Genomic DNA, 56,434 nt, shown 5'->3' with positions numbered 1-56,434 from the left:
CGACGACGTCAGCGAGCGAGGACACGGCGCGTCCGCCCTTGCCGTGGTGCTCGTCGAACCTCTCCAGGACGCGGTCACGCCGGTGGGCACGGCACGCCTCGAGCGCCTCCTCGACCTGCTGCTGGAACGCGTCCTCCTTCGCGCCGGGGTTCCGGCTGCCGCCGGGGACCACGACCGTGAGGGCACGCGCCCGCTGTCCGAGCGCGGACTCGATGAGGCTCACGGCCCGCTTGTCGCCTGAGATCACGATCGCCTCGGGCGCGTCACGGGTGACGAGCCCGTCGAGCGCTGCGGCGACCTCCTCGGCGTTGCGCTCCCACGAGTCGGTCGCGCGGTTCTCGATCCTGCCCTCGGACGTGCCGCCGGCGCGGACGTTCTCGATCTCGTCGTGGCTGCCCTCGACGGTCGCGTGCCAGGCGACGTCAGCGGCCCCCCAGCCCTCTCGCACGATGTCGGCACCGCTGCGGTCGACGAGCACGACGACGTGGTCGACGTTCTCGTCGCCGTACAAGGAGGCGAGCAGGAGCTCGGGAACCGGTCCGCGGACGGCGGTCGAGGTGACGGGTGCGACCCGGACGAGACGGTCGACGAGGATACCCTCGTCGTCGGTGGCGACGATGACGCGGCCACGGGCTCCGAGTCGGCGCACAGGGCGTCCGAGCGCCTCGTCAAGCTCCGTGAGGAGCGACATAGGCGTGCCTGCCTCCTGGAGCGACCGGTGCAGGGAGCGCCATCGCTCCTCCACCTCCCGGTCTGCTCGGCCACCCTCGCGCGTCACGTCGATCGACACGGTGGTGAACGGAGCCTTGCGGCCCAGCAGCGGACGGATCCAGTCAAGCTTCATCGCGACCCTCGTTTCGCCGTGGCCGGCCCGGGGTGGCCGGCCGTTCCTCTACTCTCCGCCGGAACGACGACGCCCGCCATCGCTCAGCGAGCGGTGGCGGGCGGGGTGCGGGCTCTAGGAGTAGATGTCGAGGATCGGCGCCTCGCCGTCGCCCTGCTCGGCGATGAGCTGGTGCCGGCGCTTGACCTCGGTGACGACGAAGGTGCGGAAGCGTTCCGCGAACACGGGGTCGAGCCCGGCGCTCGCAGCGATCTGCGCGAGGCGCTCGATCTGCTGCGTCTCGCGGCCGAGGTCTTCCGGGGGCAAGCCGCCCTGCGCCTTGAGCTCTCCGACGCGCTGGGTGCACTTGAAACGCTCTGCGAGCAGGTACATCAACGCGCCGTCGATGTTGTCGATCGAGTGGCGCAGACGGACGATCTCGTCGGGAAGCTCGGGGGCGGGCTCCCCCATCAGGCGCTCTTCTCGCGGTGGAGGTCGTCGGGGCGCATGACGAACTGCGGTTCTCCCTCACCGAGCACGACGTCACGGTCGACGATGACGCGGTCGATGTCCTCGCGGCTGGGGATGTCGAACATGATCGGCTGGAGGGTCTCCTCCAGGATCGCTCGCAGGCCGCGGGCACCGGTCTTGCGCTCGAGCGCCTTGGCCGCGATCGTCACGAGCGCTTCCTCGGTCAGCTCGAGCTCGACCCCGTCGATCTCGAACATGCGGCGGTACTGCTTGACGAGCGCGTTGCGCGGCTGGGTCAGGATGCTGACGAGGGCGTCCTCGTCGAGCTTCGACACGGACGTGACGACCGGCAGACGGCCGATGAACTCGGGGATCAGACCGAACTTCACGAGGTCCTCGGGACGGACCTCTCCGAAGAGGTCGCCTTCCTCGTCGGAGTCCATGGGCGCACCGAAGCCGACGCCGCGCTTGCGCACGCGCTGCGCGATGATCTCCTCGAGGCCCGCGAACGCACCCGCGACGATGAACAGGACGTTCGACGTGTCGATCTGGATGAACTCCTGGTGCGGGTGCTTGCGGCCACCCTGCGGCGGGACGGAGGCGACCGTCCCCTCGATGATCTTTAGCAGCGCCTGCTGCACGCCCTCGCCAGACACGTCACGCGTGATCGACGGGTTCTCCGACTTGCGGGCGATCTTGTCGACCTCGTCGATGTAGATGATGCCCGTCTCTGCCTTCTTGACGTCGAAGTCAGCGGCCTGGATGAGTTTGAGGAGGATGTTCTCGACGTCCTCGCCGACGTAGCCGGCCTCGGTGAGCGCCGTCGCGTCGGCGATCGCGAACGGGACGTTGAGCATCTTCGCGAGCGTCTGCGCGAGGTACGTCTTGCCCGTACCGGTGGGACCGATGAGCAGGATGTTCGACTTGGCGATCTCGACCTGGTCGTCGTCGTCGGCCGTCGGCTTGCCGCTCAGACCCGCCTGGATGCGCTTGTAGTGGTTGTAGACGGCGACGGCGAGGGCACGCTTCGCGGCGTCCTGACCGACGATGTACTGGCTGAGGAAGTCGAAGATCGTGCGAGGCTTCGGCAGCTCGGCGAGGCCCGTCTCGACGGACTCGGTGAGCTCCTCCTCGATGATCTCGTTGCACAGCTCGATGCACTCGTCGCAGATGTAGACGCCCGGTCCGGCGATGAGCTTCTTGACCTGCTTCTGCGACTTCCCGCAGAAGGAGCACTTGAGCAGGTCGGCGCCGTCTCCGATGCGTGCCAAAGCCTTGCCCCTTTCAGCGCCGTCTCTCCGAGCGAGTGACGGCTGTCGAGTCCATTGCACACCACCGGAGCGCCGATGTCAGTTCCGACGCTCCGGCGGGTGGGTTCAGGCCTTCGGCAGGATCTTCGCCTTCCGGCTCTCCATGACCTGGTCGACGATCCCGTAGTCGGCGGCCTGCTGTGCCGAGAGGATCTTGTCGCGCTCGATGTCCTGACGCACCTGCTCGACCGGGTTGCCGGTGTGCAGAGCGAGCGTGTCCTCGAGCCACTCGCGCATGCGGATGAGCTCGTTGGCGTGGATCTCGATGTCGGACGCCTGCGCGTAGCCGCCGCCCTCCATTGCAGGCTGGTGGATCAGCACGCGCGCGTTCGGCAGGGCGAGACGCTTGCCCGGCTGGCCGGCGGCGAGCAGCACGGCCGCAGCGGAAGCCGCCTGGCCGAGGCAGACGGTCTGCACCTGCGACTTGATGTACTGCATCGTGTCGTAGATCGCCGTCATCGCGGTGAACGAGCCACCGGGCGAGTTGATGTACATGTTGATGTCACGGTCCGGGTCCTGGCTCTCGAGGACGAGGAGCTGGGCCATGACGTCGTCGGCGGACGCGTCGTCGACCTGGACGCCGAGGAAGATGATGCGGTCCTCGAACAGTTTCGCGTACGGGTCCTGACGCTTGAAGCCGTAGGGGGTGCGCTCCTCGAAGCTGGGGAGCACGTACCGGTTGGACGGGCCCGCGGGGGCCATGCCTCCGGCGAGCGCGGCACCGTAGGGGCCGGCCAGCCGCTGGGCGGTGGAGATGTACTGGGACTCGATGCTCACTGGTTTCTCCTGGAAGCTCGGTGACCTGGGGGTGGGAGGCGGACGCGTCAGGCGTTCGCCGTGCCGCCGCCGCCAGGGACGGAACCGGCGTGGGTGACGACGTGGTCGATGAAGCCGTACTCGAGGGCCTCGGTCGCGGTGAACCAGCGGTCGCGGTCGGAGTCCTGGTTGATCTGCTCGACGGTCTTGCCGGTCTGCTCGGCGATGAGCTCGGCGAGCACCCGCTTCATGTGGAGGATCAGCTCGGCGTTGATGCGGACGTCGGTCGCGGTGCCGCCGATGCCGCCCGAGGGCTGGTGCATCATGACGCGGGCGTGCGGCGTCGCGAAGCGCTTGCCCTTGGCGCCCGAGGAGAGCAGGAACTGCCCCATCGAGGCGGCCATGCCCATCGCGACGGTCGCGACGTCGGGCTGGATGAACTGCATCGTGTCGTAGATCGCCATGCCTGCCGTGATCGAGCCACCGGGCGAGTTGATGTACAGGAAGATGTCCTTCTCAGGGTCCTCCGCGGCCAGGAGCATCATCTGCGCGCAGATCGCGTTGGCGTTCTCGTCGCGCACCTCCGAGCCGAGCCAGATGATGCGCTCCTTGAGGAGCCTGTTGTAGATGGAGTCGTTCAGGCCTAGGCCTGCCACGTCACCGCGGGCTGCCACCGGCATCTGCTCGTTCACGCTCATCTCCCTATGTATGGGTTTCACCTTCGTCGACCCTAACGCGGGACCCCTGCGGTCTCTGCCCGCTGCAGGCCCCTTTTCGCTTTGGGCGCACATGCTCTGCAGCACCGGGCCGGGCACCGCGAAGGCCGCGCCCGTCGGGGCGCGGCCTTCGCGGTGTTCGTGCTGGTGCGGGGAAGCTCAGGCCTCCTCGGACTCCTCGGCAGCGGCCTCGGCGGCCTCCTCGACGGCCGACACCGCGGCGTCGTCCTCGTCCGAGCCGATGAACTCGGACAGGTCGACGACGTTGCCCGACGCGTCCTTGACCTCGATCTGGCGCAGCGCGACGGCGAGGGCCTTCGAACGGGCGACCTCTCCGACGATCTGCGGGATCTGGCCGGAGCCGTCGATCTGCTTGATGAACTCGTTCGGGTCCATGCCGTACTGGCGCGCGGCACCGAGCAGGTACTCAAGGAGCTCGCCCTGTGCGACCTTGACGTCGAGGCTCTCGGCGAGGGTGTCGAGCAGGATCTGGTTCGTGATGGCGGTCGTGGCCTCCGTGGTGACCTCGGCGCGGTGCTCGTCGTCCTCCAGACGACCCTCACCCTCGAGGTGACGGTGGACCTCGGCCTCGACGACGCCGGACGGGACCGGGATCTCGATGGCGCCCTTGAGCGCCTCGAGGAGCGCGTCGCGCGCCTGGACCGCCTGGTTGGACGTCTTCATGGACGCGACCTGCTTGCGCAGGTCCTCGTCAAGCTCGGCCATCGTGTCGAACTCGGACGCCAGCTGGGCGAACTCGTCGTCAGCCTCAGGCAGCTCGCGGGTCTTGACCGAGGTGGCCGTGACCGAGATGGTCGCGTCCTTGCCCTCGTGCTCGCCGCCGGCGAGGGGCGAGGTGAAGGTCGTGGACTCGCCGGCCGAGAGGCCGATCAGCGCCTCGTCGAGACCGTCGAGCATCGTGCCCGAGCCGATCTGGTAGGACGTTCCGGAGATCGAGTCGATCTCCTCGTCCTCGATCTTCGCGGTCATGTCGATGACGACGAAGTCGCCGTCCTGGGCCGGGCGGTCGACGCCGACGAGCGAGCCGAAGCGCTCACGCAGGGCGTCACGACGCTCGGCGACGTCCTCGTCGGAGACCTCGACGTCGTCGACCGTGATGTTCAGGGTCGACAGCTCGGGGAGGTCGAGCGTCGGGCGGACCTCGACCTCGGCCGTGAAGTGCAGCTCACCCTCGGTCTCGGAGGGGTCCGGAACCTTGGTGACCTCGACGGTCGGCTGCGCGAGCGGGCGGAGCTCGTGCTCACGGACCGCGTCGGAGTAGAAGCCCGGCAGGCCCTCGTTGATGGCGTGCTCGAGGACCGCGCCACGACCGAAACGCTGGTCGATGATGCGTGCGGGGACCTTGCCCTTACGGAAGCCGGGGACGGTCACGTCCTTGGCGATGTGCTCGTAGGCGTGGTCGATGCTCGGCTTGAGCTCGTCGTACGCCACCTCCACGGTCAGCTTGACCTTGGTGGGCTCCAGGTTCTCGACGGCGCTCTTCACTTGCTGATCTCCAGATGATCGGGGGCCGACCGGGCAGACGCACCGGCGCGCGGGTAACCCGTCGATCCTACGCCATCGCTGGGCTTGCGGGTACGCGAGCCGGACCCGGTGACGTGCGACCGTCAGAAGGTGGCGACGCTGCGCCCGTCCCGGCGACGTCGTGCACGCGCAGCCCCGAGGGCGACGGCTGCAGCCGCCCAGACGGCGCCCGTCACGAGCGCTGCGACGAGGTAGCCGGACGCGGGCTGCGCCGCGCCCGCAGAATGTGCCGCGCCCGCGGAATGTGCCGCGCCCGCAGAACGCGCCGCCTCGGTCACCCATCCGGTCGGCAGGGCCGCCGCCAACCAGAACGCTGGAGCCGGCAGGCTCGTGATCGCCGCGGCGGCGCCCGACAGCACGGGCAGACCGAGCTCGGTCAGGTTCACGAGGAGCAACGAGTCACGCATCGTCGCGCTGACGACGCCGACGAACAGACCGAGCCCGACGCCGCTGAGCGACGCCACGAGCAGGCACGCCACCGCGAGGCCGACCCCTCCGTCGTCGGGCAGGTCGACGGCGTGGAAGGCCGCGAGCGCGAGGATGCTCGAGACGCCGGAGCAGAACCCGAGCGCGAGGACCACGGCGTTGCGCCCGATCGAGACGAGCGACGCCGCCCGACGGTCCGCGAGCGCCCACTGCTCGGTCGTGCCCTCGAAGCGGTCGAACGAGAGGAGCGTCGCGCAGGAGACCGCTGCCGCGACGCCAGCGGCGACGCACGCGGCCGCGAGAGCGTCGCCGAAGGTCGCGTCGCCAAGGTCGCCACGGCTCGCGATCGCGAGGTAGAAGAGCGCGGTGAATCCCGGGACGAGGACGAGCCTCACGACGACGAGGGTCGGACTGCCGAGCTCGGGCAGCGTCCGCCAGGCGATCAGAGCGCCGGCCTGGACATTCGCGACGAGGTCTCGCATCACGCCACCCCGCTCGTGCCGCGCACGGCGGTGCGCGCTTGCGCTCGCGCGAGGAGCCGGACGCCGACGACGAGCCACCCGACGCTCAGGACGAGCGACGCGAGCGCCCAGGTGAGCGCGTCCGTCGGCGTCGCCGCCCGCTCCGCACGCACCGCGCTCGTCAGCGGGTGCAGCAACGCGAGGATCTCCACGGGACGCGGCATGGCCTGCGCAGGGATCACGACGCCGACCAGCAGCCACACCGGGACGAGCAGGAGCGGCTCGAACGCCGTCGCTCGGCGGGTCGCGACGAAGGCCGCAGCGAGCACGTGGGCTGACGCGACGCACGCCACGAGCCCCACCGTGACGCCGAGCGCCTGCTGTGACCCGACGACGGGCGCGCTCCCTGACGCGACCTGGAGCGCGACCGCGACAGGCAGGCCGACGAGGCCGAGCGCGGCGGCGGCCGTGAAGATCGCGCCGAGGACGACGCCGGGACGGCGCGAGGATGCGAGCAGGAGCTCGAACGTCCCGAGGTAGCGCTGATAGCCGAGCATGCCTGTCGCCGTCGTCGTGGTCGCCCAGATTCCGGCGACGAGGCCGTCGAACCACAGGTCACGCGAGTCCGCGCCCGCGGTGAGGCGCAGCAGCATGAACGCGGCGGGTGCCGCGAGCGCGGTCTGCAGGAAGAACGAGGTCCGGGCGAGCTGCTTCACCTGGAACAGCGCGAGAGCGGGCAGAGCCAGGAGGTCGCGGGACGCCGTCATGCGGCGACCGGCTCGAGCAGCGCCAGGTACACCTCTTCGAGGGTCGCCGGTCGCTCGGCCGGCCCGGCCAGCGTGCCCAGCCCCGCGGCCGCACGGACGAGGGCCACGGTCCCGGGCGTCCCCGAGAGGAGCGCGTCGACCGTCGTGATGCCGTTGCGCTCGCTCGTCACGACGGCGCGGACGCCGGGGATGCTCTCGAGCGCCCCTGTCGGCGGTGCGCTGTCGGCAGGCACCTGCCAGCTGACGACGGACGTGACGCCTGCCGACCGCGCGATCTCGGGCACTCCCCCGTGCGCGACCATGCGCCCGTGGTCGATGACGGCCACGCGGTCCGCGAGCTGTTCGGCCTCACGCATGTCATGGGTCGTCAGGAGGATTGCGGCGCCGTCGTCCACGAGACCGCGGACGAGCGACCGCAGGTCACGCGCCGTCTGCGGGTCGAGGCCGGTCGACGGCTCGTCGAGCAGGAGGAGCTGCGGCGACGACGTGAGCGCACGAGCGATGTGCAGCCGCTGTCGCATCCCGCGGGAGAGAGCCTCGACCGGGTCCGACGCCCGGTCCGCGAGGCCCACCTGCTCGAGGACGATCTCTGTGCGCCTGCGGGCCTCCCGGGAGGTCAGTCCTTGCAGCACGCCGAAGAACCGCACGTTCTCCCGGGCGGAGGCCCTCATGTAGAAGCCCCGGTCACCGCCGAGGACGAGCCCGAGGCCGCGCCGGGCCCCACGAGGGTCCCGCACGGCGTCGACGCCCGCGATCGTCACTCGACCCGACGTGGGGCGCAGGAGGGTGGACGCCATCCGCACGGTCGTCGTCTTGCCGGCGCCGTTCGGACCGAGCAGGCAGAGGATCTCGCCAGGATCGACGTGCAGGGAGAGGTGTGCGACGGCCGTGCGCTCGCCGCCAGCGGTCTCGAAGCTGCGCGAGACGTCGTCCATCTCGAGTGCCACCACGGAGTCCCCCTGTCTTGCTGAGCACGAGACTGTTCGCCCCCACCGGGCCGCACAACGGAGCGATCGTGGCGAGAGGCGTCAGCGATGCTCCGCACCCTAGACAACCGCACGACGACGCGACATCAATTTTCACGGGAGCCACGGGCCGCCGAGCACGGTGCCACCCCGCTCACGGCCTGCTAGAGCGCACCTCCCGCGAGCGCGACACCGCCCTCGCCCACCCCGCCAGGCCCCCTGAGACCCCCGGGAACGACAGAACCTCCCGCCCGAAGCCCCTCAGGGGCCTCACGCGGGAGGTTCTGTCACAAGACTCGCTGAGTTCTGTCAGGAACTCATGGTCGGGGTGACAGGATTCGAACCTGCGACCTTCCGGTCCCAAACCGGACGCGCTACCAACCTGCGCCACACCCCGAGAGCCCCGTCAGACGGGGTGCTCCCGGTCGAGTGTAGGGCCTCTCCCGGCGCATCGCGGGGGCGGCCCAGAAGCGAGCGGCAGGGGCCGAGGCGCCGTGGGATCTTTGCTAAGGTATCCGGGCTGGCGCTCGTTGTGGGCGCTGCACGCGGATGTAGCTCAATGGTAGAGCCTCAGTCTTCCAAACTGATTACGCGGGTTCGATTCCCGTCATCCGCTCCATCGCAGGCACGAGCGCCGCTCACTGGTTGACACGGCGTTGCCTCAGCCCCCTCACCACGGCTAACGTTCCCCACGTGCGCGCTGTTCGGCGCGCCGGACACAGCAGGCAGGCCCACCGCGGCGCTGCCCTCGGGACCTGGGAGGCTCATCGTGCACACGTGCGCTGCCGCTCCCGTCCTGTGCTGCCAGCCGTGTTGCTGCGCAGCCCCCTGTCGCTGTCTGTAGAGCGCTGGCCCCACCTCGGCCTCGCGCACCGCGGGTCGTCCTGCGGTCCGCTCACCGCACCCAGCGCTCTCCCGTGGCCCAGGCCATCTCTGGCGAACCGTCGCCGCACCCAGAAGCACCCTCACCTCCCTGCCGCACCGTCGGCCCCTCCCCCGCACCGCGGGACTACCTGAAGAGGAAGTCATGGCACGCATCTACGAGAACGTCTCGGACCTCGTCGGCAACACCCCCCTCGTCAAGCTCAACCGCATCGCCGAGGGCGTCGAGGCGACGGTCGTCGCGAAGCTCGAGTTCTACAACCCGGCGAACTCGGTCAAGGACCGCATCGGCGTCGCGATCATCGACGCGGCGGAGAAGTCCGGCGAGCTCAAGCCGGGCGGCACGATCGTCGAGGCGACGTCGGGCAACACGGGCATCGCTCTGGCGATGGTCGGTGCGGCGCGCGGCTACGACGTCGTGCTGACGATGCCCGAGACCATGTCGAAGGAGCGCCGCGCACTCCTGCGCGCGTACGGCGCCGAGCTCATCCTCACGCCCGGCTCCGAGGGCATGAAGGGCGCCGTCAACAAGGCCAACGAGATCGCTGCGGAGCGTCCGGGCGCCGTCCTCGCCCGCCAGTTCGCCAACGCGGCGAACCCGGACGTCCACCGCCGCACGACCGCCGAGGAGATCTGGGCCGACACTGACGGTCAGATCGACATCCTCGTCGCCGGGATCGGCACGGGCGGCACCATCACCGGTGTGGGCCAGGTGCTCAAGGAGCGCAAGCCTGACGTCAAGATCGTCGCGGTCGAGCCGGCCGAGTCGCCGATCCTCAACGGCGGCCAGCCCGGCCCGCACAAGATCCAGGGCCTCGGCGCGAACTTCGTCCCCGAGATCCTCGACACGACCGTCTACGACGAGGTGTTCGACGTCGACGCCGAGACGGCCGTCGCGGTGGCACGCCGCGCGGCGAAGGAAGACGGGCTGCTCGTGGGCATCTCCTCGGGTGCCGCGATCCACGCCGCCCTCGAGATCGGCAAGCGTCCCGAGAACAAGGGCAAGCTGATCGTCGTCGTGGTCCCGTCCTTCGGCGAGCGCTACCTGTCGACGATCCTCTACGCGGACCTGCTCGACTGACACCCCGCGCTGGTGGCCGCCCGCTCCGGCGGGCGGCCACCAGCGTTCGCCCCAGCACTCTCCGCCGCCCACCGAGGAGCACCATGACCGCCTGGCAGCGCGCCCGCCAGATCCTTCGCGAGGACCTCGAGGCCGCGATCTCGCGGGACCCGGCCGCGCGCACCCGCATCGAGGTCGCCCTCGCCTACCCGGGCCTGCACGCGCTGTGGGCACACCGGTTGACCCACCGCATGTGGCGCGTGCCGGTGCTGCGCCTGCCCGCGCGCCTAATCTCCCAGGCGACGCGTGCGGCGACGGGCGTCGAGATCCACCCGGGCGCGACGATCGGTCGGCGCCTGTTCATCGATCACGGCATGGGCGTCGTGATCGGGCAGACGGCGGTCGTGGGCGACGACGTCGTGCTGTTCCACTCCGTGACGCTCGGGGGTCGTTCGATGACGCACGGCAAGCGCCACCCCACGGTCGGTGATCGTGTCGTGGTCGGCGCGGGCGCGAAGATCCTCGGGCCGGTGTGGATCGGTGACGACGCGCAGATCGGTGCGAACGCGGTCGTCGTCAAGGACGTCCCGGCCGGTGCTGTCGCGGTCGGTGTCCCCGCGAAGGTGCGGCAGACGACGGCGGTCGAGCGTGAGGAGCGTGCCGTCACGCCTCTCGAGGACCCGGCACTGATCGAGTACATGATCTGAGACGCGTCCCACAACAACCCTGCTTGTTCTAGTTGCCTTAGAACAAGTAGGGTTGTCGCATGATCTTCCGGATCGACCCGAGCGCTCCCGAGCCGCTCTTCGCCCAGATCGCGACCCAGGTGCGCCTCGCGGTCGCAGCAGGCGAGCTCGCGCCCGGAGAGCGGCTCCCCGCCGCACGCGCCCTGGCCGAGTCGCTCGACCTCAACGTCCACACCGTCCTGCGCGCCTACCAGGAGCTGCGCGACGAAGGGGTGGTCGACCTGCGCCGCGGTCGCGGAGCGGTGATCGCCGACGCCCCCGCACCCGACCTGACCGCACTACGTCAGGCGATCGCCGTCGTCGTGCAACGCAGCCGCGAGGCTGGCGTCACGGCCGAGACCACCACCGCCCTGCTCAAGGAGGCCCTGCGATGACGACCGCACGCACCACCCAGGCGAAGGCAGCCGTCCCCCACCGCGGCCGCAACGCGCTGCTCACCCTCGCCGTGCCGCTCGCGCTCCAGACCGTCACCACGGTGGTCGTGCTCTCGTGGCGCGACGACCTCCCCGAGCAGGTCGCCACCCACTGGGGCACCGACGGACCCGACGGCTTCTCCTCGGTCGTCGGCTCCGTCGTCACGCTCGGCGGCACCCTCGTCGCCCTCGCGCTGACGTTCTGGGCGATCGGCCACTTCTGGGGCCAGGCGTCCTCGACCCGGCGCCTCGCCGCAGGCGTCTCCGTCGGCACGGCCGTGTTCCTCGGTGGGATCCAGCTCCTCACTCTCGCCGAGCAGCGCGGACTCGAGGACGCCGCACAGGCCGGTGACGTCGGGTTCGCCCTCGGCGTCTCCTTGATCGCGGCCATCGCGATCGGTGCGCTCGTCGCCTGGCTCCTCGTACCCGGCGACGTCGTGCAGGCTGCGACCGCACCCGTCCCCGCGACCGCGCCACGCCTCCCTCTTCCCGAGGGTGAGCGCGCGGTGTGGATCCGGCAGGTGACCGGCCGCTCAGGGGCATGGATCATGGTCGTCACGACCGTCCTGACCGGAACCATGGCCGTCCTCACCGCACAGTGGTGGATGCTGACGATCCCCGCCGCCCTGGCTGCGCTCGGCGCGACGATGCTCGTCTGGACCGTCCGGGTCGACGCGCGAGGGCTCGACGTGCGCTCCGCCGTCGGCTGGCCACGCATCCACGTCCCCGCGACGAGCGTCGAGGGCGCCGACGCCCGCCAGGTGCACCCGCTCCCCGAGTTCGGCGGGTGGGGCTGGCGCACCGGCGTCGGCGGCACGATCGGCATCGTCATGCGCAAGGGCGAGGGCATCGAGGTCGTCCACTCCGGCGGCAAGCGCCTCGTGGTCACCGTGGACGACGCCGAGACTGCGGCCGCGCTGCTCAACACGATGGCGGACCGCGCACGCTGACCCGGCAGGGGCCCTGCGGCACGCGGGCCCCCTCGGTCACGCGACCTCTGGCGCACAGGATCTCTGGCGCACGGCGCAGGTATCTGAGACTCTGGGTATCGCTCAGCGCCGGACGACGACGACCGGCCGCGACCACGAGGAGCCCGCATGCGCTTCGGACTGCACACCGGCTACTGGTCCGCCGGCCCCCCGCCCGGCGTCGCCGAGGCCGTCCGGATGGCCGACACGCTCGGCCTCGACTCTGTGTGGACGGCCGAGGCGTACGGCTCCGACGCGTTCACCCCGCTCGCCTGGTGGGGCGCCGCGACGTCCCGCGTCCGGCTCGGCACCGCCGTCGCCCAGATGTACGCCCGCACCCCCACCGCGACCGCGATGGCTGCGCTCACGCTCGACCACCTCTCTGGCGGGCGCGCCGTCCTCGGGCTCGGAGCGTCCGGACCGCAGGTCGTCGAGGGCTGGTACGGCCAACCGTTCCGCCGCCCGCTCGCACGGACCCGCGAGTTCGTCGACATCGTGCGCCAGGTGATCGCCCGCGAGCGCGTCCAGTACGACGGCCAGTTCTTCCAGCTCCCCCTCCCCGCGCCCGGTCCCGACGCGGGCCCTGACGCGCCGACCGGGCTTGGCCGTGCGCTGCACTCGACCGTGCGCCCCCTGCGACCCGCGATCCCGATCCACCTGGCCGCTGAAGGGCCCAAGAACGTCGCCCTCGCCGGCGAGATCGCCGACGGCTGGCTCCCCCTGTTCTACGCGCCCCGGCTCGACGCCGAGCTCCGCGGCCCCCTCGAGGAAGGCCTCGACCGGCGATCCGAGGCGCGTTCGCCGCGCGAGACCTTCGAGGTGTGCGCGACCGTCCCGATCGTCGTCCGTGACGACATCGAGGACGCCGCAGACCAGGTCCGCCCGTTCCTCGCGCTGTACATCGGCGGGATGGGCGCCAAGGGCGCCAACTTCCACCTCGAAGCCGTCGCACGCCTCGGCTACCGCGAGGTGTGCGACGACGTCCAGCGGCTCTACCTCGGCGGGATGCGCGCGGAGGCTGCCGCCGCCATCCCCCTCGAGCTCGTGCGCGACGTCGCGCTCGTCGGCACGCTCCCGCAGGTCGCGGCGGGCATGGCCGCCTGGGAGTCGACGGCCGTCACCACGATGCTGTTCCAGGCAGACGAGCAGACCCTGCGCGCCCTCGCGTCGGCGCCGGGCCTGCTCGGCTGAGCGTCGCCGCGCCGACGCCAACCCGGACCTTGTCCACGGCCGATACGCTCGGCGCATGACCGATCAGACGTGTTCCGTCCCGTCGTCCGTCCTCACCGCCGCCGGCCTCGTCGGCGGATACGCCGTCGCCCGGGCGACCGGCGTCCGCGCTCTCGGAGGTGTCGCCCTCGCCGCGGCGGGCATCGCCGCGGGCCGCACGTGGGCGCGCGCTGGGATCCCGCAGACCGCGGTCCTCGGCGTCACGTACGTCGCCGCGTTCGGGCTCTCCCACCCGCTCGCGAAGAAAATCGGAGCGTGGCCGTCGGTCCTCACCGTCGCCGCTGTCGCAGGCGCCGCGTCGTACGTCCTCGCGGACCGCGCCGTGCCTCGGACCTGAGCGCCAGACACCTCCGCCGCGTCCTCACCCGCTGTTCCTCGTCATGTTCACGACCTGGTGCCGATAGGGATGGAGATCACGAGAGCACCGAGATCTCTCTCACCGAACGAGGAGCACCATGGAACCGTCGCCCGCCAAGCAGCGAGCCTCCCTTCTGTCCGGCCGGCCTCTGGGCGTCAAGATCGGCGCCGCCATCGCGGTCATGGCGCTTGCCGCGATCGTCACCGGGCTCCTCGCCGTGTTCCAGATCAACAAGGTCGCCTCCGGCCAGCAGTACATGTACACGCACAACGTGCAGCCGATGGTGACCCTCAACGACATCCAGCGGTCGTTCCAAGGTGACCGCGCCCGGGTCGTCCAGTACGGGATCGCGGACACGGCGACGCGTGCCGAGCTGCGCACCGAGCTCGTGGAACGCCGGGCCGAGGTCGAGGCCCTGATCGAGCAGTACCGCCCCTTCACCATCAACGCCGCGGCATTCGACTCGTTCGCGACCGGGCTCGCCGCGTTCTACGACGAAGCTGACGGAACGCTGTTCGGCTACGCCGACTCCGGACAGGCGGACCTCTTCGCCAAGCACTTCCAAGACACCATGCGGCCGATGCTGACGGCGTTCGTCGAGCCGTTCAACGAAGAGACCGCCGCTCAGGAGACCGAGGCAGCTGCTCGGGCCGCTGAGGGAAGGTCCAACGCCAGGATCGCGGTCATCGAGGTGGTCGTGGCGCTCGCCGTCGGGCTCCTCGCATCGGGTGCGCTCGGCCTCGTCGTCACGAAGGAGATCCTGCGGAACGTGCGTCGCGTCGGCGCGTCCGCCGAACGTCTCGCGTCAGGTGACTTGACGACCGCCACAGGTGTCAGCTCCCAGGACGAGATCGGTCAGATGGCCGCACAGATCGACATCGCGCTCGCCAACCTGCGGGAGCTCGTCGAGTCCGTGTCCGGCTCGTCCCAGGCCGTCGCAGCCGCGTCGGAGGAGCTCTCCGCCTCCGCGCTCCAGATCACCTCGACGTCTGAGGAGACCGCAGCCCAGTCGACGGTCGCAGCGACGGCGGCCGACGAGGTATCCCGCAACGTCCTGACCGTCTCGAGCGGCGCCGAGCAGATGGGCGCTGCGATCAACGAGATCTCGCAGTCCGCCAACGACGCGGCCGGCGTCGCGGCCCGCGGCGTCCACAAGGCCGCCGAGACGACGCAACGCGTCGAGCGCCTCGGAGAGTCGAGCCTGGAGATCGGCGCGGTCGTCAAGGTGATCACCGCGATCGCCGAGCAGACGAACCTGCTCGCCCTCAACGCGACGATCGAAGCAGCCCGTGCTGGTGAGGCGGGCAAGGGTTTCGCCGTCGTCGCTTCCGAGGTCAAGGAGCTCGCCCAGGAGACCGCGCGTGCGACCGAGGACATCGCGCGCAAGGTCGAGGCGATCCAGACCGACACGACCGGCGCCGTCGGGGCGATCGCAGAGATCAGTGAGATCATCGGCTCGATCAACGAGTACCAGCTCTCGATCGCGTCCGCCGTGGAGGAGCAGTCCGCGACGACCGCAGAGATCTCCCGGTCGGTCTCCGACGCCGCGATGGGGACGAGCGAGATCGCGAGCAACGTCAGCGCTGTCGCCGGTGCTGCCTCGATGACGACCCAGACGATCACGCAGACGCAGGCCGCCATCTCGGAGCTCGCCCAGATGGCTGCGGACCTGCGCTCTCAGGTGGGCCGCTTCACCGTCTGAGCCTGCCGACGCCGTCGGGCGCCCCGGTCTGATGGCCGGGGCGCCCGACTGTGCTGGGTGCCGCGCCACGGTGCCCGGACCGGCGGTTGTCATCGTCCCGGTCGTTGAACCGCCCCGAGCTGTTCGGGGCCGTCACCGTGGTGCCCTCGGTCGCGGGCTGGTCCGGGCCAACGGACCCGGGCAACCTCACGCCGATGCGTCGTCGTCCCCCGTGCGACACAGACGGGAGACCGACGCGTGCGGGCTGTCGAGGCGTCGGGTGTTCCCGGCGCTCAGTCGAGCGGTGCGCTGCATCGCTGCGCGCTCCTGCTTCCTGCCCTGCTGACTCCCACAACAGCGGGCGTCCCGGAAATGTTCCCGTGCCGGGTGGCCGGGCGTCACGCCATTTTCTGCAGGCGGGCTGCCGAGAGCCGGACGCGTCCGTCGTCGGTCATGGGGCAGGCCTCTGCGCGGAGCACGTCGAGCGCCTCGAGACGCTTGTGCACGGGCGGGTCACCGGCCGCGTTGACGACCCGCCACCACGGCACAGCAGCTCCGGCGACGCGCAGCGCCGCACCGACCTGACGTGGGCCGCCGCGCTCGAGCCGCGCACCCACCACCTCGGCGATGTCCCCGTACGTCATCACCCGTCCCGGCGGGATCTGGTCGACGACGTCCAGCACCGCCTCCACGTACTCGTCGTCCACCCGCGCCACGCTAGCGTGCTCCGCCGACACGGGAAATGCCCTGGTCGCGGCGCGCCGACCGCTGCGAGAGTGGAGGCATGACGTTCCCCACCGGCTACCGCACGCGTCCGCTGCGCCCCGAGGACCAGCGCGAGATCCTCGCGCTCGACTCGTGGGGCTTCCCGACCGGGACCGACCTCGACACGCTCGTCGAGATCGGCCTCACCCTGCACTGGGACCGCTTCGTCGGCGTCGTGACCGACGCCGAGGACCCGGACGCCGTGCCGATCGACGGTGCGCGCCCCGTCCGGTCGGAGCTCGTCGCGATGCACGGCTCACGCCCGTTCGCGCAGTTCCCCGTGCCTGGTGCGGAGATCCCGGTCGGCGGCCTCACGTGGGTCGTCGTCCATCCGCAGCACCGCCGCCGCGGCATCCTGCGCGCCATGATCGACCACCACTTCGCTGCGTGCCGCGAGCGTGGCGAGGCCGTGTCCGCGCTGTTCGCGGCCGAGGCGACGATCTACGGACGCTTCGGCTACGGCCTCGCGGCGAACGACCTGCGCGTGACCGTGCCGCGCGGCGCGGCCCTGCGTCCTGCGCTCACGGCCGACGACGCGGCGTCGGGCACCGTCCGGATCGAGGAGCTGTCGGTCGAGCGTCACGGCGCGCTGATCGACACGATCGCGACCGAGGCGAGCCGCCGACCGCTCGGTACCGACGCACCGCACGATGCGCTGCTCAACCGCCCGGGCTCGGTCCGGTACGACTCGCTGACGGCGCGCCGTCGGCTCGCCGACCCGCCGGCGTTTCGCGAGGGCAAGGAGTCGCAGCGGATCGTCATCGTCGAGCGCGACGGCGAGCCGCGCGCCTACGCGATCCTGCGCCGCGAGTCGCGCTGGGAGGTCCCGGGCCCGCGCGGCGTCGTCCACGTCTCCGAGGCCGTCGTGACGGACCCTGCCGCGGCGCGCACGTTGTGGGCGACGCTCCTCGACCTCGACCTCATGGCGGAGACCCAGGCGTCGATGCTCCCCGAGGACGACGCGCTGCTCGAGCTGCTCGCCGACCCCCGGTCGGCGCAGGCGCGACGGGCGGACAACCTGTGGGTGCGCGTCGTCGACCCCGCAGCGGCCCTCGCGCAGCGGCGCTACGCCGCAGCGGTCGACCTCGTCCTGCACGTGCAGGACCAGGTTCTGCCCGAGAACACGGGGGCGTACCGCGTCACCGCGCAGCCGTTCGAGCCCGCCACCGCCGTGCGCACGGATGCGTCTCCGGACCTCTCGCTCGACGTGCGCGCACTCGGCTCGGCGTACCTCGGCGGCATGACGCTCGCGCAGCTCGCGCTCGGCGGTCACGTCGTCGAGCACACGACAGGTGCGCTCGCGACGGCGTCGGCGGCGTTCGCGTGGCCCGTCGCGCCGGTCTGCTCCTGGGTCTTCTAGTCCCGGCTCACGACTGACAGGTCGGGCACCAGAAGAGGTTGCGGCCCGCGGCGTCCCGCACCTGGACGGGGGTTCCGCACACCCGGCACGCGAGCCCGTCGCGGTGGTAGACGTAGAACGACTCGTCGCGGCTGACGACGTTCGGGTCGCCGTCCGTGTTCTGGCGGACGCGTCGCGCGTCCATGTGCCCGAGCTCGTGGCCGCGGCCCCGGTGCTCGGGGCGGGTCGTGACGATGCGTCCGGTGCGCACGCCGTCGCGCATGAGACCGACGAGGTCGTCCCACAGGGCGCGCAGCGTCTCCGTGGGGACGGCGGTGCCGGGCAGCGACGGGTCGAGGCCCGCGCGGAAGAGCGCCTCGGCGCGGTAGATGTTGCCGACGCCTGCGATGAAGTCCTGGTTCATGAGCTGCAGGCCGATGGCGGTACGCGAGCGGTGGGCGCGGTCGACGAAGCGCTGCGGGTCGGCGTCGTCGCGGATCGGGTCGGGGCCGAGCCTCGTGACGACCGCGAGGCGCTCGGCGTCGGTGACGACCTCGCACGCGGTCGGGCCGGTGAGGTCGGCGACGGCGTGCTCGCCGAGGATCCGCACGCGCACCTGGCCCCGCGGCGCCGCGGGCACGAACGGGCCGTCGACGTCGTCCGGCGCGACGTCGTCGTGCGCGTCCGGCAGCGACGTCTCGGTCTCGCCGACGCGCCTGCGCGGCGCGCCGATCGCGTGCACGACGGCGACCGAGCCGTCGCCCGCGAACGTCCAGGAGCCGTACAGGCCGAGGTGGACGCGCAGCCAGTCCGACTCGGCCTCCGCGACGCGCTCCCCCGGGCCCACACCGCGCGGCGCGAAGCCGAGGAACATCTGCTTGCCGAAGGCCTGCGCGTGCACGAGCACGCGCCCGTCGAGGCGCGCCGCACCTGCTGCGAAGCGGCCCTGCGGGCTCGTCACCGCGACAGGTGCACCACCGAAGAGGTCGTCGAACGTGCGCGCCAACCGGTGGACCGTGTGCCCCTCAGGCACGCGGCACCACCCCGGTGAGGTGCGGCACGATCAGCGCGCGGCCTCGTACGCCGCGAGCTGGTCGATACGACGCTGGTGACGCTCGTCGCCGCTGAACGGCTCGGTGAGGAACGCGTCGACGAACGTCGTCGCCTCCTCGAGCGAGTGCCGACGCTCACCGATCGCGATGACGTTCGCGTCATTGTGCTGGCGGCCCAGCTTCGCCGTCTCGACGCTCCAGGCGAGCGCGGCGCGGACGCCAGGCACCTTGTTCGCGGCGATCTGCTCGCCGTTCCCCGAGCCGCCGATGACGATGCCGAGCGAACCCGGCTCAGCCACGACGGCCTCAGCAGCCGAGAAGCAGAAGGCCGGGTAGTCGTCCTGGGCGTCGTACTCGAACGCGCCGTGGTCCACGACGTCGTGGCCCGTGGCACCGAGGTGCTCGATCAGGTGAGTCTTGAGAGCGAATCCGGCATGGTCAGAAGCGATGTGAACGCGCATGCGCCCATTGTGCCGCACGGCGGTACGAGCCCCTAGGACCGGCTGACACTCTCGGCACGCCGGATGTCGGTCACCACACCTAGGGTGGGCGCATGACGATCGACGACAACGCCACGCTGCGCTCCGGCATCGACCTCGACGCGCTCGACGCGGCCACCCGCCCGCAGGACGACCTCTACCGCCACGTCAACGGCCGCTGGATCGACTCGCACGAGATCCCGGCGGACCGCGCGCGCGACGGCGCGTTCCGCGCGCTGCACGACCGTGCCGAGGAGCACGTCCGCGACATCATCGTCGAGGCTGGCGAGGGTGCCGCGGCAGGCACCGACGACGCCGCGGACCCGCAGGCGCTCGCCCGCACCCAGGTCGGGGCGATGTTCGCCAGCTTCATGGACACCGACCGCATCGCTGAGCTCGGCACCACGCCGCTCGAAGAGGACCTCGCACCGGTCCGCGACGCCGCAGACCGCGAGGCGCTGACGCGCGTCCTGGGGTCGCTGCAGCGCACGGGCGCCGCCTCGGGGCTCGCGTTCTGGGTCGACAACGACGCGCACGACCCGGAGACGTACGTCGTCTACCTCATGCAGTCCGGGCTCGGCCTGCCGGACGAGTCGTACTACCGCGAGGAGCAGTACGCCGACGTGCGCACCGCGTACGCGGCGCACGTCGGGCGCATGCTCCACCTCGGCGGCGTCGTCCCCGAGGGTGACGCGCAGGCTGCGGGCGAGCATGTCCTCGCGCACGAGACCCTGCTCGCAGCCGAGCACTGGGACGTCGTCCGCGACCGCGAGGCCGAGGCGACGTACAACCCCATGACTCTCGCCGACCTCGCGCAGCAGGCCTCGGGCTTCGACTGGGACGCATGGGTCGAGGCGCTCGGCGCCTCCCCCGAGACGTTCGCGCGCGTCGTCGTCCGTGAGCCCTCCTTTGCCGTCGCGTTCGCCCGGCTGTGGGCCGAGGCGGACCTCGAGGACTGGCGCCTCTGGCTCGCCTATCACGCGATCTCCGCCCGCGCGCCGTACCTCACCGACGAGCTGGTCGAGGCGAACTTCGACTTCTACGGGCGCACTCTCACCGGTGCGCAGGAGCTGCGCGAGCGCTGGCGTCGCGGCGTCTCGGTCGTCGAGGGCGCGCTCGGCGAGGCCGTCGGCCGCGTCTACGTCGAGCGGCACTTCCCGCCGACGCACAAGGCCCACATGGAGCGGCTCGTCGCGAACCTCATCGAGGCGTACCGGCAGTCCATCACCGAGCTCGACTGGATGGGCGAGGAGACCAAGGTCAAGGCGCTCGCCAAGCTCGACACGTTCAACCCGAAGATCGGCTACCCGACGAAGTGGCGGGACTACTCCGCGCTCGTCGTCGACCCCGCCGACCTCGTCGGCAACGTCCGTCGGTCGAACGCGTTCGACCTCGACCACGAGCTGGACAAGATCGGCAAGCCGATCGACCGCGACGAGTGGTTCATGACCCCGCAGACCGTCAACGCGTACTACAACCCCGGCATGAACGAGATCGTCTTCCCCGCCGCGATCCTCCAGCCCCCGTTCTTCGACCCGGAGGCCGACGACGCCGTCAACTACGGCGGCATCGGCGGGGTCATCGGCCACGAGATCGGCCACGGCTTCGACGACCAGGGCTCGAAGTACGACGGCGCCGGGCGCCTCGAGGACTGGTGGACCGAGCAGGACCGCACCGAGTTCGAGGCACGCACCAAGGCGCTCATCGCCCAGTACGACGCGTTCGTCCCCGCGCAGCTCGCCGGCACCGATCACCACGTCAACGGCGCGCTGACGATCGGCGAGAACATCGGTGACCTCGGTGGGCTGTCGATCGCGTTCAAGGCGTACCGGATCGCCCTCGGCGGCGATCTCGCGTCCGCGCCCGTGATCGACGGCCTGACCGGTGCTCAGCGCGTGCTGCTCGGCTGGGCGCAGGTGTGGCAGACGAAGGCGCGCGACGAGGAGGCGATCCGCCTGCTCGCGATCGACCCGCACTCCCCCGCCGAGTTCCGCTGCAACGGCATCGTCAGCAACGTCGACGAGTTCTACGAGGCGTTCGACGTCGCGCAGGGCGACGCCCTGTACCTCGCCCCCGAGGAGCGCGTGCGCATCTGGTGACCCCAAGCACGACGACGGCCCCGGAACCTGCCGCTCAGGTCCGGGGCCGTCGTCGTGCTCTCAGCGGATCTCGCCGCCGGCGCGGGCGAGCGTGAACCCGCGACCCGTCGTGTCGTCCGTGCACGTCACGCCAGCCTCCTCGCTCATGCACGTGTAGCCGAACTCGCGCACGACCTCCCCGTAGTCGAGCACGTCGACCGACTTCTTGGCCTTCGCGGGCTTCTCGTCCTTCGACACGCACGGCACCTCAGGCACGCCATCCGGCGTGACGACGTACACGTGCCCGACGCTGCCGTCGCAGCCCTCGACCGGGGCCGGGTCGTTCGCAAGGCTCGCGATCCCGCACCGGGCACCCGTCTCGTCGACCGTGCACGTGATGTTCCCGCTCGGCGACGCGAACGTCCGTGCCGTGCCCGTCCGCTCGACGGGCGCTGGGGCGTCCTGGCCCGCAGCCGATGGCGTCGCGCTCGACGTCGCGGTGCTCGTCGCCGTCGGCGTCGACGGGGAGCCCGGCCCACGGAACGTCACGAACGCGACGATGACGACCGCCAGCACGAGGATCACGTCCACGAGGATGAACGCGATCATCCCGTTGCTCAACCGCGGACGGGGGGACGGTCCTGCACTCATCGACATCGCTCCTGGCACCGGGCTCGCGATCAGGGGTCTGCGGGCGCGCCGACGGGCCCGGCCCCCACCCGACGCACGTCCCAGGGTAGGCGCACAGGCCCGCCGGCGCAGGAGGAGTCAGTCGAAGACCGGGCCCTGCGTGCGGGTGCGCTTGAGCTCGTAGAACCCGTCGAACTCGGAGACCAGGACGACGCCGTCCCACAACCGGCCCGCTGCCTCGCCCTTCGGGGCAGGCGTGATGACCGGGCCGAAGAAGGCGGTGCCGTTGAACGCGACGACCGGCGTGCCGACGTCCTCCCCGACCTTTGCGATCCCCTCGGCGTGCGAGGCGCGCAGCTGCTCGTCGTAGCGATCCGTGTCGTACACGTCGATGAGCGACGCGGGCAGCCCGACCTCCGCGAGCGCCTCGACCACGACCTCGCGCCGGTCCGTGCGGCCCTGCGGGTGGAACCGGGTGCCGATCGCGTCGTAGAGCGGCTTGATGACCTGCTCACCGTGCTCCACGCTCGCTGCCACGACGACGCGCACGGGTCCCCAGCAGTCGTCGAGCATCGCGCGGTAGTCGTCGGGGAGGTCGCGACCCTCGTTGAGGACCGACAGGCTCATGACGTGCCAGCGGACCTCGATGTCGCGGACCTTCTCGACCTCGGTGATCCAGCGCGACGTCATCCACGCCCAGGGGCAGGCGGGGTCGAACCAGAAGTCGGCGACGTCCTTCTGCCCGTTCGCGGCAGCGGTCGTGGTCGTGGCGGTCTCGGTCATGGTGCTCCTCGTGTCGTCTGCGTCGCGGGTGCTGTCTCACCGGGCCGAACGTGCCGTCCCGCGCCCATATTCCACGAGAGCTCCGAGGGACGCGCGTGGGATGATCGAGAACGTCACGTCCACCTTCGCGTGGCGACCCACCTCCGCGAGCAGAGGCGCCGTGCGCCCGCTCGCGACGAACCGAGGAGCAGCAGTGCCCGGAGAGAACCTCACCCGCGCCGAGGCCGCCGAACGCGCCAGCATCGTCGCGACCCAGTCCTACGAGATCGACCTGGACCTCACGACCGGGCCCACGACCTTCGCCTCCACGACCGTCGTCCGCTTCACCGCGACGCAGGGCGCGAGCACGTTCATCGACCTCGTCGCACCGACCGTCCGTGAGGCCACGCTCAACGGGCGCTCGCTCGACCCGGCCGCAGTGTTCGCCGACTCGCGCATCACCCTCACCGACCTCGCCGAGCAGAACGAGCTGCGCGTCGTCGCCGACTGCGCCTACACGAACACGGGCGAGGGCCTGCACCGCTTCGTCGACCCGGTCGACGGCGAGGTGTACGTCTACACGCAGTTCGAGGTGCCGGACTCTCGCCGTGTGTTCACGGTGTTCGAGCAGCCTGACCTCAAGGCGACGTTCCAGTTCACGGTGACCGCGCCGAACGGCTGGCAGGTCGTGTCGAACGAGCCGACGCCCGAGCCGTCCGTCGACGGCGACAAGGCGACGTACGTGTTCGCGCCGACGCCGCGCATCTCCTCCTACATCACCGCTCTCGTCGCCGGCCCGTACTGGGTCGCCCGGAGCGAGCTAACGAGCTCCGACGGGCGTACGATCCCGCTCGGCGTCTTCTGCCGCGCGTCGCTCGCGGAGCACATGGACGCGGACTACGTCTTCGACAAGACCCGCCAGGGCTTCGAGTTCTTCGAGAAGCACTTCGACTTCCCGTACCCGTTCACGAAGTACGACCAGCTCTTCGTGCCGGAGTACAACATGGGTGCGATGGAGAACGCGGGCTGCGTGACGTTCACCGAGTCGTACGTGTTCCGTTCCAAGGTGACCGACGCCGTCAAGGAGCGTCGCGTCGTGACGATCCTCCACGAGCTCGCGCACATGTGGTTCGGCGACCTCGTGACGATGCGCTGGTGGAACGACCTGTGGCTCAACGAGTCGTTCGCGGAGTGGGCGTCGACGCTCGCGACCGCGGAGGCGACCGAGTGGACCGACGCGTGGACGACGTTCGGCTCGATGGAGAAGGCCTGGGCCTACCGCCAGGACCAGCTGCCGTCGACGCACCCGATCGTCGCGACGATCAACGACCTCGACGACGTGCAGGTCAACTTCGACGGCATCACGTACGCCAAGGGCGGCTCGGTGCTCAAGCAGCTCGTCGCGTGGGTGGGCCTCGAGTCGTTCATGAAGGGCGTCGCCGCGTACTTCCGCAAGCACCAGTTCGGCAACACGGAGCTGAGCGACCTCCTCACCGAGCTCGAGGCTGCGTCCGGCCGCGACCTGGGCGAGTGGAGCCGCCTGTGGCTCGAGACGGCTGGCGTCAACACGCTTCGGCCCGAGATCACGGCCGCAGCTGACGGCACGATCGAGTCGTTCGCGATCCTGCAGAGCGCCGCCGCGTCGCACCCGACGCTGCGCCCGCACCGCCTCGCGGTCGGCTTCTACACGCTCACCGACGACGGCCTGAGCCGCACGCACCGTGTCGAGCTCGACGTCGCGGGCGAGCGCACCGACGTGCCCGAGCTCGTGGGTCTCGCCCGCCCGGACCTCGTCCTCCTCAACGACGACGACCTCGCGTACGCGAAGATCCGGCTCGACGAGGTCTCGCGCGCCACCGCCGTCGAGCACCTTGCGGAGATCACGGACCCGCTGGCGCGTGCGCTCGTGTGGGGCTCCTTCTGGGACGCGACGCGCGACGGCGAGGTGCCTGCGAGCGAGTTCGTGCGGCTCGTCGTCAACAACATCCCGTCGGAGACGGGCTCGACAACGTTGCGCACGACTCTCGGCCAGGTCGTCCTCGCGGCACGCAGCTACGTCGCGCCCGCGCGCCGCACGCAGACGCTCGAGGCGGTCGCTGACGCCCTGTGGGCGTTCGCGCAGAGCGCGGACCCGGCGTCCGACGCGCAGTTCCAGTTCGTGAAGTTCTTCGCGCAGGTCGCCTCGACGCCGAGCCAGCTCGATGCGATCGACGCGCTCCTGACGGGCGACGTCGAGCTCGAGGGCCTCACGGTCGACACGGACCTGCGCTGGGAGCTGCTGTTCGCGCTCGTCGCGGGTGGTCGTGCCGGCACGGCCGAGATCGACGCGGCGCTCGCCGCGGACGCGACGGCGTCGGGCGAGCAGCAGGCCGCCCACGCGCGTGCGGCGATCCCCACGCTCGAGGCGAAGCAGGCGGCGTGGTCGAGCGTCGTCGACGAGGAGGGCAAGCCGAACGCGATCATCCGTGCGACGGCCGCCGGCTTCGTCACTGCGCACGACCCGCAGCTCCTTGCGCCGTTCGTGGAGACGTACTTCGCGTCCCTGTTCCCGATCTGGGACTCGCGGTCGTACCACATCGCCGAGGAGCTCATCGAGGGGCTCTTCCCGGCAGTCCTCGCCGACGAGCACCTGCGATCGGCAGCGAAGGCGTGGCTCGACGCGCACGCGGAGGGTGCGGAGCGTGTGGCGCCGCCCGCGCTGCGTCGCCTCGCGGTCGAGGGTCTCGCCGACGTCGAGCGGGCCCTGGCCGCGCAGGCGGTCGACGCCCAGGCCTGACCGGACCGGCGGTCGTTTGACCGCCACCCGCCCCACGGACATCCCGGTCGCACACCTCGCGTGTGTGACCGGGCTGTCCGCGTCTCAGGCGGGCCCACGCCCCGCACCGCCGCGACGACGACGGCCCGCCACCCACGTGGGGTGACGGGCCGTCGTACGGCAAGGGCTGGTGTCAGGCGTTCTTCATGACCGCCGCGAGCGAGCGCAGGCGCGGGTTCTCGAACAGCTCGTCGAGCAGGACGGTCTGCCCGGTCGAGTCTCCGAGCGGCACCTTCCAGTTCGGGTACTCGAGGTCGGTGCCCGGCTGGTTCTGCGCCCGGCGCTCCCCGACAGCGTCTGCGATCGAGACGCCGAGGAGGACCGACGGCGTGAGCTTGATGAGGCGGTGCAACGCCTCGACGAGCTCCCGCTCCGACGGGTCGTCGCCGATCAGGCCGCGGCTCGCGAGGAGCCGGACCATGTCCTCCCGCTCAGCACGGGCCTCGTTGCGGACGACCTGGACGGGCGCCTGCAGCAGGCCGAGGCTCTCGCGCAGCTCGACGTGCTCCCCGGCGAGGTATCCCGCGGTCGGGGGCAGGTCGTGGGTCGTGACAGACGTGAGCGACATGCGTCGGTAGCTCTCGGGCGCGAGCGCGTTGCCGTCGTACCCCTTCTCGAACCACAGGATCGACGTGCCGAGGATCCCGCGGTCGGCGAGGTAGTCACGGACCCAGCCCTCGAACGTGCCGAGGTCCTCGCCGATGACGACCGCGCCAGCACGCTGCGCCTCGAGAGCGAGGATGCCGATGATCGCGTCGTGGTCGTAGCGGACGTAGGCCCCGTCCTTCGGGCTCGAGCCTGACGGGATCCACCAGAGGCGGAACAGTCCGATGACATGGTCGATGCGGATCGCTCCCGCGTGCCGCAGGACCGTCCGCAGCATGTCGCGCAGCGGGCGGTAGCCCACCCGACCGAGCTCCTTCGGGTGCCACGGCGGCTGGGACCAGTCCTGGCCCTGCTGGTTGTACATGTCCGGAGGAGCGCCCACGGACGCACCGGTCGCGAGCACGTGGCGCATCGTCCATGCGTCGGCTCCCGCCGGGTGCACGCCGACCGCGAGGTCGTGCATGATCCCGAGCGACATGCCGCCCTCGAGGGCTGCGGCCTGCGCCGCAGCGAGCTGCTCGTCGGCGACCCACTGGAGCCAGGAGAAGAACTCGATGCGGTCGCCGAGGCGCTCGCGCAGAGCGGTCACGGCGGGGCCGGTGATGTCGAGGAGCTCGTCGGGCCACACCTCCTCGGGGTGGATCTCCTTGATGGCCGACCACAGCGCGAAGTCCTCGAGGCCCTTGCCCTCGGCGGACTTGAAGCTCTCGTACCTCGCCTGGCGGTAGGCGGAGCGCGGGGCGGCGAAGATGACCTCGAGCGCGGACTTCTTCGTGGTCCACACGAGGTCGCGGTCGATCGGGTCCGTGGCGCGGTTGAGCGCGTGCGCCTCCTCGGCGGCCCACTCGACGAGCGAACGGTCGGCTGCGGTGAGGTAGCCGGCCTCCTCGATGTTCTCGGGGCGGACGTAGATCGGGTTGACGAAGCGACGCGTCGTCGGCAGGTAGGGCGACGGCGTCATCGGGACGCCGGACTCGCCCGCGTGCACGGGGTTGATCAGCAGGAAGTCGGCGCCGAGCTCGGCAGCCGACCGCCAGGCGGTGGCGGCGAGGTCGTCGAAGTCGCCGAGGCCCCACGACTGCTCGGAGCGGACCGAGTAGATCTGCGACATGAAGCCCCAGGCACGGCCGTGCTCGAGCTGCGACGGCAGGGACAGACGCTGAGGCGTGACGACGAGGGTCGCGCGGTGCTCACCGTCGGTGCTGCGCGAGCGGAGCACGTGCCAGCCCAGGGGCAGGTCGCCCGGGATCTCGAACGTCGCGCGGCCGATCATGCGGCCGTCGACCCAGCGCGGCGGGACGTAGACGTCCTGCTGGTAGGCCGGGCGCGTACCGCCACCCGTCTCAGGGTCGAGCTCGATCCAGACGTCGACCGGCTCGCCGTCCCAGACGTGCACGGGGATCTGGACCGGCTGCCCCTGGCGAGTGATCACCGTGGGCGGCAGCGGCTCGCGCCACGGCGCATCCTCCGCGTGCGCGAGCGCGAGGTCGATCCGCGCGGGCGAGGTCGCGTCGATGCCCAGGGCTCCGAGGACCGCCACGAGAGTGTCAGCACTGACCTGCTGCTCGTGACCGTCGAAGGACCAGTACTCCGTCGCAACGCCGCACTCCCTCGCGAGGCGCAGCAACGACTCAGTTCGTTCTGCTTGTTGCTCCACGTCACGATCTTTGCAGACTCCCGGGCCTTCGCGTGGGCCTTTGGCGCCCGATCCGGGTGCAAGTTTCAGAAACGTTACGCAACATCGCCTTTCACGAGGTGTGATCTTCGTCACAAGCACCCGCGTCCTAGGCTTGGCGCATGCTCAGAGCCACCACCCCGACCCCCTCGCCCACGCCCGGAGACCTCGACCTCCCGACCCGCGCCGAGGTCGAGACGCACTGGTTCGACTGGTTCGTCGGGACGCCCCTGCGCATCGCGCTCATCCTCGTCGTCGGCATGATCGTCCTCGCCGTCGTCCGGCGCGTCCTGCGCAGCGTGACCAACCGTCTCGCGCGCGAGCCCCGCAACGACTTCGGCAACGTCCTGCGCCGCGTCACCCCGCTCTCCGCCGAACGCCGGGCGAACCGTGCCCAGACCCTCGGGTCCGTGCTCCGCTCGACCTCCTCGATCGTCGTCGGTTCGATCATCGTCCTGCTCGTCCTCGACGAGCTGAGCATCAACCTCGCCCCGCTCCTCGCCTCCGCGGGCGTCGCGGGCGTCGCCCTCGGATTCGGCGCGCAGAGCCTCGTCAAGGACTTCCTGTCCGGGACCTTCCTGCTGTTCGAGGACCAGTACGGCGTCGGCGACGTCGTCGACTTCGGCACCGTCATCGGCACCGTCGAGGCCGTCGCCCTGCGCGTCACCAAGGTGCGTGACGCCGACGGCACGCTCTGGTACATCCGCAACGGAGAGGTGCTCCGCGTCGGCAACCACTCGCAGGGCTGGAGCCGCGCCATGGCGGAGGTCCGCGTCGCGTACGGCGCCGACGTCGCCCTCGTGCGCAACCTCCTGCGCCAGGCGTCCGACGAGGTGCGCTCGGACGACGCGCTCAACCCGCACATCCTCGCCGAGCCCGAGGTCTCGGGGATCGAGGACCTGTCCGGGGAGTCGCTCCTGTTCCGCGTCACCGTCCGCGTCGCGGCCGGCCAGCAGATCGAGGTCTCCCGTGCGCTGCGCCTCGCGTGCCTCACCGCGCTCACCGACGCGGGCGTCGAGCTCGTCGGAGCCGCGCGCATGACCGTCGTCGCGCCGCAGAGCGCGGAACCCGTGCCGCCGAACGCCGCTCTCGCGCCACCGGCCACCGCCGCTGCGCCGCAGGGCGCGGCGAGCGCGCCGACGGCGGCGCGCGAGACCGGAGCGACGGAGACCCGCGAGGACTGACGCCGCACAGCACGACGCCCTGGCACCCGTCGGGTGCCAGGGCGTCGTCAGTCCTGCTGGTTCAGATCCAGCGCAGCAGCGGGTCGCCGGCCGCGACCCTCGCGCCGACCTCCGCGCGCAGCTCGAGCGCCTCCGCGTCCCCCTGGAGGGCGACGACCGGGCAGACCGCCGCGTACCCGGCCTCCGTCACGGCGTCGGGCGACCAGGTCACGATGACGTCGCCAGCGCGCACGGCAGCGCCTGCCTCGACCTGCTTCTCGAACCCGGCGCCGCGCATGCCCACGGTGTCGACGCCGAGGTGCACGAGCAGCGTGCGGCCGTCGGCGAGCTCGAGCGCGAACGCGTGCGGGAACGACGTCGCGACGACGCCGTCCGCGGGGGCCACGACCGCCTGGTCCTGCCCCGGGTCAGGGATGATCGCGACGCCCGGTCCGACCATCGCGGCCGCGAAGACCTCGTCGGGCACGTCAGCGAGCGACGCGACGGTTCCCGCGAGCGGAGCCGCGACCTCGAGCGGTTCGCGCGCCATGCTCAGCGCAGTCCCTCGAGCTCGGCGGCGAGGTTGTCCGCCTCCGGCCCGACGATGACCTGGACGATCCGGCCGGAGCGCACGACACCGAAGGCGCCCGTCTCCCGCAGCCCGGCCTCGTCGACCTGCGCGGGGTCCGTGACCTCGACGCGCAGCCGCGTGATGCACGGCTCGAGGTCGACCACGTTCTCGCCGCCGCCGAGGGCAGCCAGGATCTGCTCCGCCTTGCTCATGTCTGCACTCCCGTGTTCGTCCGTAGCCGCCGAGTCCGGTGCGGACCTCGCGGCCTGATGCTTCGGGCCGGCCTGCGGGCCGGCGCACACACACCTAGCCTACGTCGCGTTCCGCAGCCGGGCTGCCGTCAGCGCCCCGGACGTCAGCACGCTGCTGCTCGTTTGGCGCAGCGCCGCCGAGGGGAGACACTGAGGACGGTCACACCCCCTCGACGACCCGCCAACGAAGGCAACGGAGGCACCGTGAACCCGGCAGCTGAGCAGCGGACGATCACCGGCATCGGCGTGAGCCGCGGGATCGTCTCTGGTCCCGTCGTCCACCTCCCCGAGCCGATCGCCCAGCCACCGGCAGGCCTGCGCCTGAGCCCGAGCGACGACGCGGTCGCCGCGGCGGCGCGCATCCCCGAGGCCGTCGCGGTCGTCGTCGCGCAGCTCGAGGCCGCAGCAAGCCATGCGACGGGCGACGCGGCGGACGTGCTCGTCGCGACCGCAGCGATCGCAGCAGACCCGACCCTGAGCGCTGACGCGCACCGCCGCGTGGTCGAGGAGCACCTCGTCCCTGAGCTGGCCGTGTGGGAGGCCGCCGACGCCGTCGCGGCGCAGCTCGAGGCCCTCGGCGGGTACCTCGCCGAGCGTGCCAGCGACGTGCACGACGTGCGCGACCGCGTCGTCGCGCAGCTGACCGGCCGCCAGGCCCCGGGCGTCCCCGACCGTATCGAGCCGTTCGTGCTCGTCGCCGCCGACCTCGCACCGTCGACGACAGCGACGCTCGACCCCGAGCGGATCCTCGCGATCGTCACGGACGGCGCAGGCCCGACGTCGCACACCGCGATCGTCGCCAACGCCCGCGGGATCCCCGCGATCGTGGGCGCGGCCGGGGCGAGCGCCGTCCTCGAGGAGGGCGCGACGGTCCTCGTCAACGGCGCCTCGGGCGTCGTCGTCCTGCACCCCACGCAGGAGCAGATCGAGGCCGCGGGCAAGCTGGCCGCGATCGACCGCACCTTCGACGGCACCGGCCGCACGAGCGACGGGCACCGCGTCCAGCTCCTCGCCAACATCGGCAACCCTGAGGACGCCGACGCCGCTGCCCGCGTCGGCGCCGAGGGCGTCGGGCTGTTCCGCTCGGAGTTCTGCTTCCTCGGGCGCGAGACGCCGCCGAGCGTCGAGGAACAGGTGGAGCAGTACCGTCGCGTGCTGTCCCGCTTCCCTGGGCGCAAGGTCGTCCTGCGGACGCTCGACTCGGGAGCCGACAAGCCGCTGCTCTTCCTCACGTCGCCCGACGAGGAGAACCCCGCGCTCGGCGTGCGCGGCCTGCGTGCCGCCGCGACGTGGCCCGGCCTGCTCGACGACCAGCTCGAGGCGATCGCCCAGGCGGCCGCCGCCGAGGAGGCTGAGGTGTGGGTCATGGCCCCGATGGTGTCGACGGTCGACGAGACCGAGGACTTCGTCGCGGCGTGCACCCGGCACGGCCTGCCGACGGCGGGCGTCATGATCGAGGTGCCGAGCGCGGCGCTGCTCGCCGGGCCCATCCTCGCCCGCGCGTCCTTCGCGTCGATCGGCACGAACGACCTCACGCAGTACACGATGGCCGCCGACCGTCTGCTCGGCTCCCTCGCGGCGCTCTCGAACCCGTGGCAGCCGGCGGTGCTCCAGCTGATCGCCGCGACGTGCCGGGCTGGTGCGCAGCAGGACCGCCCGGTCGGCGTGTGCGGCGAGGCCGCTTCCCACGCGTCGCTCGCCGCCGTGCTCGTCGGGCTCGGTGTGTCCTCCCTGTCGATGACGCCGCGCGCGATCCCGGACATCGCGACGGCGCTCGGGGCGGTCACGCTCGAGGAGTGCCGCGAGGTCGCCCGGCTCGCCCTCGACGCCGAGACCGCCGAGGCCGCCCGGACCGCGGTGCGTGCGCGCCTCCCCCAGCTCGCCGAGCTCGGGCTCTAGCCCGCCCACGCCGCGACCTGGGTCGCGGGCGTCGGACGCAGGCGTGGGAGGATCGTCCGGTGACTGACGACTCCTTCTACGCAGCGGTGGGAGGTCACGAGACCTTCCAGCGGATCGTCGACGCCTTCTACGAGGGCGTCGCGGCTGACGACGTCCTGCGCCCGATGTACCCCGAGGAAGACCTCGGCCCGGCCAACGAGCGCATGGTCATGTTCCTCGAGCAGTACTGGGGCGGCCCGACGACGTACTCCGAGCGTCGCGGGCACCCGCGCCTGCGCGCGCGGCACATGCCGTACAAGGTCAACCCGCTCGCGCGCGACCGCTGGATCACGCACATGACCGCCGCGGTGCGCAGCGCCGGGCTCTCCCCGTTGCACGAGTCCGAGATGCTCGACTACGTCGAGCGTGCCGCCCACTCGATGCTCAACACGTTCGACGACTGAGGCTCAGATGACCGACACGACCCAGACTCCCCCCGTGGCTGCGGAGCCCTTCCGCAACCTCCAGGCCGTCCTCGAGCTCGACCGTACGGGCGACGACACGTTCGTCGGTACGAGCCTGCCGCAGCTCAACGGTCGCGTGTACGGCGGCCAGGTGCTCGCGCAGTCGCTCCTCGCTGCTGGCGCGACGACGGCCGCCGAGCGCCAGCCCCACTCGCTGCACGGCTACTTCCTGCGGCCGGGCGCCCTCGACGAGCCCATCACGTTCGAGGTCGAGCGGATGCGCGACGGCCGCTCGTTCAGCGTGCGGCAGGTGCACGCGTTGCAGGGCGGCAAGCCGATCCTCACGATGACGGCGTCGTTCCAGGAGGTCCAGCCGGGCATCGACGAGGCGCAGCGGATGCCCGACGCGCCCGCGCCCGAGTCGGTCGAGTCTGCGGTCGACAAGCTCGGCTCGCTCGACCACCCGGTCGCGAAGTTCTGGACGAGCCAGGCTGCGTTCGACATCCGGCACGTCAACGGGTCGCTCTACCTGTCGACCGACCGGTCGGGCGACGACCGGCAGATGGTGTGGCTGCGCGCGCGGGGCCCCGTCGAGGGCGGGCAGCTCATGCACCGCGCCATGACGGTGTACGCGTGCGACCAGCTCATGCTCGAGCCGGTGCTGCGGCGTGCAGACCTCGGATGGGCCACGCGTGGGCTCTCGATCGCGAGCCTCGACCACGCGATGTGGTGGCACCGTGACGTGCGTGCGGACGAGTGGCTGCTCTACGTGCAGAGCTCGCCGAGCGCGTCGGGTGGCCGTGGGCTCGGCGCCGCGCGCATCTTCGCGCAGGACGGCACGCTCGTGGCGTCGATCGCCCAGGAGGGCATGATCCGCGTGCGTGACGTCAGCTGACGTCACGCACGCTTCTTGTCACGGACGGCAGCGTCGCCGTCCGGCTGGTGGGGCAGGTCAGTCCCAGAACGGCGGGAGGTCGTCCTCGTCCAGGAGGCTCGTGGGAACGTCGTCGGTCGTGATGCTCATACCTCTACCCTCGGCAGGGCCGCGTCACGCCGTAGAGGACGTTCGGCCCAGACCTGGGCCGTCTGAGACGGCGTGGTCCGGTCAGCGGGACGCGGCGGCCGCTCCGGCCGCGACGAGCTCGTCGACGGCAGTGCGCAGACCGTCGGCAGCCCTGCGTGCGTCGTCCAGGTAGCCGGCGACCATGGCGCCGTCGCGCAGCATCATGAAGGTGTGCGCGGCGGCGCGTGCGTCCGGGTGGCCCGCGCGCTCGAGGGCGCGGCGGGCGACACCCTCGAACCAGGTGCGGTGCTCGACGACGAGCGCGTGCACGGGGTGCTGCGGGTCGGGGTACTCCGCCGCCGCGTTGATGAACGGGCAGCCGCGGAAGCCGGTGCGGCAGATCTCGCCGCCCATGGCCTCGACCATCGCGCGCAAGAGCGCGGCCGCCTCCTCGGGGTCTTGCGGGTCGGCGCCGAGCCGGGCGCGCAGGGCGTCGTCCTGGGCGTGGAGGTACGCGAGGACGAGGTCTTCCTTGCCGGGGAAGTGCCGGTAGAACGTGGCCCGCGTCACCTGAGCCTGGGCGACGATCCGGTCGACGCCGACAGCGTGGATGCCCTCGGAGTAGAAGATCTGGGACGCGGTGCGCAGCAGCCGCTCGCGGGCGGCCGAGGTGCGGCCTGTTCCGGGGGCGGGGGCGCTGGTCATGGGTCCACCCTAGGCGGGCACCGCTGCAGCGCCAAGCAAAAAGAGGAAGAACGTTCGGTCTTGCAACTTCCCCACGAAGATGTCAGGCTCAGCAAGGCAGAACGATCATTCTTCCTCCATCCGACCAGGACCACCCGAGAGGCCCACCATGAACGTCGTCTACACCGCCGTCGCGACCGCTACCGGCGACGGCCGCAACGGCCGCACCGCCACCTCCGACAACCTCGTCGCCCACGACCTCGCCGTCCCCGTCGAGATGGGCGGCCCCGGCGGCGCCACCAACCCCGAGCAGCTCTTCGCCGCCGGCTACGCCGCGTGCTTCCACTCCGCGCTCAAGATGGTCGCCCGCACCCGCAAGATCGCGATCGAGGACTCCGCGGTCACCGCCGAGGTCGGCATCGGTCAGCTCGCCTCCGGCGGCTTCGGCCTCACCGTCGCCCTGCACGCCGAGATCGGCGGGGTCGACCAGGCGACCGCCGACGAGCTCGTCGCCGCCGCCCACGAGGTGTGCCCCTACTCGAACGCGACCCGAGGCAACGTCGACGTCACGGTCGACGCGACGGTCGCCTGACCGTCGAGCACCGCCAGCTCGCGCTCCAGGTTCGCCCGGGCCGCCTGTTCCCACCGCCTCGACCCCTCGGCGGTGGCGAACAGGCGCCCGAGGCTCAGGAGCGACCGCAGCACCGCAGCCCGCCCCTCGCGGAACGCGCCGTCCGGGACGTGCGCGTACTCGGCTCGCACCTGCCGCACGTAGCGGGCATACCCGCCCTCGTCGGACCCGAGGATCGAGAGGTCCGCGTCGCACACGAGCGCCCCGAGCGCGTCGCCGGCCACGACACGGTGGTGCGTCGTCAGCACGACGAGACGCGAGACCTCCGCGACCTCCTCCGGAGGGACGAGCCCCGCGAGGAGCTCGCGAGCGAGCGCAGCCGAGCGCTCCTCGTCCTGCCCCGCGACGCCGTCGTGCACCGCGTCGTGGAACCACAGGGCGAGCGCGACCGGGCGCGGCACGTCCGGATCAACGACCGCGGCCGCACGCAGCACCTGCGCGAGGTGACCCGGACCGTGGTACGTGCGGTGCGGCTCGTGCCAGCGGTCGAGCAGCACCTCCCCCACCTCGGGCGCACCCGGCAGGAGCGCCTCCCAGCGAGCAGCGAGCGCCACGCGGCGCGCCTCGCGCCGCTCACGCCCCGGGACGCGCAGTCCTGACGCCGCGAGCCGCCGAGACAGGTCGCGGCCCGACACGGGGACCGCACCCCGGGCCACGAGCTCCTCGTACCGCTCCGCGGCGACGTCGTAGTGGTCGAGGTCGAACGCACGCTGCGGCACCCCCGCAGCCTCCGCGAACGCGTGCAGCTCCGAGAGCGAGCTGTCCGAGACGAGGTGGGCCCAGAGCGTGCCGTGCGCCGGCCACGCAGGCGGGTCGATCAGGACCGTCACACGGTCACCGGCGGCCTCGCCGGAACGTCACCGGCTCCTCGACGAACGGCTCCCACGCCGCCCGCTCGACCTCACCGATACGCCGCGGCGAACCCGTCCGCGGATCGACGAGGACCATCGTCGTCACCGCCTTCGCGTAGACCGTCCCCGCCTCGTCGGTGACCTCGTAGCAGATCTCGAGGCTCGCTCCCCCGAGCCGCCCCAGCCACAGCGCGACGACGACAGGCGCGCGCCGGTACGCGAGCGGCGCGACGTACTCGATCTCCTGGTGCGCGACGAGCGTGAACGTCTCCGCGCCGGGCGACGCGTCGAGCACCGCGGTCGGCCGCGCGACGGGCGCGTCGACCGGATCGCCCTCGACGGCCGGGTGCCGCCAGAACGCCTCGATCCGGGCCTCCTCGAGGAGCCGGAGCATCTCGACGTTGTTGACGTGGGCGTAGGCGTCCATGTCCGACCAGCGCAGCTGGACGGGGATGTGCAGACGGGTCATGCCTTCACGCTAGGCCATGCGTGGGCGTCGCCGCGTAGGACCGGCCCCTGCCCGCGTGGCCGCCGCACGGCAGGCGTGCCACGCGTCGAGGCGCGCGCGTGCGGGTCCCAGCACAGCGGCGTCCGCAACGGTGCGGACGCCCGCCTCGAGGGCCGCGCGAGCGCGACGGCGACGCCGCGCGGCGGTCGTACGCCCGACCAGGCCCGCGAGCGCCCCGAGCAGTGCACCCGCCGCGAGGCCGCCGACGGCGAGGGTCGTCGGCCACGGCACCGCGAGGTCGCCCGCACGCCACGAGACGTCGGGTGCAGGCAGGCGCAGCGCGTCGAGCCCTGCGAGCGCGGCGAGCCACACGAGGCCCGCGATGCCGAAGACGAGCAGCGCCGTCTGGACCCACCCGACGACGCGCGCCCAGCGCGGTGGCTCGGGCGAGCCGAGCGGTGCCGCGACGACGACCTGGTCCAGCGCGTCCGCGAGGGCGTCCGGGTCAGGGCGCGCGGCGGACGTCGGCTGCCACGGCCCGGGCAGGGCCTGGGCGACCGCATCAGCATGCTCCCGCAGCGCCTCGGCCGTCCGCGCACGGACGGCCGCCGTGGGGCGTGGCAACGAGGACCGGCGCACCTCAGGAGCGACCTCGGCGCGTTCCCGACCGGGGTCAGGGCGCAGACCGAGACGGCGCAGCGGATCGGCGCGCAGGCGACCGACCCAGCGCGTGACCGGCCACCCCGCCGTCGCGCGCACCTGGCGTCGCGCCGAGAGCCCGACGGCAGCGACGACCGTCGGAGCGCCGCTCGCCTCGAGCAGCGCCTGCACGAGGCGAGCGTCTGCGGCATCGGACGCCCGGGCCGCGCCCGCCGGGGGCTCGCTCAGCTCGAGCATCCGGTTCGCGCTCGCGCGCACGTCCTCGAGGAGGCGTGCGGCCATCGCCTGACGCCGCCGTACCGCGTCGGCCACGAGCGCACGGAGCTCGGCGACGCCGAGGCCGTCGGTCGCGGACGTCGCGAGCACCCGCGCGTTCGGCAGGCCGTCCACGACGACGCGCGCGCGCAGGTCCGCGAGGCACGTCTCACGGTCCGCGTCGGAGAGCCGGTCGGCATGGTTGAGCACGACGACGACCACGCCCTCGTACGCGGCCAGTCTCCGGAGGTAGCCCTCGTGGAGCGCCGCATCGGCGTACTTCTGGGGGTCGGTGACCCAGATCATGAGGTCGGCGCGGGCGAGCAGGCGGTCCGCCCGCACCCGGTGCTCGGGGACGACGGAGTCGTGGTCAGGGAGGTCGAGCAGCACGAGGCCCTCCGAGCCGTCCCCTCCGCCGTCGACGAACGTGCGCTGGGTGACCTCGAGCCAGTCGAGGAGCGCGGCCGGGCTGCTGCCAGGCCACACCGCCGCGACAGCCCGGGACGTCGTCGGCCGCAGGACACCAGGCCGCGCGACCTCCGCACCCGCGACCGCATTGAGGAGGGAGGACTTCCCCGAGCCCGTCGAGCCCGCGAGCGCGACGACCGTCCGGTCGGCGCCGAGCGCGACGCGCTCGCGCACGCGCGGGAGCAGCTCCTCGACCGCGCGAGCGAGCGCAGGGTCGGCGTCCGCGAGGACGTCACGCCCTGCGTCCCACGCCTCCTCGAGCGCCTCGACCCGCTCGAGGATGTCAGCCTCGGTCGGCGTGGCCTGCCGCCCGCTGCTCACCGCACCTCGCCGCGGCCGGACCGGGCACGGGCGAGGGCGTCGCGGGCGCGCTCGATCCGCTCCGCCGCGCCGTCGTCGACGTGCTTCGCGTCGAGCCGTGCCTGGAACCGCGCACCGTCAGCCTCGAGCACCGCCCGGACGCGCTCGTCGAGCAGCTCGCGCGCCGTGACCGCGAGCCTGCGCACGGCGTCGTCCCCGAAGACCGCCTCGAGAAGGCGTTGGGCCAGGACAGCCGTCCCTCCCGCGATGCCGACCTCGGCACCGGTGAGCCCGCCCGTCGAGGCGAACACGACGACCATGAGCGCGACGCCGAGGCCGTTGACCCCGAACGACAACGCACGGGCTCGCCCGCGCGTCGACTGCCCCTGCGTCGAGACGAGCTCGAGCACGTCGCCCTGCCAGGTCCGCACCTGTTCCGCGACGTGCTCACGGACGTGCGGCCCGCCACGCGCAAGACCGTCCGCGAGGTCGCGGCCCGCCGGGTCCGCGCGCCACGCGTCGTACGTGCGTTCCGCGGCCCCGTGCGCCGCGTCGAGGATCACGGCCTCGAGGTCGTGCCCGACGGCGCGCGCGACCGCAGGCGCGTCCGCCGTCCGGCCGCGGAAGAACGCCGTGACCCGGTCGCGAGCACGGCCGACGCCCTGCTCGACACGGCGCAGGAGGTCGCCCGTGCCGACGAAGTCCTGCCACCGGGCGAGCACCTCGCCGCGGAGCATCGCCCCGTCGGCCGTAGCGCGCGCCACCTGGGTCGCGGCCGCTTCCTGCTCGCGGCGAAGCGTCGCGGCGAGCCGGTCCCGTGCCGCGACCTGCTCGCGTGCGGCCACGGCGAGGTCGGCGAGCCTGCGGCCGAGGTCGGCGACCGCGCCGTCGAACGTCGCGGCGACGACGCGTCGACGCTCGTCAGGCTCGGTCACCGCGACGAGCCACTCCCGGAGCGCCAGGAGGTGCTCGGGACCGAGCATCCCTGACGCGAGCGCCGTCTCCTCGACAGGAAAGACGCGAGCGCCCGGGTGGCCGCGCTCGGTGAGCATCCCCTCGAGGTGCTCGGTGATCGCAGCGCGGGCGTGCGCGTCGACGCGGTTGAGCACGAGGGCGACCTGCGTGCGGCGCTGCGCCGCGGCGTCGAGCAGGTCCCACGGCACGGCGTCCGCGTAGCGAGCGGCCGTCGTCACGAAGAGCCACAGGTCCGCCGCAGCGAGGAGCTGCGCCGCGAGGTCACGGTTCTCAGCGACCACCGAGTCGACGTCCGGTGCGTCGAGCAGCGCATAGCCGGGCCCGACAGCGGCGGTCGGCACGAGCCGCAGCGTGCGGTGGACCGAGTCGGCAGGGACGGCTTCCTGGGCGCCCGCGCGGCTGAGGCCGGGCAGGACGCGGTCGTCGGCGAACCAGGGGGCGTCCTGGGGGTGGTGTGCGAGAACAGGGGCGAGCGTCGTGGGCCGCAGGACGCCGGACGGGCTGACCGGGGCGCCCACGAGCGAGTTGACGAGCGTCGACTTGCCCGCGCCCGTCGAGCCGCCGACCACGACGAGCATGGGCGCGTCAGCTGATCGTGCACGGGGCAGCAGGTGGTCGTCGATGCGCGCGAGCAGCTCGTCACGCAGTGCGGCTGCGTCGTCCGCGCCGGGGCTGGGGAGGTCGAGGCGGAGCGCGCCGACGGCCGTCCGGACGTCCTCGAGCGCGCGGACGACACCGCCGTCTGCCCCGTCGGTCCGCGAGGTCGCCGCACCTGCCGTCATGACCTCACCCTACGGTCGTGGACGTGCGCAGGCCCGGCAGCGCGTGCGCTGCCGGGCCTGCGTCGAGCCTGATGAGGGCTGTCAGTCGCGGGTCAGGCGACGGTGCGTCACGCGGTGCGGACGCGCCGCGTCGGCGCCGAGACGCTCGACCTTGTTCTGCTCGTACGACTCGAAGTTCCCCTCGAACCAGTACCAGTTCGCGGGGTCCTCCTCGGTGCCCTCGTAGGCGAGGATGTGCGTCGCGACCCGGTCGAGGAACCAGCGGTCGTGGGAGACCACGACGGCGCAGCCGGGGAACTCGAGGAGCGCGTTCTCGAGCGAGCCGAGGGTCTCGACATCGAGGTCGTTGGTGGGCTCGTCGAGGAGCAGGAGGTTGCCGCCCTGCTTGAGCGTGAGCGCAAGGTTGAGGCGGTTGCGCTCACCACCCGACAGCACACCGGCAGGCTTCTGCTGGTCCGGGCCCTTGAAGCCGAACGACGCGACGTACGCGCGCGACGGGATCTCGACGTTGCCGACCTTGATGAAGTCGAGCCCGTCGGAGACGACCTCGAAGAGGGTCTTCTTCGGGTCGATGCCACCGCGAGACTGGTCGACGTACGAGATCGAGACGGTCTCACCAATCTTGAGCTCGCCGCCGTCGAGCGGCTCGAGGCCGACGATCGTCTTGAAGAGCGTCGTCTTGCCGACGCCGTTCGGGCCGATGACGCCGACGATGCCGTTGCGCGGCAGCGTGAAGCTCAGGCCGTCGATGAGCTGGCGGTCGTCGAAGCCCTTCTGGAGCCCCGTGGCCTCGAGGACGAGCGAGCCCAGGCGCGGTCCGGCCGGGATCTGGATCTCCTCGAAGTCGAGCTTCCGGGTGCGCTCCGCCTCAGCAGCCATCTCCTCGTAGCGAGCAAGACGCGCCTTCGACTTGGTCTGCCGGCCCTTGGCGTTGGACCGCACCCACTCGAGCTCCTCCTTGAGGCGCTTGGCGAGCTTGGCGTCCTTCTTGCCCTGGACCTGGAGGCGCTCCTGCTTCTTCTCGAGGTAGGTCGAGTAGTTGCCCTCGTAGGGGTACAGGCGGCCGCGGTCGACCTCGCAGATCCACTCGGCGACGTGGTCGAGGAAGTAGCGGTCGTGGGTCACGGCGAGGATGGCACCCGGGTACGTCGTCAGGTGCTGCTCGAGCCACAGCACCGACTCAGCGTCCAGGTGGTTGGTGGGCTCGTCGAGGAGCAGCAGGTCAGGCTTCTCGAGGAGGAGCTTGCACAGCGCGACGCGGCGACGCTCACCACCGGAGAGGACCTTGACGTCCATGTCGCCGGGCGGGCAGCGCAGCGCGTCCATCGCCTGCTCGAGCTGGGAGTCGAGGTCCCACGCGTCGGCGGCGTCGATGGCCTCCTGGAGCTTGCCCATCTCTTCCATGAGCTCGTCCGAGTAGTCCGTCGCCATCAGCTCGGCGATCTCGTTGAAGCGGTCGAGCTTCGCCTTGATCTCGCCGACAGCCTCTTCGACGTTGCCGAGGACGGTCTTCTCCTCGTTGAGCTTCGGCTCCTGCATGAGGATGCCGACGCTGTAGCCGGGAGACAGCCGCGCCTCACCGTTCGAGGGCTGCTCGAGGCCGGCCATGATCTTGAGGATCGTGGACTTTCCGGCACCGTTCGGGCCGACGACGCCGATCTTCGCCCCGGGGAGGAAGTTCAGCGTGACGTCGTCGAGGATGACCTTGTCACCGTGCGCCTTGCGCGCCTTGTACATGGTGTAGATGAACTCAGCCACGGATTCTTGGACCGCCTTGTGATCGTGAGGGGTGAGCGTCGCACGCCGCGAGGCGTGCCGTGCCCGTCGCCGCCCGGGCGGCCCGGCTCGTCGAGCCGGGCGCGCAGGCGTCGACGGGCGACGCACAGACCCCCCAAGCCTACGCGGTCGCGGGCTCGAGCGCTCCGAGCTCCTCGTCGACGGCGACGGCGGTGTCGAGCGAGTCCTCGTCGGCGTCCGGCGTCGGGGCAGGCTGCGCGCCTGCGTCGTCGGTCGCGGGAGCAGCGAACGGGTCCTCCTGTCGGCCGGCTCCCGACGGGGCGGGCTCGAAGCCTGTCGCTGCGGTGCGCACGCAGCGCGTGAACTGGGCGAACCCGCGCGTGAGGTCGTGGCCGAGCGTCGCGCCGCGCACGCCGAGCGACGAACGCGGGCCCTCCTCGCTGTCCCAGCGCTCGAGCACGAGCCTGCCGGTGAGCACGACAGGCTCGCCCTGACGCACCGACCGCGCGACGTTGTCGGCGGCATCGTCCCAGAACACCGCGCTGAACCACTGCGTGTCGCCGTCGACCCACTCGTTGCGAGAGTCGCGGTAGCGGTGCGTCGAGGCGACGCGGACGGTCGTGAAGACGCGGTCGTGGGCGGTGCGGGTCAGCGTCGGCTTGTTGCCGACCCACCCGCGCACCGTGATGGTCGAGCTCATCGGTCCTCCAGGGAGCGGGGACGGCCTGGTGCCGTCCGAGGGCCCCACGCTCGCGCCCGTGCCGGGTGGACCGCGAGCGCTCTCCCCCGGCCCGGGGCCGAGGGAGCCTCGTCAGCTCCCTGTGGGCGACTGCTCCGCTGCGGCGAGCGCGAGCACGCGCGCGTCGTGGTGGTCGCTCAGGACCGGCGTGGACGGCTGCAGGACGAGCTCGCGGACGACCGCTGTCAGCCGCTCGCGCGCCTCCCCCACGAAGCCTGAGCCACGCTCCTCGGCACGCCGCCGCCGCGCCCGGCCGCGCACGAGCACCGCGACGCCCGCGGCGAGCGCGAGCGCACCGGCCCCGACGAGGAGGTACGTGCCGAGGTCGACGCCGTCCCGCCTGTCCCACCACCCGAGCAGCAACGCCAGTCCCGTCCCGGCGGCGACCACAGCGAGGGCGGCGAGGACGAGGGAGAACGCGCCTGCGCGGCGCACCGCCGCACCCGGGCCCGGCTCGAGCCGGACCCCTCCCACCGCACGGTCGACCGCCGCAGCGATCTCGTCGGCTGGCGCGACGACGCGCTCGAGGTTCTCCTGCCACCCGTGCGAGAGGTGCCGCCCGACGTCGTCGAGCCACCGGGAGCGAACCGACTCCGCCACCTCGGCAGTCACGGAGACGCCCGTCGCCGCGGTCGAGCCGTCGTCGAGCGTCAGCGCGGCCGTCCGGCCGCGCGCCTCGAGACCGACGCCCGTCGCGAGCGCGTCGACGGCAGCCGGCACGAACGCGTCGAGGGCGCGCGGAGCCTCCGCCGAGAGCGCCTCCGCGACGAGGGTCCCCGCACGGGTCAGCTCGCTGCCGACGCGTACCGCCGCGACGGAGCGCGCCACGACGACCTTGGCGAGGCGCGCCCGCAGCTCGTCGATGCCGTCCCCGGTGACCGCGGACACCCCGAGGACGTCGACCGAGCCGAGCCCGTCGTACGTCAGCAGGCTCGACACGTCCGCGAGGATCTCCTCGCGCTGCGCGGGCGGGACCGTGTCGAGCTGGTTGAGGACGACGAGCATCGACCCCTCGGCCCCCACGAGGGTCTGGAGGTATCCGGAGTGCAGCGCGTCGTCCGCGTACTTCTGCGGGTCCACCACCCACACGAGGAGGTCGGCCAACGGCACGACGCGGTCGACGATCGCGCGGTTCCCCGTGCGAACCGAGTCGTGGTCCGGGAGGTCGAGCAGCACGAGGCCGTCGAGCTCGCGCTCAGAGTCGTCGTCGAGGGCGGAGATGCGGTTGATGCGCCGGTCCGCGTCGACCCCGACCCAGTCGAGCAGCGCGTCCGCGTGGTCGCTCCAGGCGCACGCCGTCATGCGCGACGTCGTCGGGCGCTTGACGCCCACGTCGGCGAAGTTCAGTCCCGACACGGCGTTGAAGAGGCTCGACTTCCCGGAGCCGGTACCGCCGACGAGCGCGACGACCGTGTGCTCGACGCCGAGGTCCAGACGCTCGGAGGCACTCTCGAGCGCCGTCCGCGCAGCGGCGAGAACCTCGGGATCACTTCGGTCGGCGATCCGGTCGAGGGCGCTGCGCAGGTCCTTGACCCGCCCACGAAGGTCAGCCGCGTCGGTCCGAGCTCCCATGCCGGCATCCTCTCCTCGTGTCCGCTCTGGTCCCTTCCTCACACCAGCCGGCGAAGCTCGGCGAGCCTGAGCCGCACCGGTGTCGCTGCCTCGTCCTGCAAGGACGGAAGGTCCAGACGCTCAGCGTACGGTCCCTCTTCCTCGAGCACGACAGCACGCCCCCGATCGACGAGATCCGCCCTGACGTCGGCGAGCACGTCGGACGCGGACGCGCCGAGGAGGCCGTCGAGCATGCGCTGCGCGCCCACGTTGCCGAGCGCCGCGACGACTGTGACAACGCGCAGGCCCTCGACGCCGATGCGGCGTCGGGCGCGACGCACGGCGGCCTCGTCAGCGCGGTCGGCGAGGTTCTCGCCGACGGCGGCAGTCCACCTGGCGGCCGTGGTCACGGCGGTGCGCTCGCGCCACGCGCCGATCTCGGGGTCTCCTGCGACGACGTCGCGCAGCGCCGCTCCGCCGGGCAGGCCCGGCTCCTCGGCGATCGCGCCGCCGATCGCCTGTCCCGCCACCTCGGACGCGCGGACGAGCAGCCGAGCCACGGCACGCTCGGCCTCGTCGAGCACAGGCGCGAGGCTCTCCTCTCGCCGGCGCACGCGCCGGGCCGACGGCGCCCGGAAGCCGGTGGACGCACGCAGGATGCCCGGGTCGGCCTCGATCGCGGACTGCCATGCCGCGACGAGAGCACCCGCGTCGAGGGTCCCGTCGGCGACGGCCTTCTCGATGACCGGGACGCCCACGCTCGCGTGCGCGGCGACCTCCGCGCGCAGGCTCGCGGCGTCGACCGCCTGGTCCTCGATCACGGCGGCGAGGTCCTCGACCTGTGCGGGCAGGGTCGACAGCGCGCCGCGCAGGGTCCGCAGGATCAGGCGCCGTGCCTGCTCGGCGCCCGCGATGGTCGAGAGCCAGCGGCGGATGCCCGCGACGTCCTTCCCGGGGAGCAGCCCTTCGTGGGGGCCTGCGTCGGGGACGATGAACAGAGGCGTCGACTGCATGCCGTGCTCGCGCAAGCGGTCGAGCAGGTCGACGCGCACCTCCGCGACCGTCGCGTCGGGAGCGCGGTTGAGGACCATCGCCATGGTCGCGCCCCGCTCGCGCGCCGCGGACAGGACGTGCCAGGGCAGCGCATCGCCGTAGCGGGAGGCTGTCGTCACGAAGAGGCCGACGTCGGCTGCGGCCAGGAGGCGGGCAGCCGTCTCACGGTTGGACCGCAGGAGCGAGTCGAGGTCAGGGGCGTCGAGGATGCACAGGCCGCGCGGTACGGACTCGTGCGCGACACGGAGGGCGTCCTCGAGGACCGTGTCCCCGAGCAGCCCCGCGTCAGCAGGATGGTGGACGAGCACGGGCTCGCGCGTCGTCGGGCGGATGACCGACGCACGGGACACCTCCGCGCCGACGAGCGAGTTCACGAGCGTCGACTTGCCCGCGCCGGTCGAGCCGACGACGACCACGACCGCCGGGCGGGAGAGCTCGCGCAGGCGCGGCAGCAGGTGGTCGTCGATCTGTCCGAGCAGTGCGAGGCGCACGTCGCGGCCGCGCTCCGTGCCAGGTGTCCGCAGCGGCATCTCGAGGTGCTGGACGTCGCGCCGCAGGTCGGAGACGACGTCGAGCAGCGTTGCGTCCGGGTCGACCTCAGGGGCGTCGTCGTGCGCGAGGTCGGCGTCGCGCAGGGCGGCCGTGCCGTCCTGGGTGCCGTCGACGCGCTCGTTGCTCACAGTGCAGATTGTCCCAAGTTGCCAGGTGCGGACCAAACGCGCGCGCCGCGACAGACGGGCTGATCGGTCGACGACGCGCAGAGCGCCCCCGACAGGACTCGAACCTGCAACCGACGGATTAGAAGGCCGTTGCTCTATCCATTGAGCTACGGAGGCGCCTCGATTCTACCGTCGCGCAGCGGGAGGCCGGTCCTGCGCCGGCCACCTGTCGACGCACACGACGACGCCGAGGACCGCGACCGCGAGGCACGCGCCTGCGAGGACGTCGGTGACGAAGTGGTATCCGAGGTAGAGCCGGGTCGCAGCCACGACGACGATGACGACGACGCTCACGACCGCCCACACGACCGTCGCCCGCCACGTGCGCCGCGAGCGCGCGACGAGGTAGGCGAGCACGAGGACGAGCGTCGCAGCGCCGATCGTGTGCCCCGACGGGAAGGATGCGGACGTCTCGACGCCGGGCACGCTCATCGACACCTCGGGCGGCCGCGGGCGGCCGACGAGCGCCTTGATCGCGGTGCTCACCGCGACGGCGAGCAGCATCGCGGCGACGAGGAGCGCCGGGTCCCGCCAGCGGCGCGTGACGATCCACCACACGCCGCACCCGACTGCGACGAGCACCGGCAGGATCGTCGGGCCGAACGTGTTGGTCACTCCCGTCGCGAGGGAGGTCAGCCACCCGACCCGGTGCGCCGCGAGCCACTCGAGGACGGGCTCGTCGACGCGCCACACGTCTTCCTGCTCGTTCACCGCGTCGAGCACACCGGCGAACAGCCCGATCCCGAGCCCGACGAGCAGAGCGCCAGGGAGCAGCGCGAGCCACAGCTCGCGCCTCGATCGTGCGGAGGGACGGGCGACCTGGGTGCTCGGAGCCTCGGGCATGTCTCGACGCTAACCGAGCGGGGCGCCTCCCACACCCGCGCGTACCCTGGACCCGTGGCGAACAACCTGAACAACGACCGGATCGTGTGGATCGACTGCGAGATGACAGGCCTGGACCTCCAGGCCGACGCGCTCGTCGAGGTCGCCGCGGTCGTCACCGACTCCGAGCTCAACGTCCTCGGCGACGGGGTCGACGTCGTCATCCGGCCCGAGCCTGCCGCGCTCGAGCAGATGAACGACTTCGTGCGGCAGATGCACACGACGTCGGGCCTCCTCGACGAGCTCGACTCTGGCACCACGCTCGAGGAGGCGCAGCAGACCGTCCTGGACTACGTCCGCACCTGGGTCCCCGAGCCTGGCCGCGCCCCGCTCGCGGGGAACTCGGTCGGGACGGACAGGGCGTTCCTCGACCGCGACATGCCTGAGCTGGCCGGACACCTGCACTACCGGATCATCGACGTCTCCTCGATCAAGGAGCTGTCGCGCCGCTGGTACCCGCGCGCCTACTTCCAGTCGCCCGAGAAGAACGGTGGCCACCGCGCTCTCGCGGACATCCTCGAGAGCATCGACGAGCTGCGCTACTACCGCGAGGCTGTCTTCGTCCCGCAGCCAGGCCCCGACTCGGCCACCGCGAAGGCTGTCTCGGCGAAGATCACCGAGACGAGCGTCACGATCCGCGAGAACGGCACGACCGCCCCCGGAAACCAGGTACACTCGTCTACGGCCCGGTGAGCACGGCTCGCCGGACTACGCTGTTCGTGCCGGTCTGACCGGTTCGTGCGGCACGCATGGTGGGTATAGCTCAGCTGGTAGAGCACCTGGTTGTGGTCCAGGGGGTCGCGGGTTCAAGTCCCGTTACTCACCCCATGCGAAGGCCCGGTCCGCGAGGACCGGGCCTTTGTCGTTCACAGGGCATCTGCCTGTGCACCTGTCGCCGGGCGGCCCGCTCACGTGGACGGGTCGGCGGTCAGGGTGTACTTCGTCTGCAGGTACTCGACGATCCCTTCGGCGCCGCCCTCGCGGCCCAGGCCCGAGTGCTTCCACCCGCCGAACGGTGCGGCAGCGTTCGACACGACACCGACGTTGAGCCCGACCATGCCGGACTCGAGCCGCTCGATCATCCGCTGCCCGCGCGCGAGGGACTGCGTGTACACGTAGGCCACGAGCCCGTGCGGGGTGTCGTTCGCACGGCGGACCGCCTCGTCCTCGTCGTCGAACGTCGAGATCGCGAGGACCGGACCGAAGATCTCCTCGCGCAGCACGTCCGAGCCCGGCGCGACGTCGGTCAGGACCGTCGCCGGGTAGAAGCTGCCCGGTCCGTCGAGCGGTGCTCCGCCGGTGCGGAGCACCGCCCCGCGCGCGACGGCGTCCTGGACGAGCTCGTGCACCCGCGCGACCGCAGCCTCGTCGATGAGGGGGCCGATCGTCACGCCGTCCTCGGTGCCGCGGCCCGTGCGGAACGCCTCGACCTTCTCGGTCACGCGCCGCGCGAAGTCGTCCGCGACGGAGCGGTGCACGAGGAACCGGTTCGCGGCCGTGCACGCCTGCCCCGTGTTGCGGAACTTGGCCGCGAGCGCGCCCTCGACCGCGGCGTCCAGGTCGGCATCGTGAAGGACGAGGAAGGGCGCGTTGCCGCCGAGCTCCATCGACGTGCGCAGCACGCCGTCCGCCGCCTGCCGCAAGAGCGACTGCCCGACGGCGGTCGAGCCCGTGAAGGACAGCTTGCGCAGGCGCGGGTCGCCAAGGATCGCATCGGAGACCGGGCCGGTCTGCGTCGTCGTGAGGACGTTGACGACGCCTGCGGGAACTCCTGCCTCCTCGAGGATCGTCGTCAGGAGCAGAGTGGTCAGCGGCGTCGCTCTCGCCGGCTTCACCACGACGGTGCAGCCCGCCGCGAGCGCGGGCGCGATCTTGCGCGTCGCCATCGCGAGGGGGAAGTTCCACGGCGTGACGAGGTAGCACGGGCCGACGGGGTGCTTCGTGACGATCATGCGCCCGGTCCCTTCGGGCGTCGCGCCGTAGCGACCCTGCACGCGCGCGGCCTCCTCGCTGAACCAGCGGAGGAACTCGCCGCCGTACGCGACCTCGGCGCGCGACTCGGCGAGCGGCTTGCCCATCTCGAGCGTCATGAGCAGCGCAAGGTCGTCGCTCCGGTCCTGGACGAGCTCGAACGCGCGGCGCAGCGTCTCCGCGCGCTCCCGCGCAGGTGTCGCCGCCCACGCGGGGAAGGCGTCGCACGCGGCGTCGAGCGCCGCGCGGCCGTCGTCGACGGTCGCGCTCGCGACCTGGGTGAGGACTGCTCCCGTCGCGGGGTCGTGCACGGCGAACGTCCCGCCGTCGGCTGCCTCGCGCCACCGCCCGCCGATGAACAGCCCGCCCGGGACACGCTCCACCAGCGCGCTCTCCTGCTCCTGAACCATGGCTCCTCCAGCACGTCGTCGCGAGACTCGACTGTAGGCGCAGGCGTGCGGACCCGCAGGGCGCCGGCACAGCCCGGCCCGGCCCCGCACGCGGGGCCGGGCCGGGTGCCGGTCAGAGGTACGCGGAGTACGCGGGAAGGTCCAGCACGCCGTTGCCGGACAGGCCGATGACGATGACCTCACCGTCCGCGGCCCTGCGAGCGTGCGCGACGGCGCCCGCGACCGCGTGCGTCGACTCGGGCGCCGGGATGATGCCCTCCGCGCGCGCGAACAGCAGACCCGCCGCGAACGCGTCGTCCTGCTCGACGGCGATCGCGTCCATGAGGCCGAGGTGCACCGCGTGCGACACCATCGGGCTCATCCCGTGGTACCGCAGGCCGCCCGCGTGGATCGACGGCGGGACGAAGTCCTTGCCGAGCGTGTACATCTTCATGAGCGGCGTCAGGCCCGCGACGTCGCCCGCGTCGTAGCGGTACTCCCCCTGAGTGAGGGACGGGCAGGCCGCCGGCTCGCACGCGACGAGCCGCGTCGTCGTGCCCTCGCGCAGGTTCTGCCCGAGGAACGGGAACGTCAGGCCTGCGAGGTTGGAGCCGCCTCCCGCGCACCCGAAGACGACGTCCGCACCCTTCTCCCCCGCCTCCGCGAGCTGGACGAGTGCCTCCTGACCGATCACGGACTGGTGCAGCATGACGTGGTTGAGGACGCTGCCGAGCGCGTAGTGCGCCCCCGGGTCCTTGACCGCGGCCTCGACGGCCTCGGAGATCGCCATGCCGAGCGAGCCGGTCGTGTCCGGGTACGCCTCACGCATCGCCCGGCCCGCGTCGGTCAGGTCGGACGGGGACGAGTGGCACACGCTGCCGTACGTCTCCATCTGCATGCGCCGGTACGGCTTTGCGTCGTACGACGCGCGGACCTGCCACACCTCGCACGTCAGGCCGAGCAGCGCGGCGGCGAAGGAGAGCGAGGCGCCCCACTGGCCTGCGCCCGTCTCGGTCGTCAGGCGCGTCGTGCCCTCGAGCGCGTTGTAGTACGCCTGCGGCACGGCCGTGTTCGGCTTGTGCGAGCCGACCGGGCTGACGCCCTCGTACTTGTAGTAGATCCGCGCCTTCGTGCCGAGCGCGCGCTCGAGGCGAGACGCCCGCACGAGAGGCGACGGCCGCCACCCGGCGTAGATCTCACGGACCGCCTGCGGGATCTCGACGTACCGCTCGGTCGTGACCTCCTGCTCGATGAGCGCCATCGGGAAGAGCGGTGCGAGGTCGGCGGGCGTGAGGGGCTCGCCCGTGCCGGGGTTGAGGTGTGGCGGGACCGGCTCGGGAAGGTCCGCCGCGAGGTTGTACCAGTGCGTCGGAACCGTGGACGGCACCGCCGTCCCGAGCGGCTCGATCGCCACGGCCGGCGGCATCGCCTGGGTGTGGGTCATGACTCTCCTTCGTGTTCGACCGGGTCGACCGGTCCCACGAAGCCTGCGAGACCGGACGTGAGAACGGTCAGCGCTAGGGACGCCACCGTCAGTGGTGGCGCCATCCGTCAAGTGCCGTGAGCAGGATCACACGGCGACCGTAGGGCAACCGCGCAACCGGAAGCCCGGACGTCTCGCCCACTGGACCGGGCGCCGCGTACGGGCCTCGTGAGGTGGGCGAGCTCAGGCGGAGCCAGCCTCAGGCGAGGCGCGCGAGCACGGCGTCCGCCAGGCGGCCCGCCGCGTCCTTCTCGAACGCGAGGAACAGCGACGGCTCGGTGAGCTCGAGCTCGATGATGAGCGGCTCGCCCTCCGGGCCAGGCACGACGTCGACACGCGCGTACAGCAGCTCGGTGCCGGGAGCCTCCTTCGCGAGGACCTCCTTCGCGTACGCGATCGCACGGTCGCCGACAGCACGCTCCTCCGGCGTCGTGGGACGCGTGCTCATCTCCTCCTGCTTGTACAGCCCCGCCATGCCGCGGAACGGACCCTGGAGCATCGCGCCCTTGCGCACCGAGTGGGAGAACTCCCCGTCGATGTAGACGAGCGCGGTCTCACCCTGCGTGTCGACCTCCATGAGGTAGCGCTGGATCATCACGTGGCGCCCCTCCTTCATGAGGGAGACGGCGTGCGAGATGGCGAGGCCGCGCGAGTGCGCCTCGCCGGCCTCGTAGCGGCCCGTGTCACGCGACCCGCGCGAGACGGTGGGCTTGATGACGAAGTCCCCCGAGGCGGGCATACGGGTGTGCACGGCACGGGAGGACAGCTTGCGTGCCGGGTCGAGCCAGATCGTCGGGATCACCGGCAGGCCGGCCTCCTCGAGCTCACGCAGGTACGCCTTGTCGGTGTTCCACTCGACGAGCCCGGCGGGGTTGAGGATGCGCGGCACGCTGCGCGCCCACGCGACGAACTCGTCGCGCCGCGACGAGTAGTCCCACGTGGACCGGACGACGACGAGGTCGAACGAGGACCAGTCGACCTCCGGGTCGTCCCAGACTGCGGCGACGACGTCAGCGCCACGCTCGCGCAGCGCGCGCAGCAGGAGCTGGTCGTCCTCGGCCAGGTCCGGGTGGAAGTTGCAGGTCGCCAGTGCGATGCGTGCGGTGCTCACGGACCCGATCCTATCCGCCCGAGGCAGCCCTGGCCCGGGTCAGGAGCGTCGGTCGCGGCGCCGGAACGCCAGGTCGGTGGCCTCGCGGCCCGCGCGCAGGCCCTTCGCCTCGAACGAGGTCAGCACGCGCCCGTCGAAACGCGCGACGGTGCCGTCCGTCCCCGGCTCGAGCGGCTCGAAGTCGGGGCTCGCGCCGATCACCTCGATCATCTCCTCCGCGTACGGACGCCAGTCCGTCGCGAGGCGCCACACGCCCCCCGGGCGGAGCACGCGCGCCACGAGCTCCGCGAACGACGGCGTGACGAGGCGGCGCTTGTGGTGGCGCGCCTTCGGCCACGGGTCGGGGAAGAACACCCAGACCTCGTCCACGCTGCCCGCAGGGAGCGTCGTCGCGAACACCTCGGGCGCGTTCGCCTGGACGAGCCGGAGGTTGGTGACGTCCTCGCGCTCGGCGCGCAGGATCGTCTGGGCGAGGCCGGGCAGGTAGACCTCGAGGGCGAGGTGGTCGACGTCGCGGCGCGCGGCGGCAGCCGCGGCGACGCACTCCCCCATGCCCGTGCCGACCTCGACGACGAGCGGCGCCGTGCGACCGAACACGGCCGCGACGTCGAGCTCGAAGTCCGGGTCGACGGACGTGCGCGCGATCGCGCGCGGCACGTCGATGATCAGCCGCTCGCCTGAGCGCTCGAGCGCGTTGGCCTGCCCGGTCGAGAGCCGGCCGCTGCGCCGGATGAAGGAGACGGGCTCCGTGCGAAAGGTCCCGTGGGAGGCCTCGTGGCCTTCCGGGACGGACGAGATCTGGGGGTCTGCGGGGGTCGCGCTCATGATGTCCTCACCCTAGGCGACACGCCAACGGGCGGAGAACCACCCGTTGGTGGCCCTCCGCCCGTCGCGGGGCGCTCAGAGCGCCTTGACGATGTCCTCGACGCGCTCCTTGGCGTCGCCGAAGAGCATGGAGGTGTTCTCCTTGAAGAACAGCGGGTTCTGCACGCCCGCGTACCCGACGGCCATCGAGCGCTTGAAGACGACGACCTCCTTGGCCTTCCACACCTGGAGCACGGGCATGCCGGCGATCGGCGACCCCGGGTCGTCCTCGGCGGCAGGGTTGACCGTGTCGTTCGCGCCGATGACGAGCACGACGTCGGTCGACGGCAGCTTCTCGTTGACCTCCTCGAGCTCCTCGACGATGTCGTAGGGCACCTTGGCCTCGGCGAGGAGCACGTTCATGTGCCCCGGCAGGCGGCCGGCGACCGGGTGGACGCCGAACCGGACGTCGACACCCGCGGCGCGCAGCCGCGACGTCAGCTCCGCGACGGGGTACTGCGCCTTGGCGACCGCCATGCCGTAGCCGGGGGTGATGACGACGGAGGACGCCTCCTTGAGGAGCTGTGCGACGTCTGCGGCGGTCGTCTCGCGGTGCTCGCCCTCGATCGCGGCGGCCGCGGGGCCGCCCTCGGTCGCGCCGAAGCCGCCGAGGATGACCGAGACGAACGACCGGTTCATGGCCTTGCACATGATGTACGAGAGGATCGCACCGGAGGACCCGACGAGCGCGCCCGTGATGATGAGCAGGTCGTTCGAGAGCATGAAGCCCGCGGCGGCCGCGGCCCAGCCGGAGTACGAGTTGAGCATCGACACGACGACGGGCATGTCGCCGCCGCCGATCGCGACGACGAGGTGCCAGCCGACGGCGAGGGCGATGACCGTCATGATCGCGAGCGGCCAGATCGACGGCGCCGCGATGAACCAGGCCATGAGTCCGAAGGACGCGAGGACCGCGACGAGGTTGAGCATGTTGCGGCCCGGGAGCGTGAGCGGCGACGACTTGAGGCGTGCCGAGAGCTTGCCGAACGCGACGAGCGAACCCGTGAGCGTGATCGCACCGATGAACACGCCGAGGAACACCTCGACGAGGTGCACGGCGCCGCCGTGCGTGTCCGTGAGGTACGAGTTGAAGCCGACGAGCACTGCGGCGAGGCCGACGAAGCTGTGCAGGAGCGCGATCATCTCGGGCATCTGCGTCATCTCGACGCGGCGGGCCTGCCACGTGCCGATGATCGCGCCGATGCCGAGCGCGAGGGCGATGAGGCCGGCGGTGACGCCGACGTTGCGCTCGGACTCGATGAGCGCGAGGACGACGGTCGCGGCGAGGGCGAGGCCCATGCCGACCTTGCCCGCGAGGTTGCCGCCGCGGGCGGTCTCCTGCTTCGCGAGGCCCGCGAGCGAGAGGACGAACAGGATGCCGGCGACGAGGTAGACGCCGTAGACGAGCTGGGTGAGGGTGTCCATGGCTCAGGCCTCCTTGCGGAACATGGCGAGCATGCGGCTCGCGACGGAGAACCCGCCGAAGATGTTGATCGACGCGAACGTCGCCGCGACGACGGCGAGGACGGTCACGACGGTGTCCGTCGACCCGATCTGCAGGAGCGAGCCGACGAGGATGATGCCGCTGATCGCGTTGGTCTGGGCCATCAGGGGCGTGTGCAGCGAGTGCGTCACGCCGGTGACGACGTAGAACCCGACGACGACGGCGAGCGCGAACACCGTGAGGTGGGAGGCGAACGACGCGGTCGAGAAGGCGACGGCTGCGACGACGAGGAGCGCGGTGATCGCTCCGCCGACGACGACGCCGGTGCCCTTGCGAGCCTTCGGCGCGGCAGCCGGGGCCGGCTCGACGGCCGCAGGCGGGGCGGGCGGGGCAGCGGGCGCGACCGAGACTTGGACGGGGGGCGGGGGCCAGAGCAGCTCGCCCTCGCGCGTCACGGTGATGCCGCGCTGGACGACGTCGTCGAGGTCGAGGACGACCTGACCGTCCTTGCCCGGCGTGAGCAGCTTCATGAGGTTGACGATGTTCGTGCCGTAGAGCTGCGACGTGTGCTTCGGCATGCGGCCCGGCAGGTCGGTGTAGCCGATGATCGTCACGCCGTTGTCGGTGACCGTCTTCTCGCCTGGGACGGTCAGCTCGCAGTTGCCGCCGCCCGAGGCGGCGAGGTCGACGATCACGGAGCCGGGGCGCATCGCGGCGACCATCTCGGCGGTGATCGTGACGGGGGCCTTGCCACGGATGAGGGCGGTGGTCACGACGACGTCGGCGGCGGCGCTCTCGGCGGCGTACACGCGCTTCGTCGCGGCCTCCTGCTCGTCGCTCAGCGCGCTCGCGTAGCCGTCGGCGCTCTCCTGCGCCGCGGCGTCGACGCTGACGTAGGTCGCGCCCATCGACTCGATCTGCTCGGCGACGTCGGAGCGGACGTCGTACGCGCGGACGGTCGCGCCGAGGCTGCCTGCCGCGCCGAGCGCGGCGAGACCTGCGACACCCGCACCGATGACGAACACGCGTGCGGGCGGCGTCGAGCCGGCTGCGGTGACCTGGCCGCCGAACATGCCGGCATACGCCTCGGCTGCCTCGATGATGCCGCGGTAGCCGGAGACGTTGGACATGCTCGACAGGACGTCGAGGGACTGCGCGCGCGAGATGCGCGGCACGGAGTTGAGGTTGAGGGCCGTGACGCCGGCGGCGCGCATCGCCTCGACGAGCGTCGGGTCGTCGTCGGGGGCCATGCGGGCCACGATCGTCGCGTCGGCGCGCATGCGCGCGACCTCGGCGATGGTCGGGGCGTCGACCTTGACGACGACGTCGCTGCCCCACACCGCGTCGGCGTCGCCGATCGTGGCACCTGCCGCGACGTAGCCCTCGTCGGGGATCGAGGCGTCAGCGCCCGCACCCGTCTCGACGATGACGTCGTAGCCCAGCGCGACCAGCTTCTCGACCGTCTGCGGGGTGGCTGCGACGAGCCGCTGCCCCGGGTCGGACTCTCTCGGTACTCCGATGTGCACGTGGTGCTCCTGCAGTTCGGGCCCCACGGGACGCCCCGGCGGGACGCCCCGCCACAGGACGAGCTTCTGAGACAATTGATATCAGCCTGCGGGCCGCCTCGGGTGGGACCTCGGGCCCCGCATCGTCGCTGACAGCGGGCTCCGACCAGGACTGCGGTCCGGAAACGACGAACGGCACCCCGTGGGGTGCCGTTCGGTCTGTGCGCCATCAGGGACTCGAACCCCGAACCCGCTGATTAAGAGTCAGCTGCTCTGCCAATTGAGCTAATGGCGCCCGCTTGCGGACGAGCCGCTCGCGTTCTTGCTGCCGATCGCCCGGCAACGAGAAGAAACACTACACCGGATCTGCGGCGAGACGAAATCGGCGTGATCCTGCGGCTGAGCCGGGGTTCTGCGTCAGGACTCCTCGGCGAGGAGACGCTCGGAGTCCGGCCCGAAGGGGCTCACGAGGTCGGCGAGCAGCGCGAGCGGGATACGGTCCAGGACGAGCTTGGACGGGTCCATCAGGCTCAGGAGCTCCTCGTCCGAAAGGATCGGCAGGAGGCGCTCAGGCTCCTCGTCCTCGACCGCACGGACGACGACCGCGCGGTCGTCGAACTCGATCCCGTCGTGCTCGATCCACCCGTGCCCGGGCGCGACCTCACGGCGCGGATGCTGCTCCTGAGGAGCCGTGCGGGCCAGCGCACCGTTCTGTGGTTCTGCGTTCATGCTCATCTCCCCCCGGAGATGGACGACATCGACAAGACCATGGCATCACCGGTCACGCGGGAGCACAACAGGAACAAAGGTGAAGATCCGGGTGAGACCTCGCGAGAACGGTGCCAAGGCGCAGGTCACACCCGGTGCGCACCGAGAACCGAGGCAGAGCGACATAGGCTGAGGTCGATCCCGTCCGACCCCTCGCAGGAGACTCGCATGCCCCGCCTCGCCCCAGGAGACATCGCCCCCGAGCTCACGCTCCCGGCAGCGGACGGCTCGACCTTCAGCCTCTCCGACCTCCGCGGGCGCGACGTCGTCGTGTACTTCTACCCGGCCGCCGCCACCCCGGCCTGCACGCAGCAGGCGTGCGACTTCCGCGACTCCCTCGCGAGCCTCACGTCCGCCGGCTACGAGGTCGTCGGCGTCTCGCCGGACCCGGTCGAGAAGCTCGGCGCGTTCGTCGCCGACGAGGCCCTCACCTTCCCCCTCCTGTCCGACCCCGAGCGCACGACCCTCGAGGCGTGGGGTGCGTGGGGCGAGAAGAACCTCTACGGGAAGATCGTCACGGGCGTCATCCGCTCGACCGTCGTCGTCGGTGCGGACGGTCGCGTGCGCCTCGCGCAGTACAACGTCAAGGCCACGGGCCACGTCGCCAAGCTCCGGCGCGACCTCAAGATCGCCTGAGCGCCCGCGTACGATGGACCCTGGCCGCGAGGCCGACGCGCGCGAGTGGCGGAACTGGTAGACGCGCAGGATTTAGGTTCCTGTGTCTGAGGACGTGTGGGTTCGAGTCCCATCTCGCGTACAGCACGAAGCCCCGACCGGGTGACCCGGCCGGGGCTTCGTCGTCGCGGACGCCGCGTCAGGAGGCAGGAGCGTCCTGCTCGGCGATCTGCTTGCGGACGTCGTCCATGTCGAGCGCCTTCACGGCGTCGACGACCTGCGCGAGCTGCGACGCCTGGAGGGCACCCGGCTGGTTGAACACCAGGACGCCCTCGCGGAACGCCATGAGCGTCGGGATCGACGTGATGCCCGCAGCGGCCGCGAGCCCCTGCTCGGCCTCGGTGTCGATCTTGCCGTGCACGATGTCCGGGTTTGCGTCC

52 protein-coding genes and 6 tRNA genes (2 of these 58 running past the window's edge) are annotated in these 56,434 nt (G+C 71.7%); 20 read left to right on the top strand and 38 right to left on the bottom strand.

Going from position 1 to position 56,434, the window contains the following annotated elements; translation table 11 throughout:
• The 10 genes from AC4F3Q_RS03070 to AC4F3Q_RS03025 form a co-directional block, all read right to left on the bottom strand.
• Window positions 1-844: the 5' portion of a baeRF2 domain-containing protein gene (locus tag AC4F3Q_RS03070; RefSeq protein ID WP_491038673.1), read on the bottom strand. 347 nt of this gene lie to the left of the window's left edge; 844 of the gene's 1,191 nt are visible here — the first part of the coding sequence; its start codon is at window positions 842-844; its stop codon lies off the left edge, out of view.
• Window positions 845-958: 114 nt separating this feature from the next.
• The gene (locus AC4F3Q_RS03065; protein ID WP_491038672.1) at window positions 959-1,294 is read right to left on the bottom strand and encodes a chorismate mutase; all 336 of its coding nucleotides are present in this window, start codon (window positions 1,292-1,294) and stop codon (window positions 959-961) included.
• Complete coding sequence (gene clpX / locus AC4F3Q_RS03060; RefSeq protein WP_168445973.1) at window positions 1,294-2,565, bottom strand: ATP-dependent Clp protease ATP-binding subunit ClpX; 1,272 nt, start codon at window positions 2,563-2,565, stop codon at window positions 1,294-1,296. Before clpX ends, AC4F3Q_RS03065 begins: the two co-directional genes overlap by 1 nt.
• Window positions 2,566-2,670: 105 nt before the next feature.
• Window positions 2,671-3,381, bottom strand: a complete 711-nt coding sequence (locus AC4F3Q_RS03055; RefSeq protein ID WP_350308680.1) for an ATP-dependent Clp protease proteolytic subunit — start codon at window positions 3,379-3,381, stop codon at window positions 2,671-2,673.
• Between the two features lie 47 nt (window positions 3,382-3,428).
• Window positions 3,429-4,058, bottom strand: a complete 630-nt coding sequence (locus AC4F3Q_RS03050; protein WP_286189126.1) for an ATP-dependent Clp protease proteolytic subunit — start codon at window positions 4,056-4,058, stop codon at window positions 3,429-3,431.
• 177 nt (window positions 4,059-4,235) lie between these two features.
• A complete protein-coding gene (gene tig / locus AC4F3Q_RS03045) occupies window positions 4,236-5,582 on the bottom strand; it encodes a trigger factor (RefSeq protein WP_491038671.1) in 1,347 nt (448 codons plus the stop codon).
• A 122-nt stretch (window positions 5,583-5,704) separates the two neighbouring features.
• Complete coding sequence (locus AC4F3Q_RS03040) at window positions 5,705-6,529, bottom strand: ABC transporter permease (RefSeq protein WP_491038670.1); 825 nt, start codon at window positions 6,527-6,529, stop codon at window positions 5,705-5,707.
• Complete coding sequence (locus AC4F3Q_RS03035; protein WP_491038669.1) at window positions 6,529-7,275, bottom strand: hypothetical protein; 747 nt, start codon at window positions 7,273-7,275, stop codon at window positions 6,529-6,531. The genes AC4F3Q_RS03040 and AC4F3Q_RS03035 overlap by 1 nt, the downstream gene beginning before the upstream one ends.
• Window positions 7,272-8,225, bottom strand: a complete 954-nt coding sequence (locus AC4F3Q_RS03030) for an ABC transporter ATP-binding protein (RefSeq protein ID WP_491038668.1) — start codon at window positions 8,223-8,225, stop codon at window positions 7,272-7,274. The genes AC4F3Q_RS03035 and AC4F3Q_RS03030 overlap by 4 nt, the downstream gene beginning before the upstream one ends.
• A 335-nt stretch (window positions 8,226-8,560) precedes the next feature.
• Window positions 8,561-8,637, bottom strand: a tRNA-Pro gene (locus AC4F3Q_RS03025).
• A gap of 148 nt (window positions 8,638-8,785) precedes the next feature.
• Here AC4F3Q_RS03025 and AC4F3Q_RS03020 point away from each other — a divergent pair.
• The 8 genes from AC4F3Q_RS03020 (at window position 8,786) to AC4F3Q_RS02985 (ending at window position 15,599) form a co-directional block, all read left to right on the top strand.
• A tRNA-Gly gene (locus AC4F3Q_RS03020) sits at window positions 8,786-8,859 on the top strand.
• A gap of 408 nt (window positions 8,860-9,267) precedes the next feature.
• On the top strand, window positions 9,268-10,203 hold the full coding sequence (gene cysK / locus AC4F3Q_RS03015) for a cysteine synthase A (RefSeq protein WP_491038667.1): 936 nt from the start codon (window positions 9,268-9,270) through the stop codon (window positions 10,201-10,203).
• Window positions 10,200-10,889, top strand: a complete 690-nt coding sequence (epsC, locus tag AC4F3Q_RS03010; RefSeq protein ID WP_491038838.1) for a serine O-acetyltransferase EpsC — start codon at window positions 10,200-10,202, stop codon at window positions 10,887-10,889. The genes cysK and epsC overlap by 4 nt, the downstream gene beginning before the upstream one ends.
• A 59-nt stretch (window positions 10,890-10,948) precedes the next feature.
• A complete protein-coding gene (locus AC4F3Q_RS03005) occupies window positions 10,949-11,302 on the top strand; it encodes a GntR family transcriptional regulator (RefSeq protein ID WP_491038666.1) in 354 nt (117 codons plus the stop codon).
• On the top strand, window positions 11,299-12,291 hold the full coding sequence (locus tag AC4F3Q_RS03000) for an SdpI family protein (RefSeq protein WP_491038665.1): 993 nt from the start codon (window positions 11,299-11,301) through the stop codon (window positions 12,289-12,291). Before AC4F3Q_RS03005 ends, AC4F3Q_RS03000 begins: the two co-directional genes overlap by 4 nt.
• Window positions 12,292-12,438: 147 nt before the next feature.
• Window positions 12,439-13,500 carry an LLM class F420-dependent oxidoreductase gene (locus tag AC4F3Q_RS02995; RefSeq protein ID WP_491038664.1) on the top strand — a complete coding sequence of 354 codons (1,062 nt, stop codon included), beginning with the start codon at window positions 12,439-12,441 and terminating at the stop codon, window positions 13,498-13,500.
• Between the two features lie 55 nt (window positions 13,501-13,555).
• Window positions 13,556-13,876 carry a hypothetical protein gene (locus AC4F3Q_RS02990; protein ID WP_491038663.1) on the top strand — a complete coding sequence of 107 codons (321 nt, stop codon included), beginning with the start codon at window positions 13,556-13,558 and terminating at the stop codon, window positions 13,874-13,876.
• A gap of 118 nt (window positions 13,877-13,994) precedes the next feature.
• Window positions 13,995-15,599 carry a methyl-accepting chemotaxis protein gene (locus AC4F3Q_RS02985; RefSeq protein ID WP_491038662.1) on the top strand — a complete coding sequence of 535 codons (1,605 nt, stop codon included), beginning with the start codon at window positions 13,995-13,997 and terminating at the stop codon, window positions 15,597-15,599.
• 377 nt (window positions 15,600-15,976) lie between these two features.
• On the opposite strand, the gene AC4F3Q_RS02980 is transcribed toward AC4F3Q_RS02985, so the two are convergent.
• Window positions 15,977-16,285 carry an MGMT family protein gene (locus AC4F3Q_RS02980; protein ID WP_491038661.1) on the bottom strand — a complete coding sequence of 103 codons (309 nt, stop codon included), beginning with the start codon at window positions 16,283-16,285 and terminating at the stop codon, window positions 15,977-15,979.
• A 77-nt stretch (window positions 16,286-16,362) separates the two neighbouring features.
• On the opposite strand from AC4F3Q_RS02980, the gene AC4F3Q_RS02975 reads away from it, so the two are divergent.
• Entirely contained in the window at window positions 16,363-17,703 is a 1,341-nt protein-coding gene (locus AC4F3Q_RS02975; RefSeq protein ID WP_491038660.1) for a GNAT family N-acetyltransferase, read from the top strand.
• A 7-nt stretch (window positions 17,704-17,710) separates the two neighbouring features.
• On the opposite strand, the gene AC4F3Q_RS02970 is transcribed toward AC4F3Q_RS02975, so the two are convergent.
• Window positions 17,711-18,715 (bottom strand): Fpg/Nei family DNA glycosylase, encoded by a 1,005-nt coding sequence (locus tag AC4F3Q_RS02970; protein WP_491038659.1) that lies wholly within the window; start codon window positions 18,713-18,715, stop codon window positions 17,711-17,713.
• A gap of 30 nt (window positions 18,716-18,745) precedes the next feature.
• Entirely contained in the window at window positions 18,746-19,195 is a 450-nt protein-coding gene (locus AC4F3Q_RS02965; protein WP_491038658.1) for a ribose-5-phosphate isomerase, read from the bottom strand.
• Window positions 19,196-19,287: 92 nt separating this feature from the next.
• Here AC4F3Q_RS02965 and AC4F3Q_RS02960 point away from each other — a divergent pair, with 92 nt between their 5' ends.
• Window positions 19,288-21,312 (top strand): M13 family metallopeptidase, encoded by a 2,025-nt coding sequence (locus tag AC4F3Q_RS02960; RefSeq protein ID WP_491038657.1) that lies wholly within the window; start codon window positions 19,288-19,290, stop codon window positions 21,310-21,312.
• Between the two features lie 60 nt (window positions 21,313-21,372).
• On the opposite strand, the gene AC4F3Q_RS02955 is transcribed toward AC4F3Q_RS02960, so the two are convergent.
• Window positions 21,373-21,942 carry a hypothetical protein gene (locus AC4F3Q_RS02955; RefSeq protein WP_491038656.1) on the bottom strand — a complete coding sequence of 190 codons (570 nt, stop codon included), beginning with the start codon at window positions 21,940-21,942 and terminating at the stop codon, window positions 21,373-21,375.
• 117 nt (window positions 21,943-22,059) lie between these two features.
• Window positions 22,060-22,704: a mycothiol-dependent nitroreductase Rv2466c family protein gene (locus AC4F3Q_RS02950; protein ID WP_491038655.1), complete on the bottom strand. Its 645-nt coding sequence runs from the start codon at window positions 22,702-22,704 to the stop codon at window positions 22,060-22,062.
• Window positions 22,705-22,897: 193 nt separating this feature from the next.
• Here AC4F3Q_RS02950 and pepN point away from each other — a divergent pair, with 193 nt between their 5' ends.
• Window positions 22,898-25,459: an aminopeptidase N gene (gene pepN, locus AC4F3Q_RS02945; protein ID WP_491038654.1), complete on the top strand. Its 2,562-nt coding sequence runs from the start codon at window positions 22,898-22,900 to the stop codon at window positions 25,457-25,459.
• Between the two features lie 172 nt (window positions 25,460-25,631).
• Here pepN and malQ read toward each other — a convergent pair whose 3' ends face one another.
• Window positions 25,632-27,761 carry a 4-alpha-glucanotransferase gene (gene malQ / locus AC4F3Q_RS02940; protein WP_491038653.1) on the bottom strand — a complete coding sequence of 710 codons (2,130 nt, stop codon included), beginning with the start codon at window positions 27,759-27,761 and terminating at the stop codon, window positions 25,632-25,634.
• Between the two features lie 140 nt (window positions 27,762-27,901).
• On the opposite strand from malQ, the gene AC4F3Q_RS02935 reads away from it, so the two are divergent.
• Window positions 27,902-28,963, top strand: a complete 1,062-nt coding sequence (locus AC4F3Q_RS02935) for a mechanosensitive ion channel family protein (protein WP_491038652.1) — start codon at window positions 27,902-27,904, stop codon at window positions 28,961-28,963.
• A 61-nt stretch (window positions 28,964-29,024) separates the two neighbouring features.
• Here AC4F3Q_RS02935 and AC4F3Q_RS02930 read toward each other — a convergent pair whose 3' ends face one another.
• Together AC4F3Q_RS02930 and AC4F3Q_RS02925 are read right to left on the bottom strand one after the other, a co-directional pair.
• Entirely contained in the window at window positions 29,025-29,492 is a 468-nt protein-coding gene (locus tag AC4F3Q_RS02930; protein ID WP_168445992.1) for a PTS sugar transporter subunit IIA, read from the bottom strand.
• A 2-nt stretch (window positions 29,493-29,494) separates the two neighbouring features.
• Window positions 29,495-29,815, bottom strand: a complete 321-nt coding sequence (locus AC4F3Q_RS02925) for a PTS sugar transporter subunit IIB (protein WP_350308681.1) — start codon at window positions 29,813-29,815, stop codon at window positions 29,495-29,497.
• Window positions 29,816-29,968: 153 nt separating this feature from the next.
• On the opposite strand from AC4F3Q_RS02925, the gene ptsP reads away from it, so the two are divergent.
• From ptsP to AC4F3Q_RS02910, 3 genes are read left to right on the top strand one after another with little or no spacing between them, the layout of a single operon-like run.
• Window positions 29,969-31,663, top strand: a complete 1,695-nt coding sequence (ptsP, locus tag AC4F3Q_RS02920) for a phosphoenolpyruvate--protein phosphotransferase (RefSeq protein WP_491038651.1) — start codon at window positions 29,969-29,971, stop codon at window positions 31,661-31,663.
• A 59-nt stretch (window positions 31,664-31,722) separates the two neighbouring features.
• Entirely contained in the window at window positions 31,723-32,106 is a 384-nt protein-coding gene (locus AC4F3Q_RS02915) for a globin (protein ID WP_168445994.1), read from the top strand.
• Between the two features lie 7 nt (window positions 32,107-32,113).
• A complete protein-coding gene (locus AC4F3Q_RS02910) occupies window positions 32,114-33,001 on the top strand; it encodes an acyl-CoA thioesterase (RefSeq protein WP_491038650.1) in 888 nt (295 codons plus the stop codon).
• A 210-nt stretch (window positions 33,002-33,211) separates the two neighbouring features.
• Here AC4F3Q_RS02910 and AC4F3Q_RS02905 read toward each other — a convergent pair whose 3' ends face one another.
• Window positions 33,212-33,814: a TetR/AcrR family transcriptional regulator gene (locus AC4F3Q_RS02905; RefSeq protein ID WP_491038649.1), complete on the bottom strand. Its 603-nt coding sequence runs from the start codon at window positions 33,812-33,814 to the stop codon at window positions 33,212-33,214.
• Window positions 33,815-33,962: 148 nt separating this feature from the next.
• On the opposite strand from AC4F3Q_RS02905, the gene AC4F3Q_RS02900 reads away from it, so the two are divergent.
• Window positions 33,963-34,385, top strand: coding sequence for an organic hydroperoxide resistance protein (locus tag AC4F3Q_RS02900; protein ID WP_491038648.1), 423 nt, complete (start codon window positions 33,963-33,965; stop codon window positions 34,383-34,385).
• Here AC4F3Q_RS02900 and AC4F3Q_RS02895 read toward each other — a convergent pair.
• The 10 genes from AC4F3Q_RS02895 to AC4F3Q_RS02850 all read right to left on the bottom strand — a co-directional run bounded on the left by AC4F3Q_RS02895 (window position 34,328) and on the right by AC4F3Q_RS02850 (window position 45,805).
• Window positions 34,328-35,254, bottom strand: coding sequence for a DUF4031 domain-containing protein (locus AC4F3Q_RS02895; protein WP_491038647.1), 927 nt, complete (start codon window positions 35,252-35,254; stop codon window positions 34,328-34,330). The two genes, AC4F3Q_RS02900 and AC4F3Q_RS02895, sit on opposite strands and share 58 nt — an antisense overlap.
• Before the next feature lie 4 nt (window positions 35,255-35,258).
• Complete coding sequence (locus AC4F3Q_RS02890) at window positions 35,259-35,744, bottom strand: acyl-CoA thioesterase (RefSeq protein WP_491038646.1); 486 nt, start codon at window positions 35,742-35,744, stop codon at window positions 35,259-35,261.
• 9 nt (window positions 35,745-35,753) lie between these two features.
• Window positions 35,754-37,427, bottom strand: coding sequence for a GTPase (locus tag AC4F3Q_RS02885; protein WP_491038645.1), 1,674 nt, complete (start codon window positions 37,425-37,427; stop codon window positions 35,754-35,756).
• Entirely contained in the window at window positions 37,424-39,163 is a 1,740-nt protein-coding gene (locus AC4F3Q_RS02880) for a dynamin family protein (protein WP_491038644.1), read from the bottom strand. The genes AC4F3Q_RS02885 and AC4F3Q_RS02880 overlap by 4 nt, the downstream gene beginning before the upstream one ends.
• 81 nt (window positions 39,164-39,244) lie before the next feature.
• Window positions 39,245-40,921 carry an energy-dependent translational throttle protein EttA gene (gene ettA, locus AC4F3Q_RS02875; RefSeq protein WP_168446001.1) on the bottom strand — a complete coding sequence of 559 codons (1,677 nt, stop codon included), beginning with the start codon at window positions 40,919-40,921 and terminating at the stop codon, window positions 39,245-39,247.
• A gap of 139 nt (window positions 40,922-41,060) precedes the next feature.
• Window positions 41,061-41,600, bottom strand: a complete 540-nt coding sequence (locus AC4F3Q_RS02870; RefSeq protein ID WP_491038643.1) for a single-stranded DNA-binding protein — start codon at window positions 41,598-41,600, stop codon at window positions 41,061-41,063.
• Window positions 41,601-41,711: 111 nt separating this feature from the next.
• Window positions 41,712-43,211, bottom strand: a complete 1,500-nt coding sequence (locus AC4F3Q_RS02865) for a GTPase (RefSeq protein ID WP_491038642.1) — start codon at window positions 43,209-43,211, stop codon at window positions 41,712-41,714.
• A 38-nt stretch (window positions 43,212-43,249) separates the two neighbouring features.
• Window positions 43,250-44,923 carry a dynamin family protein gene (locus AC4F3Q_RS02860; protein WP_491038641.1) on the bottom strand — a complete coding sequence of 558 codons (1,674 nt, stop codon included), beginning with the start codon at window positions 44,921-44,923 and terminating at the stop codon, window positions 43,250-43,252.
• Window positions 44,924-45,006: 83 nt separating this feature from the next.
• Window positions 45,007-45,079, bottom strand: a tRNA-Arg gene (locus AC4F3Q_RS02855).
• A 9-nt stretch (window positions 45,080-45,088) separates the two neighbouring features.
• A complete protein-coding gene (locus AC4F3Q_RS02850; protein WP_491038640.1) occupies window positions 45,089-45,805 on the bottom strand; it encodes a phosphatase PAP2 family protein in 717 nt (238 codons plus the stop codon).
• A gap of 54 nt (window positions 45,806-45,859) precedes the next feature.
• Here AC4F3Q_RS02850 and orn point away from each other — a divergent pair, with 54 nt between their 5' ends.
• A complete protein-coding gene (gene orn / locus AC4F3Q_RS02845; RefSeq protein ID WP_491038639.1) occupies window positions 45,860-46,537 on the top strand; it encodes an oligoribonuclease in 678 nt (225 codons plus the stop codon).
• 59 nt (window positions 46,538-46,596) lie between these two features.
• A tRNA-His gene (locus tag AC4F3Q_RS02840) sits at window positions 46,597-46,672 on the top strand.
• Between the two features lie 80 nt (window positions 46,673-46,752).
• On the opposite strand, the gene AC4F3Q_RS02835 is transcribed toward AC4F3Q_RS02840, so the two are convergent.
• From AC4F3Q_RS02835 to AC4F3Q_RS02800, 8 genes are all read right to left on the bottom strand, one after another.
• The gene (locus AC4F3Q_RS02835) at window positions 46,753-48,225 is read right to left on the bottom strand and encodes an NAD-dependent succinate-semialdehyde dehydrogenase (protein WP_491038638.1); all 1,473 of its coding nucleotides are present in this window, start codon (window positions 48,223-48,225) and stop codon (window positions 46,753-46,755) included.
• A 112-nt stretch (window positions 48,226-48,337) separates the two neighbouring features.
• The gene (locus AC4F3Q_RS02830; RefSeq protein WP_491038637.1) at window positions 48,338-49,648 is read right to left on the bottom strand and encodes a TrpB-like pyridoxal phosphate-dependent enzyme; all 1,311 of its coding nucleotides are present in this window, start codon (window positions 49,646-49,648) and stop codon (window positions 48,338-48,340) included.
• Window positions 49,649-49,886: 238 nt separating this feature from the next.
• Complete coding sequence (locus AC4F3Q_RS02825; protein ID WP_491038636.1) at window positions 49,887-50,798, bottom strand: ATP-grasp domain-containing protein; 912 nt, start codon at window positions 50,796-50,798, stop codon at window positions 49,887-49,889.
• A 39-nt stretch (window positions 50,799-50,837) separates the two neighbouring features.
• Complete coding sequence (gene trmB / locus AC4F3Q_RS02820) at window positions 50,838-51,623, bottom strand: tRNA (guanosine(46)-N7)-methyltransferase TrmB (protein ID WP_491038635.1); 786 nt, start codon at window positions 51,621-51,623, stop codon at window positions 50,838-50,840.
• A gap of 75 nt (window positions 51,624-51,698) precedes the next feature.
• Window positions 51,699-53,087, bottom strand: coding sequence for a Re/Si-specific NAD(P)(+) transhydrogenase subunit beta (gene pntB / locus AC4F3Q_RS02815; RefSeq protein ID WP_491038634.1), 1,389 nt, complete (start codon window positions 53,085-53,087; stop codon window positions 51,699-51,701).
• Window positions 53,088-53,090: 3 nt separating this feature from the next.
• Window positions 53,091-54,632 (bottom strand): Re/Si-specific NAD(P)(+) transhydrogenase subunit alpha, encoded by a 1,542-nt coding sequence (locus AC4F3Q_RS02810; protein WP_491038633.1) that lies wholly within the window; start codon window positions 54,630-54,632, stop codon window positions 53,091-53,093.
• Between the two features lie 201 nt (window positions 54,633-54,833).
• A tRNA-Lys gene (locus tag AC4F3Q_RS02805) sits at window positions 54,834-54,906 on the bottom strand.
• Between the two features lie 122 nt (window positions 54,907-55,028).
• Complete coding sequence (locus tag AC4F3Q_RS02800; RefSeq protein WP_491038632.1) at window positions 55,029-55,340, bottom strand: hypothetical protein; 312 nt, start codon at window positions 55,338-55,340, stop codon at window positions 55,029-55,031.
• A gap of 207 nt (window positions 55,341-55,547) precedes the next feature.
• Here AC4F3Q_RS02800 and AC4F3Q_RS02795 point away from each other — a divergent pair, with 207 nt between their 5' ends.
• Window positions 55,548-56,015, top strand: coding sequence for a peroxiredoxin (locus AC4F3Q_RS02795; RefSeq protein ID WP_491038631.1), 468 nt, complete (start codon window positions 55,548-55,550; stop codon window positions 56,013-56,015).
• A gap of 39 nt (window positions 56,016-56,054) precedes the next feature.
• A tRNA-Leu gene (locus tag AC4F3Q_RS02790) sits at window positions 56,055-56,136 on the top strand.
• A gap of 57 nt (window positions 56,137-56,193) precedes the next feature.
• Here AC4F3Q_RS02790 and trxA read toward each other — a convergent pair.
• A protein-coding gene (gene trxA, locus AC4F3Q_RS02785; RefSeq protein WP_168446015.1) for a thioredoxin crosses the window boundary here: on the bottom strand, window positions 56,194-56,434 show its 3' portion. It continues 131 nt past the right edge of the window; only the last 241 of its 372 coding nucleotides appear in the window; its start codon lies beyond the right edge, outside the window; it ends in the stop codon at window positions 56,194-56,196.

This window comes from Flavimobilis sp. BM9 (assembly GCF_058313055.1).
The sequence above is the reverse complement of the archived record's forward strand: the minus strand, read 5'-3'. Positions and strand labels throughout refer to the sequence as shown.

Coding starts and splice junctions, on each gene's coding strand:
- AC4F3Q_RS03065 (WP_491038672.1), bottom strand. CDS start 1,294: ATGGGGGAGCCCGCCCCCGAGCTTCCCGACGAGATCGTCCGTCTGCGC.
- AC4F3Q_RS03050 (WP_286189126.1), bottom strand. CDS start 4,058: ATGAGCGTGAACGAGCAGATGCCGGTGGCAGCCCGCGGTGACGTGGCA.
- AC4F3Q_RS03040 (WP_491038670.1), bottom strand. CDS start 6,529: ATGCGAGACCTCGTCGCGAATGTCCAGGCCGGCGCTCTGATCGCCTGG.
- AC4F3Q_RS03035 (WP_491038669.1), bottom strand. CDS start 7,275: ATGACGGCGTCCCGCGACCTCCTGGCTCTGCCCGCTCTCGCGCTGTTC.
- cysK (WP_491038667.1), top strand. CDS start 9,268: ATGGCACGCATCTACGAGAACGTCTCGGACCTCGTCGGCAACACCCCC.
- AC4F3Q_RS03005 (WP_491038666.1), top strand. CDS start 10,949: ATGATCTTCCGGATCGACCCGAGCGCTCCCGAGCCGCTCTTCGCCCAG.
- AC4F3Q_RS03000 (WP_491038665.1), top strand. CDS start 11,299: ATGACGACCGCACGCACCACCCAGGCGAAGGCAGCCGTCCCCCACCGC.
- AC4F3Q_RS02995 (WP_491038664.1), top strand. CDS start 12,439: ATGCGCTTCGGACTGCACACCGGCTACTGGTCCGCCGGCCCCCCGCCC.
- AC4F3Q_RS02990 (WP_491038663.1), top strand. CDS start 13,556: ATGACCGATCAGACGTGTTCCGTCCCGTCGTCCGTCCTCACCGCCGCC.
- AC4F3Q_RS02985 (WP_491038662.1), top strand. CDS start 13,995: ATGGAACCGTCGCCCGCCAAGCAGCGAGCCTCCCTTCTGTCCGGCCGG.
- AC4F3Q_RS02975 (WP_491038660.1), top strand. CDS start 16,363: ATGACGTTCCCCACCGGCTACCGCACGCGTCCGCTGCGCCCCGAGGAC.
- AC4F3Q_RS02965 (WP_491038658.1), bottom strand. CDS start 19,195: ATGCGCGTTCACATCGCTTCTGACCATGCCGGATTCGCTCTCAAGACT.
- AC4F3Q_RS02960 (WP_491038657.1), top strand. CDS start 19,288: ATGACGATCGACGACAACGCCACGCTGCGCTCCGGCATCGACCTCGAC.
- AC4F3Q_RS02955 (WP_491038656.1), bottom strand. CDS start 21,942: ATGAGTGCAGGACCGTCCCCCCGTCCGCGGTTGAGCAACGGGATGATC.
- AC4F3Q_RS02950 (WP_491038655.1), bottom strand. CDS start 22,704: ATGACCGAGACCGCCACGACCACGACCGCTGCCGCGAACGGGCAGAAG.
- AC4F3Q_RS02935 (WP_491038652.1), top strand. CDS start 27,902: ATGCTCAGAGCCACCACCCCGACCCCCTCGCCCACGCCCGGAGACCTC.
- AC4F3Q_RS02930 (WP_168445992.1), bottom strand. CDS start 29,492: ATGGCGCGCGAACCGCTCGAGGTCGCGGCTCCGCTCGCGGGAACCGTC.
- AC4F3Q_RS02910 (WP_491038650.1), top strand. CDS start 32,114: ATGACCGACACGACCCAGACTCCCCCCGTGGCTGCGGAGCCCTTCCGC.
- AC4F3Q_RS02905 (WP_491038649.1), bottom strand. CDS start 33,814: ATGACCAGCGCCCCCGCCCCCGGAACAGGCCGCACCTCGGCCGCCCGC.
- AC4F3Q_RS02900 (WP_491038648.1), top strand. CDS start 33,963: ATGAACGTCGTCTACACCGCCGTCGCGACCGCTACCGGCGACGGCCGC.
- AC4F3Q_RS02890 (WP_491038646.1), bottom strand. CDS start 35,744: ATGACCCGTCTGCACATCCCCGTCCAGCTGCGCTGGTCGGACATGGAC.
- AC4F3Q_RS02880 (WP_491038644.1), bottom strand. CDS start 39,163: ATGACGGCAGGTGCGGCGACCTCGCGGACCGACGGGGCAGACGGCGGT.
- AC4F3Q_RS02870 (WP_491038643.1), bottom strand. CDS start 41,600: ATGAGCTCGACCATCACGGTGCGCGGGTGGGTCGGCAACAAGCCGACG.
- AC4F3Q_RS02865 (WP_491038642.1), bottom strand. CDS start 43,211: ATGGGAGCTCGGACCGACGCGGCTGACCTTCGTGGGCGGGTCAAGGAC.
- AC4F3Q_RS02850 (WP_491038640.1), bottom strand. CDS start 45,805: ATGCCCGAGGCTCCGAGCACCCAGGTCGCCCGTCCCTCCGCACGATCG.
- AC4F3Q_RS02835 (WP_491038638.1), bottom strand. CDS start 48,225: ATGGTTCAGGAGCAGGAGAGCGCGCTGGTGGAGCGTGTCCCGGGCGGG.
- AC4F3Q_RS02830 (WP_491038637.1), bottom strand. CDS start 49,648: ATGACCCACACCCAGGCGATGCCGCCGGCCGTGGCGATCGAGCCGCTC.
- trmB (WP_491038635.1), bottom strand. CDS start 51,623: ATGAGCGCGACCCCCGCAGACCCCCAGATCTCGTCCGTCCCGGAAGGC.
- pntB (WP_491038634.1), bottom strand. CDS start 53,087: ATGGACACCCTCACCCAGCTCGTCTACGGCGTCTACCTCGTCGCCGGC.
- AC4F3Q_RS02800 (WP_491038632.1), bottom strand. CDS start 55,340: ATGAACGCAGAACCACAGAACGGTGCGCTGGCCCGCACGGCTCCTCAG.
- AC4F3Q_RS02795 (WP_491038631.1), top strand. CDS start 55,548: ATGCCCCGCCTCGCCCCAGGAGACATCGCCCCCGAGCTCACGCTCCCG.